Source organism: Kitasatospora sp. NPDC001527 (assembly GCF_040298605.1).
GTDB lineage: Bacteria > Actinomycetota > Actinomycetes > Streptomycetales > Streptomycetaceae > Kitasatospora.
Genome location: NZ_JBEPAM010000027.1, coordinates 1 through 57671 on the forward strand (window position 1 = coordinate 1; position 57671 = coordinate 57671).

The 57671-nt window shown below is 73.7% G+C and carries 46 protein-coding genes; 19 read left to right on the forward strand and 27 right to left on the reverse strand.

Annotated features, from left to right (window positions below):
* Positions 1–378: 378 nt before the first annotated feature.
* The 8 genes from ABT238_RS23135 to ABT238_RS23170 form a co-directional block, all read right to left on the reverse strand.
* On the reverse strand, positions 379–684 hold the full coding sequence (locus ABT238_RS23135; RefSeq protein ID WP_350783755.1) for a hypothetical protein: 306 nt from the start codon (positions 682–684) through the stop codon (positions 379–381).
* A 571-nt stretch (positions 685–1255) separates the two neighbouring features.
* On the reverse strand, positions 1256–1726 hold the full coding sequence (locus tag ABT238_RS23140; protein ID WP_350572200.1) for a hypothetical protein: 471 nt from the start codon (positions 1724–1726) through the stop codon (positions 1256–1258).
* A 151-nt stretch (positions 1727–1877) separates the two neighbouring features.
* Positions 1878–8501, reverse strand: a complete 6624-nt coding sequence (locus ABT238_RS23145) for an RHS repeat-associated core domain-containing protein (protein ID WP_350783770.1) — start codon at positions 8499–8501, stop codon at positions 1878–1880.
* 212 nt (positions 8502–8713) lie between these two features.
* Complete coding sequence (locus tag ABT238_RS23150; protein WP_350572202.1) at positions 8714–10015, reverse strand: ABC transporter permease; 1302 nt, start codon at positions 10013–10015, stop codon at positions 8714–8716.
* A gap of 8 nt (positions 10016–10023) precedes the next feature.
* Positions 10024–10797 (reverse strand): ABC transporter ATP-binding protein, encoded by a 774-nt coding sequence (locus ABT238_RS23155; RefSeq protein WP_502884420.1) that lies wholly within the window; start codon positions 10795–10797, stop codon positions 10024–10026.
* Complete coding sequence (locus tag ABT238_RS23160; RefSeq protein ID WP_350783790.1) at positions 10794–12305, reverse strand: efflux RND transporter periplasmic adaptor subunit; 1512 nt, start codon at positions 12303–12305, stop codon at positions 10794–10796. The genes ABT238_RS23155 and ABT238_RS23160 overlap by 4 nt, the downstream gene beginning before the upstream one ends.
* A gap of 95 nt (positions 12306–12400) precedes the next feature.
* Entirely contained in the window at positions 12401–13282 is an 882-nt protein-coding gene (locus ABT238_RS23165) for a hypothetical protein (protein ID WP_350572204.1), read from the reverse strand.
* 265 nt (positions 13283–13547) lie between these two features.
* Positions 13548–14039, reverse strand: a complete 492-nt coding sequence (locus ABT238_RS23170; protein WP_350572205.1) for a hypothetical protein — start codon at positions 14037–14039, stop codon at positions 13548–13550.
* A 1532-nt stretch (positions 14040–15571) separates the two neighbouring features.
* On the opposite strand from ABT238_RS23170, the gene ABT238_RS23175 reads away from it, so the two are divergent.
* A complete protein-coding gene (locus ABT238_RS23175; protein ID WP_350572206.1) occupies positions 15572–15991 on the forward strand; it encodes a hypothetical protein in 420 nt (139 codons plus the stop codon).
* A 127-nt stretch (positions 15992–16118) separates the two neighbouring features.
* Here the strand turns inward: ABT238_RS23175 and ABT238_RS23180 are convergent, their stop codons facing one another.
* The 3 genes from ABT238_RS23180 to ABT238_RS23190 all read right to left on the reverse strand — a co-directional run bounded on the left by ABT238_RS23180 (position 16119) and on the right by ABT238_RS23190 (position 18602).
* The gene (locus ABT238_RS23180; RefSeq protein WP_350572207.1) at positions 16119–16766 is read right to left on the reverse strand and encodes a LuxR C-terminal-related transcriptional regulator; all 648 of its coding nucleotides are present in this window, start codon (positions 16764–16766) and stop codon (positions 16119–16121) included.
* On the reverse strand, positions 16754–17998 hold the full coding sequence (locus ABT238_RS23185) for a sensor histidine kinase (protein WP_350572208.1): 1245 nt from the start codon (positions 17996–17998) through the stop codon (positions 16754–16756). Before ABT238_RS23185 ends, ABT238_RS23180 begins: the two co-directional genes overlap by 13 nt.
* 118 nt (positions 17999–18116) lie before the next feature.
* The gene (locus ABT238_RS23190; protein WP_350565054.1) at positions 18117–18602 is read right to left on the reverse strand and encodes a GNAT family N-acetyltransferase; all 486 of its coding nucleotides are present in this window, start codon (positions 18600–18602) and stop codon (positions 18117–18119) included.
* 160 nt (positions 18603–18762) lie between these two features.
* Between ABT238_RS23190 and ABT238_RS23195 the strand changes: the two genes are divergently transcribed.
* Positions 18763–19425, forward strand: a complete 663-nt coding sequence (locus tag ABT238_RS23195; RefSeq protein WP_350565052.1) for a hydrolase — start codon at positions 18763–18765, stop codon at positions 19423–19425.
* A gap of 98 nt (positions 19426–19523) precedes the next feature.
* Entirely contained in the window at positions 19524–20360 is an 837-nt protein-coding gene (locus ABT238_RS23200) for an alpha/beta fold hydrolase (protein ID WP_350565050.1), read from the forward strand.
* A 75-nt stretch (positions 20361–20435) separates the two neighbouring features.
* Here ABT238_RS23200 and ABT238_RS23205 read toward each other — a convergent pair whose 3' ends face one another.
* From ABT238_RS23205 to ABT238_RS23215, 3 genes are all read right to left on the reverse strand, one after another.
* Entirely contained in the window at positions 20436–21170 is a 735-nt protein-coding gene (locus tag ABT238_RS23205) for an alpha/beta fold hydrolase (RefSeq protein ID WP_350783863.1), read from the reverse strand.
* Positions 21171–21274: 104 nt separating this feature from the next.
* Positions 21275–22123 carry a helix-turn-helix domain-containing protein gene (locus ABT238_RS23210; RefSeq protein WP_350565046.1) on the reverse strand — a complete coding sequence of 283 codons (849 nt, stop codon included), beginning with the start codon at positions 22121–22123 and terminating at the stop codon, positions 21275–21277.
* Positions 22124–22568: 445 nt separating this feature from the next.
* On the reverse strand, positions 22569–23816 hold the full coding sequence (locus tag ABT238_RS23215) for a PucR family transcriptional regulator (RefSeq protein ID WP_350565045.1): 1248 nt from the start codon (positions 23814–23816) through the stop codon (positions 22569–22571).
* 365 nt (positions 23817–24181) lie between these two features.
* Between ABT238_RS23215 and ABT238_RS23220 the strand changes: the two genes are divergently transcribed.
* A complete protein-coding gene (locus tag ABT238_RS23220; protein WP_350783887.1) occupies positions 24182–24649 on the forward strand; it encodes an SsgA family sporulation/cell division regulator in 468 nt (155 codons plus the stop codon).
* A 30-nt stretch (positions 24650–24679) separates the two neighbouring features.
* On the opposite strand, the gene ABT238_RS23225 is transcribed toward ABT238_RS23220, so the two are convergent.
* From ABT238_RS23225 to ABT238_RS23240, 4 genes are all read right to left on the reverse strand, one after another.
* On the reverse strand, positions 24680–25222 hold the full coding sequence (locus ABT238_RS23225) for a gluconokinase (RefSeq protein ID WP_350783898.1): 543 nt from the start codon (positions 25220–25222) through the stop codon (positions 24680–24682).
* Between the two features lie 10 nt (positions 25223–25232).
* Entirely contained in the window at positions 25233–26600 is a 1368-nt protein-coding gene (locus ABT238_RS23230; RefSeq protein WP_350565040.1) for a glucose-6-phosphate dehydrogenase, read from the reverse strand.
* Positions 26597–28426 carry a glycoside hydrolase family 15 protein gene (locus ABT238_RS23235; protein WP_350783916.1) on the reverse strand — a complete coding sequence of 610 codons (1830 nt, stop codon included), beginning with the start codon at positions 28424–28426 and terminating at the stop codon, positions 26597–26599. The genes ABT238_RS23230 and ABT238_RS23235 overlap by 4 nt, the downstream gene beginning before the upstream one ends.
* Positions 28427–28492: 66 nt before the next feature.
* Positions 28493–29542, reverse strand: coding sequence for an NAD(P)-dependent alcohol dehydrogenase (locus tag ABT238_RS23240; protein WP_350565036.1), 1050 nt, complete (start codon positions 29540–29542; stop codon positions 28493–28495).
* Positions 29543–29810: 268 nt separating this feature from the next.
* Between ABT238_RS23240 and ABT238_RS23245 the strand changes: the two genes are divergently transcribed.
* A complete protein-coding gene (locus ABT238_RS23245; protein WP_350565035.1) occupies positions 29811–30860 on the forward strand; it encodes a lactonase family protein in 1050 nt (349 codons plus the stop codon).
* Between the two features lie 52 nt (positions 30861–30912).
* On the opposite strand, the gene ABT238_RS23250 is transcribed toward ABT238_RS23245, so the two are convergent.
* Complete coding sequence (locus tag ABT238_RS23250; protein WP_350783940.1) at positions 30913–31371, reverse strand: universal stress protein; 459 nt, start codon at positions 31369–31371, stop codon at positions 30913–30915.
* Positions 31372–31624: 253 nt separating this feature from the next.
* On the opposite strand from ABT238_RS23250, the gene gnd reads away from it, so the two are divergent.
* The 5 genes from gnd (at position 31625) to ABT238_RS23275 (ending at position 40884) form a co-directional block, all read left to right on the forward strand.
* Entirely contained in the window at positions 31625–33067 is a 1443-nt protein-coding gene (gnd, locus tag ABT238_RS23255; protein ID WP_350783954.1) for an NADP-dependent phosphogluconate dehydrogenase, read from the forward strand.
* Positions 33068–33150: 83 nt separating this feature from the next.
* Positions 33151–34107 (forward strand): helix-turn-helix domain-containing protein, encoded by a 957-nt coding sequence (locus tag ABT238_RS23260; RefSeq protein WP_350565029.1) that lies wholly within the window; start codon positions 33151–33153, stop codon positions 34105–34107.
* A 99-nt stretch (positions 34108–34206) separates the two neighbouring features.
* Complete coding sequence (locus tag ABT238_RS23265; protein ID WP_350783968.1) at positions 34207–36852, forward strand: helix-turn-helix transcriptional regulator; 2646 nt, start codon at positions 34207–34209, stop codon at positions 36850–36852.
* 95 nt (positions 36853–36947) lie between these two features.
* Positions 36948–39842 carry an AfsR/SARP family transcriptional regulator gene (locus ABT238_RS23270; protein ID WP_350783978.1) on the forward strand — a complete coding sequence of 965 codons (2895 nt, stop codon included), beginning with the start codon at positions 36948–36950 and terminating at the stop codon, positions 39840–39842.
* Between the two features lie 202 nt (positions 39843–40044).
* Entirely contained in the window at positions 40045–40884 is an 840-nt protein-coding gene (locus ABT238_RS23275) for an alpha/beta fold hydrolase (protein WP_350565023.1), read from the forward strand.
* Between the two features lie 94 nt (positions 40885–40978).
* Here the strand turns inward: ABT238_RS23275 and ABT238_RS23280 are convergent, their stop codons facing one another.
* Together ABT238_RS23280 and ABT238_RS23285 are read right to left on the reverse strand one after the other, a co-directional pair.
* Positions 40979–41704 (reverse strand): GPR1/FUN34/YaaH family transporter, encoded by a 726-nt coding sequence (locus ABT238_RS23280; protein WP_350783998.1) that lies wholly within the window; start codon positions 41702–41704, stop codon positions 40979–40981.
* Between the two features lie 317 nt (positions 41705–42021).
* Complete coding sequence (locus ABT238_RS23285) at positions 42022–42699, reverse strand: RICIN domain-containing protein (RefSeq protein ID WP_350784013.1); 678 nt, start codon at positions 42697–42699, stop codon at positions 42022–42024.
* Positions 42700–42861: 162 nt separating this feature from the next.
* Here ABT238_RS23285 and ABT238_RS23290 point away from each other — a divergent pair, with 162 nt between their 5' ends.
* Complete coding sequence (locus ABT238_RS23290; protein ID WP_350784026.1) at positions 42862–44412, forward strand: AfsR/SARP family transcriptional regulator; 1551 nt, start codon at positions 42862–42864, stop codon at positions 44410–44412.
* A 97-nt stretch (positions 44413–44509) separates the two neighbouring features.
* Here ABT238_RS23290 and ABT238_RS23295 read toward each other — a convergent pair whose 3' ends face one another.
* From ABT238_RS23295 to ABT238_RS23305, 3 genes are all read right to left on the reverse strand, one after another.
* Positions 44510–47134: an SdrD B-like domain-containing protein gene (locus tag ABT238_RS23295; RefSeq protein ID WP_350784034.1), complete on the reverse strand. Its 2625-nt coding sequence runs from the start codon at positions 47132–47134 to the stop codon at positions 44510–44512.
* A 470-nt stretch (positions 47135–47604) separates the two neighbouring features.
* The gene (locus ABT238_RS23300; RefSeq protein ID WP_350564986.1) at positions 47605–49107 is read right to left on the reverse strand and encodes a DEAD/DEAH box helicase; all 1503 of its coding nucleotides are present in this window, start codon (positions 49105–49107) and stop codon (positions 47605–47607) included.
* Positions 49108–49516: 409 nt separating this feature from the next.
* Positions 49517–49720, reverse strand: coding sequence for a cold-shock protein (locus ABT238_RS23305; RefSeq protein ID WP_344640564.1), 204 nt, complete (start codon positions 49718–49720; stop codon positions 49517–49519).
* Between the two features lie 456 nt (positions 49721–50176).
* On the opposite strand from ABT238_RS23305, the gene ABT238_RS23310 reads away from it, so the two are divergent.
* The 4 genes from ABT238_RS23310 (at position 50177) to ABT238_RS23325 (ending at position 52220) form a co-directional block, all read left to right on the forward strand.
* Entirely contained in the window at positions 50177–50404 is a 228-nt protein-coding gene (locus ABT238_RS23310) for a hypothetical protein (RefSeq protein ID WP_350564984.1), read from the forward strand.
* A 328-nt stretch (positions 50405–50732) separates the two neighbouring features.
* Positions 50733–51368: an ATP-binding protein gene (locus tag ABT238_RS23315; RefSeq protein ID WP_350784071.1), complete on the forward strand. Its 636-nt coding sequence runs from the start codon at positions 50733–50735 to the stop codon at positions 51366–51368.
* Positions 51358–51714, forward strand: coding sequence for a MarR family transcriptional regulator (locus ABT238_RS23320; RefSeq protein ID WP_350564980.1), 357 nt, complete (start codon positions 51358–51360; stop codon positions 51712–51714). Before ABT238_RS23315 ends, ABT238_RS23320 begins: the two co-directional genes overlap by 11 nt.
* 83 nt (positions 51715–51797) lie before the next feature.
* A complete protein-coding gene (locus ABT238_RS23325) occupies positions 51798–52220 on the forward strand; it encodes an STAS domain-containing protein (RefSeq protein WP_350564978.1) in 423 nt (140 codons plus the stop codon).
* A 271-nt stretch (positions 52221–52491) separates the two neighbouring features.
* On the opposite strand, the gene ABT238_RS23330 is transcribed toward ABT238_RS23325, so the two are convergent.
* The 3 genes from ABT238_RS23330 to ABT238_RS23340 form a co-directional block, all read right to left on the reverse strand.
* Positions 52492–53505 carry a hypothetical protein gene (locus ABT238_RS23330; RefSeq protein ID WP_350784119.1) on the reverse strand — a complete coding sequence of 338 codons (1014 nt, stop codon included), beginning with the start codon at positions 53503–53505 and terminating at the stop codon, positions 52492–52494.
* 297 nt (positions 53506–53802) lie between these two features.
* Complete coding sequence (locus ABT238_RS23335; RefSeq protein WP_350564975.1) at positions 53803–54030, reverse strand: hypothetical protein; 228 nt, start codon at positions 54028–54030, stop codon at positions 53803–53805.
* A 16-nt stretch (positions 54031–54046) separates the two neighbouring features.
* On the reverse strand, positions 54047–54202 hold the full coding sequence (locus tag ABT238_RS23340; protein WP_350564973.1) for a hypothetical protein: 156 nt from the start codon (positions 54200–54202) through the stop codon (positions 54047–54049).
* 284 nt (positions 54203–54486) lie between these two features.
* Here ABT238_RS23340 and ABT238_RS23345 point away from each other — a divergent pair, with 284 nt between their 5' ends.
* The 4 genes from ABT238_RS23345 (at position 54487) to ABT238_RS23360 (ending at position 57600) form a co-directional block, all read left to right on the forward strand.
* The gene (locus ABT238_RS23345; protein ID WP_350564972.1) at positions 54487–55683 is read left to right on the forward strand and encodes a PP2C family protein-serine/threonine phosphatase; all 1197 of its coding nucleotides are present in this window, start codon (positions 54487–54489) and stop codon (positions 55681–55683) included.
* 154 nt (positions 55684–55837) lie between these two features.
* Complete coding sequence (locus tag ABT238_RS23350; protein WP_350784162.1) at positions 55838–56329, forward strand: DUF5994 family protein; 492 nt, start codon at positions 55838–55840, stop codon at positions 56327–56329.
* 54 nt (positions 56330–56383) lie between these two features.
* Entirely contained in the window at positions 56384–56629 is a 246-nt protein-coding gene (locus ABT238_RS23355; protein WP_350564968.1) for a class I SAM-dependent methyltransferase, read from the forward strand.
* Between the two features lie 137 nt (positions 56630–56766).
* Positions 56767–57600 (forward strand): YhjD/YihY/BrkB family envelope integrity protein, encoded by an 834-nt coding sequence (locus tag ABT238_RS23360; protein WP_350564966.1) that lies wholly within the window; start codon positions 56767–56769, stop codon positions 57598–57600.
* Positions 57601–57671 lie beyond the last annotated feature (71 nt).

The window sequence follows — 57671 nt, forward strand, 5'->3', positions numbered from 1 at the left end:
TTGAGTTCTCAAGGAACGGACGCTTCCATCAGGCGGCTTTCACACCGGCCCTCCGGGCGCTTCGTTCTTTCGTGTCTCCAGCTTATCAGATGTTTTCCGTGCCGTTCCCGGCGCTTCCTTCACCCAACTCGCTGATGTCTTCTGCGGCTTGACGCCCCGTCCGACGTTTCAAACTCTAGCCGACCTCCGCTCCGAAAAGCGAATCCGACCGCAATCCACAAAAATGCACACGCCAAATAACCCCATGCCGGGAAGGCGTTGGTATTTCCAGAGAATTGGCCGCCCCGGGACCGTCCGCGCCGATGCGTGTCCGGTGCTCCCTGCCGAGCGACTAGGAAACACTACCCCTCCCCCACGGCATGGGCAAGTCGCCGCTGGTCACAGCTCTCCCCGCCCCGGCCGCGGGGAGGGCGGCGGCGCCGGAGCCCCGGTCCGGCGGTCGCGCCAGAGCACGACCAGGACGCCGCCGACGCCCACGAAGAGCGCGGCGGCGGCGCCGGCCACGGGGAGCAGCGGACTCGCGCCGGTGCTGGGCAGTGCCTCCGGGGCGGCCGGCGTCGAGTCGCGGGCGGTCCTCGGCGCATCAGGGAGCGGTTCCGCGAGCGCGCTGCAACCGACGATGCCCGTCATCACCAGTACTGCGACCCCTGCGGCGCACATGGTCCACATTCGTGTTCGTTCCACGGTCCCCCACTCTCATCGCCGACGGACAGGCTCACCCCGCCTGACCAAGCGTTCCCAGCACAGTGGGAGAACCGGACCCTCCGCACCCGGATTGCCCGATATTCACTTGTGCGTGTGACCCGCACCCCTCACAGAATCCACACCCAGTTCGAGCCCTGCGCACAGAGAGCACTGCCGGATCCGCGTCCCGGGGCCGTTCGGGCCCACGCACCGACACCGCCAGCCCGAAGGAGCCGACCTTGAGTCCCGCCCGACCCCTCTCTACCGCTCCGGCCCGGTTGCGGCTGTGCTGCAGAAGGCGCGCGACTCCTCATACGGCGGTGACTACGACCAGCTGCGCTCCTTCGGCACTGGTGCGAACCAGTGAATGAGCCGTGTCCCCACTCGGCGACAGCCGTGGCCTCACAGCGGCATCAGCTACCACGCCGACTGTGAACAGCTGATCGACTTGGTCGACCGGGCGAGAACCGCGGGCCCCGGGAAACCTGTCGGCAATCGGCCGCCTCGACGGCCGTGTCACGCGGCTGTCGAGGCGTCGATGCTGGTCAGGCCGTGGGACGGAGCGGCGGAATCAGCTCGGGAGGCCCAGCAGGTCGCGCAGGGCCCGGTCTTCTCGGACGACGCCGGGCGGGGCCGTCCGTTCGAGGGCGGCGACGAGCCGTTGCCGGTCACGTCGCCGTACGGCGAGCAGGGGGATCCGGCATCGTGTCCCGTTGCGGCCCTCCAGCAGAAGCGTGTGCGGCGCTCGATCGCCGCCTCCCCCGGCCGCCACCGACTGCAGTTCCGCCAGGGGGACGGAGGCGCGGCGCAGACCCCGGCGGACGGTGATCCGGCCACGGCCGACGGTGACGGAAAGCAGGAGCACCACCGCAGGCGCCAGGGCGCTCACGACCGCCGCGATGGCGTACACCGGTGCGGTTGGGCCGCCGTCGAGTGCCTTGGGCAAGGAGATCAGCAGGCCGCCCGCCGCGAGGGGCAGCCCGAAGAGCGGGTTCGGCCGCACGGAGATCGGCGCGGACGAGGGTAACGCTTTGTCAGTCATATCTCGTTCCTGTCGTCGAGAGGATCGGACCGCGGGCCACCGCGAGCGGCGGGCCGCCCCTCACGAGGAGGGGCGGCCCGCCATGGTGTCCTCGAAGGGACAGTACCGAGCCGGCCCCGGCCGGCAAGCAGCGGCCGGGATCCCGGGTCGATCAGCCGCAGATCTTGCGCCAGACGTCCAGGCTCTTGTCCACGCGGGCCGGGCGGACGCCCTTCAGAGCGCCCATCACCACTGATCCGCCGAGTGGCGCCGCGACGTCCGCCGTCAGGTAGGCGACCTCCTTCCCGCAGTCCCAGGCCTTTCCGCCGTTGCACTTGTCGATCACCAGGGCAACCTCGGTGACGGTGGTCACCGCCCAGGCTGTCCGGGCGACTGCCAGGGCGACACCCGTGCAGGGCAGCGCGCCCACGACGGCGCAGCCCGCCGCCACCGCACCGGCGACGGCCGTGACGGCCGTGGCGACCGAGTTGATCTGCGAGATCACATCGGTGTGGTCATGGACGAACTTCTTGATGTTGCTCCAGCCCCAGAGCCCCGACGGGTCGGTCTGGTTGAGCGGATCGCCGTTGGCATAGCCGTAGGCGCTCAGGGTCTGGTCGACCACCGGGTCGACGCTGAGGAACTGCGCCGTGGCCGGGTCGTAGTAGCGGGCCCGGAGGTACACCAGGCCGCTCTCGTCGTCGCTGTACTGACCCGCGTACCGCAGTGCGGACGACGCCGAGCCCGTGTGCGAGCCGACGGCCCCGTAGGGCGTGTAGGTGTACGCGCCGGCCACCGAGCCCGCGGCGTCGGTCAGGGCGCGGGTGGAGCCCAACTGGTCGTGGAAGAACCAGAGGGTGCCGGTGCCGGTGATCTGCTCGACCGGCAGGTCGTCCGGCCCGTAGACGTACGAGGACGAGCCGTCGGAGAGCAGGTTGGGGATCTCCTGCGCGTCCCAGGTGTAGGAGACGGTGGTCGTCCCGGTGGTCTTCCGGGTCCGCAGGCCGTAGCCGTTGTACGTGTAGGTGCTGGTGGTACCGCCGCTGCTCACACCGGTCAGGCGGTTCGCCTGGTCGTACGTGTGAGTGACGACGGTACTCCCGGTGGTCGCCTTCGTGCGGTTACCCTGCGGGTCCCAGGTGTAGGTGGTCGCGCCGCTCGGCGGAGCGGTGCAGGACGGCACGGCCGGCATCGAGCCCGGCGTGCTCCAGCAGAGCTGGTTGGCCGCGTCGAAGGCCTGCCCGGTGGCTCCGGTCCGGACGGGGTTGTCGGCGGCGTCGTAGGCGTAGTCGGTCGTGGCCGACCCCGTGGTGGAGGACTTGAGCTGGTTCAGCGCCGTGTACTGGTAGGTCCGGGCGCTGCCCGGCACGCCGCTCGGGGTCTCCGAGCTGACGCGGCCCGCGTTGTCCCGGGTGTAGGCGAGCGAGACCAGCGTCGAGCTGCCGCTGGTCAGCCGGTCGGTCAGTGGCTGCCCGGAGTCGTCGAGCGTCGTGGTGGCGGTGGTTCCGTTCGGGAAGGCCGTGGAGGTCCAGTGGCCGGCGCCGTCGTAGCCGAACCCGGTGGTCTTTCCGTTCCAGTCCTTGACCGAGGTCAGGTGGTTGGCCTTGTCGAAGGTGCGGGTGACCGTCTGGGAGCTTCCGCCGGGGTAGATGATCGAGGTCCGATTGCCGTTCTCGTCGTAGCCGTAGCCGGTGACCGCTCCGGCACCGTCGGTCATCGAGACCAGCTCGCCGAACGCGTCGTAGGCGCGCCGGGAGGTGCCGGTGCCGTCGGTCATCGAGCTCTGCCGGCCGGCCGCGTCATAGCCGATCGCGGTCACCGGTGCGGTGGCCGTGTCCGAGAAGGCCACCGAGACGGGCTGGCTGTTCGCGTCGTAGGTGAAGGTGGTCACGCGTCCGCTCGGATCGGTCGACGTCGTGCGTCGTCCGGCCGCGTCGTAGGCGCTTGCGGTGGCGCGGCCCAGCGGATCGGTGCGCAGGGTCTGCCGCTTCTGGGCGTCGTACGCGAAGACGGTGGCCGCGCCGGCTCCGTCGACCGTCCTGGCGACCGTGCCGTCGGGGTTGTAGTCGGTGACCAGCACCGTGCCGTCGGGCCGCTTCACCTTGGTCTGGTTCCCGAGGGCGTCGTACGTGTACTGGGCGGTGTTGCCCTTCGGGTCGGTCATCGAGGTGCGGTGCCCGTCCGCGTCGAAGGCGGATGTGCTGGCGTGGCCGAGCGGGTCGACGGCGCCGGTCCGGTTGCCCCACGCGTCGTAGGAGTAGGTCGTGCAGCCCTTGGCCGGCGTGGTGCAGCCCGGTGACGTGCCGGCGGCGACACCGTCCGGTGCCACCTCGCTGGTCAACAGGCCGCGGACGGTGTCGTACCCGTACTTGGTGACGTTGCCCAGTTCGTCGGTCGCGCTGGTGACAGCGCCTGCCGGGTTGTAGGTCTTGCGGCTCACATTGCCGCGCGGATCGACCGTGCGGGTGGTGTCACCCGGGTGGGCCGCGTCGTCGTAGTACACGGCGATGGTCCGGGCTGGCAGCGACTCGCTGACCGGCTGGCGGACGACGCCGGTGAGCAGTCCGAAGCCCTCGGTTCCGGTGTTGGTGCCGCCGGCGGTCGCGATGTGGCCCGGCTCGTCGTAGGCGTATGTGGTTCGGAGTCCGCCCGGTTCGATCACGGACCGGAGATTGTCCGTGCTGTCGTAGGTCCTGACGGTGGTGAACCCCCGGGCGTCACTGGCCGACGTCTCGTTGCCGTGGTCGTCGTAGGTGTAGGTGCGGACGTTGCCGACGGGGTCGGCCTCCGCCGTGATGCCGAGGCTGACCGGGTCGTAGGTGTAGCTCCAGGTACCGGCGGCCGCGGTGCCGTAGCCCTTGGTCTCGGACTGCAGGAGCCCGTTCTGGTAGGTGTACAGCGTCTTGTGGCCGGCCGGGTCGGTGACCAGGGTCTGGCCGGCGGCCAGGTTGGCGCCGCTGTCGGGGCCGTAGGTGAAGGTGGTGGCTCCGCCGAGCTGGTCGGTCTGGACCAGGACGCGCTGGGCGGCGTCGTAGGTCATCGAGACGACCGGGGCCGGTGTGGCCGTGGAGCCGTACTGGCTCGGCCAGCGCATCGAGTTGAGCAGGTGGTTGGCGGTGTAGCCGTACTGGAAGTGGTCGTCGTCCTTGACCACCGGGGTGCGGGTGGTGCCGACCCCGAGGACGTCGGTGAGGTTGCCGGCGGCGTCGTAGCCGTAGGTCACCTGGCGTCCGGAGCCGTCGGCGAGGCCGGTGATGTGGTTGCCGGTCCAGGTGAGCGTGTAGCTGCGCCCGCCGGGATCGGTGATCGTGCTGAGGTGGCCGGCGCCGTCGTAGCCGAGCGTGGTGGCGTAGGGCGGTGAGGCCTTGCTGCCGGCGAGATCGGTCTCGCCGAGCAGGCGCCCGGTGGCGGTGTCGAAGGTGAAGACCTCCTTCGACTTGCGGGTGAAGGTGTAGGTCGTACCGTTCTTCGTCAGTGTCGCGTTGAACCGCGGGGCCGACGGCGCGTAGGTGCCGGCGTTGTTGAGGAAGGCGACCTGGGAGCCGTCCTCCTGGCGGACCGTGACGGTGCCGGTGGCCGGGTCGGTGACGGTGCTCAGGTTGTAGGAGTGGGTCCAGCCCCAGCCGAACGGCCCGTCCGAGGCGAGGGCGCCTGCCGGGCCGGCCGGGTCGGCGACGGCGGAGGCGTAGGTGCGGGTGAAGTCGAGCGGCTTGCCGCGGCCCGGGGTGGTGAGGTCGGTGAAGGTCTCACCGAAGTAGCCGGTGCTGGTGTCGACCGGGTCGCCGGCGGTGCGGCGCACGCAGCCGCACTGCACCCACGAGGGGTTGCTGCCCTTGGGCGCGTCCTGGATGCCGGGCGGGCCACCGATCGGCTGGCCGGGAGTGCCGCCCATGGGAACGAACGCGACCGCGTCGTAGGCGACGTCGTAGTCGGCGTAGTTGATGTTCCCGGCGCCGGTGACCTCGCTCTTGTTGGTGAGCTGGAGGTTGCCGCCGTTCTGCATCGCGAAGGTGCCGATGGTGACCCATTCCTCGGATCCCCAGTTCTGGTTCACCCGGATCTTCCAGGGGGCCGCGCCGCCGCCGGGGTTGACGGTGTAGACGACGTTGGTGGCGGTGGCGGCCGTCGAGGGGAGATGGATCTTGATCTTGTAGTACTGGAGCTTGGGCAGATTCGGGGTCCAGGTCCCGGTGTTGATCAGGTCCGGGTTGGCGCCGTCCTCGGTGTGGGTGAACAGGACGTGGCCGCCGAAGCCGGCGCCCAGCTGGTGGGTGTCGATCGCGCCGATCTTGTCACCGGCGGCGTTGGTGCCGTACCCGTAGGTGAAGGTGCCGCCCTGCGACCAGTTGGACGGTGCGCCGCAGCCGACCAGGTTGAGCGGTGGCTGGGTCTGCCCCTCGTCGACGACGATCGGAGCGCCGTGGCCGGCGTTGCCGACCTTCGAGGAGTCCAGGGTGCAGGTCGGCGGGTGCGGGTGCGGCATCACCATGGCCGGTTCCGTCGAGCCGGCACCGACGGTGTAGGCACTGGTCGCGCAGGTGGTGGCGCAGTCCGGAATGAACGTGACGGCCTGGTGCCACCAGCACTGGGAGCTCGCCAGGGTGCAGAACTTGGGGTTCGTGGCCCCGGTGGGGTCGCAGTTGTTGTCGGTGCCGCAGAAGGCGGTGACCGGGGGGATCTGGAGCCAGGTCTTGCCGCCGTGGTAGTCGGGCTTGGTGTAGGCGGGCTGGTTGAAGCGCAGGATCGGCTGGCCCATCCAGCCCATGATCCGTTCCTGGTAGGGCCAGTTGCCGGGGTGCGCGGCGTCCGCGTAGGAGTTCTTGAGGTAGGGCGCGCGGGTCGGCGGGTAGTCCGGGTTGCGGGGGTTGTTGGCCCAGCCGAGGCCCCAGTTGCCCTCGGCGCTGGTGCAGGTGGGGCTCGGCACGCAGCCGGTGGTGTTGCCGAACGCGGCGGTGGGCTGGATGCCGGAGTTGTAGGCCCAGGCGGCCAGGTACCAGTTCTCCAGGTAGCGCGGGTTGCCGCCGTTGACGGTGATGCCGGCGTCGTAGAGCTGGTTCCAGGTCCGCTCCAGGATCTGGAGACCGGCGGAGACGTTCTCCTGGTAGTCGACGGCGATCTTGGTCTGGCCGTTGACCGAGTAGGTGGTGTCGCCCTTGGACATGCCGTTGGTGACCTGGCCGAGGCCGTAGCCGCAGTCGGCCTTGGCGTAGTCCATCTTGGAGATGGAGCCGCCGGCACCGTAGTAGTCGCCGACCAGCGCGCCGCCCGCGAGACCGGGCAGGGCGTGCCAGGAGGCCTGGCTGAAGTTGCTCTCCTGCGCCACGATCGCCTGGTAGACCGAGCGCGGCACGGAGTCGAAGGTGTCGCTCGCGGGGTGCTTCAGCGGCACCCGGGCGAAGTCGCCGTTCGGAGCGTAGGCGGCCAGGCCCAGGTTGGCGTACCCGGCCGGGCGGGTGTACGCGGCGCCGGTCAGCAGGCCCTGCTCGGCCATCTGGATGGCCCAGGACACCTGCGCGGTACCCGGCTGCATCACCTGCCGGTTCTCGGCCAGCCGGTCCACCGCGCACTTGGGCGCGGCGGCGGCGAGCGCGGCCGGCGGCGCGGCCGCCGGATCGGCCGCGGCGGGGGAATCCCCGGTGCCGCGAGCGGCCTGCTCCTCGGGGGCGGGGGCGGCCTGCTCCTCGGGCGTGGTGGAGAGCGCCGCGGCGGCGCCCTGCCCCGGCGCGGTGTCGCCGGGTCCGGCCGGAGCCGGCGCGAGGGCCGGAACCGCGCTCGACACGGACACCGCGGCGGGGTCGGCGGCGTCCCGCTTCAGGAGCGTGTCACCCGCGGTCGCGACGATCAGCGGGGCCGACACGGCGGTGTCCGGCCCCAGGCCCAGCAGGGCGGCGCCGTCCAGGGACACGCCGGCGGCGCCCAGGGGCAGCTTGCCGGTGGAGACGGAGCGGATGCCGGACTTCCCGTCCAGTTCGGTGGCTCCCAGGGCGACGGACTTCCCGCCCCGGCCCTGCATCAGCCGTAGCGCGTCGCTGGGGCCCTCGCCGAGGGGGGAGAGCTTGCCGTCCCGCTCGCGCATCAGGGCGGAGGTCGGCCGGCCGTCCTTCTGCACGACGAAGTCGACCCCGCCGCCGGCCGCCGGGCGCAGGTCGTAGGCGAGGCCGTCGACCTGGGCGATCCGCACCGGCTCGGCGGGGGTCTCGGCCGAGGACGCGGGGAGGCGGACCAGGGAGGCGCCCTGGGCTCCCACCGGGCCGTCGGAGGTCGGGACGACCGACGTCACCTGGCCGGCCACCGTGGTGGACTCCTTGATCTCGCCGGTCGGCAGATCGACCGTCAGGACCTGGGTGAGCCGCTGGTCGCTTCCCGGGTTGACCGTGAAGGTGGCGGTCTGCCCGGTACCGCAGCCGGGCGAGTGGTACTTGAGCGCCACCCCGGAGGCCACCGGCTTCACCACGCCGCTGGACAGGTCCACCGCGTACGCGAGGGCTCCGTGGTCGCGGGCCTCGGCCCGGTTGACGGCGCCGGCGGGCAGCACCGCGACGGCGGCGTACCTGCCGTCGCCGGACACGCACTGGTAGCCCGTCCAGGACGCGTCGTCGATACCCGCGGGGCGCAGCAGCGCCGTCTCGCGCCACCGGTAGCCGCCGGCGCCGGTGGCCACGTCGATGTGGTAGCCCGAACTGTCGCCCCAGCCGTTGACCAGGACGTCCTCGGCGGGGCCGAGGGCGCCCTCGGACGCCGCGGTCGACGGTTGCCCGGGCGGGGCCGCCGCCCGGGCGGGGCTGGTCGCGGACATCACTCCCGCTATCAGGGCCATGCTGAGGAGAGCCGTCCCGGGTAATCCCAGGAGCGGCCGTTTGCGTGCGGACACGTGGTGCCTCTCAGTGCGTTCGATGGAAGGAAACGGCCGGACCGGGGAGGAGGGTCACCGGACCCTCCGTTCCGGCGGGCCGGCCAGGGCTGTGCCGGGCGACCGTGCGGACGCGACCGCGAGCGGTGCGTCCGTGGTCACCGGCGCAGTGCTTCGAGGGGTTCGATGCGCGCCGCCCGTAGCGCGGGATAACAGCCGGCCACCAGGCCGACGAGACCGCCGATGAGCGGCGCGGGCAGGACGGTGACCGGTTCGATGACGGCGGTCCACTGCTTGGCGACGGCGATGACGATGACGGTCAGGACGCCCAGGCTCGTCCCGATCAGTCCGCCGAGGGTGCCCAGGGCGGTGGACTCGGCGAGGAACTGGACACCGATGTGGCGGGGGCGGGCGCCGAGTGCCCGGCGCAGTCCGATCTCTCCGGTGCGTTCGAGGACGGCGACGAGGGTGGTGTTGGCGATTCCGAGCGCGCCGACGGCGAGGCAGATCGCCGCGAGCAGGAGGAAGAGGCCCGACAGATCGGTGCTGACCTGGTCCCGCAGGGAGCGCGGGTCGGGCGGGGCGGCGGCCTTCAGCAGCCGGGGCTGGTCCGGACGCAGGGCCCGCGGCGCCTGGTCGGCGATCAGCTGGGCGGCTCCGAGGCGGACGTGGACGACGGCCTGCGCGGGCCGGTCGTTCGGCGGGCCGTAGGCGGTCAGCGCGGTACCGGCGGGGACGATCACGCCGAGGAGGGACTCGGGCAGGCGCTGGGTCTCGGCGATGATGCCCACCACGGTGTAGGCGGTGTTGTCGACGAAGACCGCCGGCTGGTTGTCGACCCGGGTGATGCCCAGCAGGCGGGCCGCGGCGGCGCCGAGGAGGCAGACCCGTTCCCCGCGTTCCTGGTGGAAGGCGTTGAACAGCACCCCGCTCTTGACGGTGGGCTGCATCGCGGCGAGCGCCCCCGGGGTGGCGGCGTACAGCCCGATTCCGCCGCCCTGCCGGCCCGGGTCCGCGGCGGACCCGGCGGGCTTGGTCCCGATGGCGGGATTGCGCAGGGGGACGGTCCACCAGAGGCCGCCGTCGACGACCCCGTTGAGCCGCGCCAACCGCGCGTCGGTGTCCGCGGGGAAGCCCGTGCGCGGTTCCTCCCCCGGTACGAGGGCGGTCTTCGGGGCCTTCGTCGGTGTGTCCGTGACGGTGACGGTGGTGGCCTGGAGGAGGTCGAAGGACTTGCCGATCTGGTGGGTGACGGTCGTGGTCAGGGCCAGCACCGCGACGAACACCCCGACGCCGAGGACCGTTCCGAGCATGGTGAGCACGGATCTGGCCGGTCGCTGGATCAGACCGGTGACGGCCTCGCTGACGAGGTCGTGGACGCCCAGGCGGGTGTACCCGGCCCGGCGGGTCCTGCGGTCGCGGACGGCGGAGCGGAGCCGCCGGGCCCGGCTCGGAGGCACCGGGGATGTCATGTGTCCCGCCCGTCGGTGGTGTCCTGCTGGTGGCGGATCCGGCCGTCGAGGATGGCGACCCGGCGGGAGGCCCGGGCGGCCACACCCGGGTCGTGGGTGATGACGATCACCGTGACGCCGTCGCCGTGCAGGTCGTCGATGAGGTCGAGCACAGTCCCGGCGGTGCCGGAGTCGAGGTTGCCGGTGGGTTCGTCGCACAGCAGCAGGTCCGGGGCGTTGACCAGGGCCCGGGCCACGGCGACGCGCTGGCGCTCACCGCCGGAGAGGGTGGTGGGCAGGGCGTCGAGGCGGTGGGCGAGCCCGACCCGCCGCAGGACGGCCTCGGCGACGCCCCGGCGCTCGCGGCGCTCGCGGCGGGTGCCGGTGACGTAGAGCTGGGCGAGGGCGACGTTCTCCACGGTGGTGCGGTGCGGGACGAGGTGGAAGGACTGGAAGACGAAACCGATCCGCCGGCCGCGCAGCGCGGTGCGCCCGGCCTCGTCCAGCTCCCGGAGGTCCGTTCCGCGGAAGCGGTAGGTGCCCGAGGTGGGGCGGTCCAGCAGGCCCAGGAGGTTCAGCAGCGTCGACTTGCCGGAGCCGGAGGGGCCGGTGACGGCCAGGTACTCGCCCTGCCGGACGGTCAGGTCGGTCGGGTGCAGGGCGTCGACCGGCGGGGGGCCCGGGAACGACCTGGCGAGCTGGACGAGCTCGATCACCGGATCCGCCGTGGGCGGTGGCGCGGTGCGGGTGAGGTCGACGGGGTCGACGGGCCGGGCGGCGGTGGTCCTCACTCGCCGATCACCACCTGGTCACCGGGCGCCAGGTGCCCGCCGTCGGTGGCGGTCACCTGGACCATGCCGTCGGCGGACGGCCCGGTGGTGACGTTCACCAGCTGCCGGCTGCCGTCCGGCCGCACCGTGGTGACGTGGGTGCGGGTGTCCGCTCCGGCGAAGACCGCCGCCTCGGGCACCGCCAGGACGGCCCCGGAGGTCGTCGCGGAGGTGATGGTGATCCGGACGTCCCGGCCCGCCCATGCCTTGTCCCAGGGCTCGGCCGGACTGATCGCCAGCGGCAGGTAGGCGGCTCCTCCGTTGACCGCCTGCGGTGGGGGGCCGGTGGGCTCGCCGCCCTTGGCCGCCGGCGGCGCGTCACCGGGCGCGATCAGCGCCCCCACCGATGCCACGGTGGCCTTCGCCTCCCGGCCCTGGGTCTCGGAGAGCACCTGCGCCGCCATCCCCGGCTTGACGAGGGCGGCGCGCGCCGGATCCAGCATTCCGACCAGCTGCATCTCGCCCCGCGCCAGGGTGATCACCGGTCCCTTGACCGGGTCGCCGACCTCCAGTGGCAGGGCGGCCACCCGGGTGGGCCGGGAGGGCAGGTAGACGCACTCCGAGGCGGGCAGCATCGGTCCGTCGACGCTCTCCGCCTGCCGCAGCACCTCCTCGGCCTGGGTGACCCGCTGGCGGAGCGCCGCGAGGTCCGGGCCGGGTGCCGCACCGCCTCCCGGCGCGGCGCTCCGCGTGGGACCGGTGGTCTTCGCGGGATCGGTTCCGCCGCCCGCGCCCGCGGTGGCGCCCGGGGACGGCGCGGAAGCCGTCGTGGCCGGGGGCGCCGGCTTCTGCGCCTCCTTCAACGCGGCCCGGGCCTGGTCCGCCTCCTGCCGGGCCGCCTTCACCGCGGCCGCGGTGGTCGCTCCCGTGACGGGGACCGGGTAGCCCATGGCCGTGTACAGCGCCGTGAGGGCCCGCTTGGTCCCCGGCCCGAACGTCCCGGGGGTGTCGGAGCCGACGTCGTGGCCCAGCCCGCCCAGGGCGGTCTGCAACTGTTCCACGTCGGCCCCGGACTCACCTGGCGTCAGATCGCGGTAGAACGGCAGGGGGCCCTCCAGGGCGAACACCGGGCGTCCCGAGTACTCCACCAGCGGGACACCGGCCTTGACCTCGTCGCCGGGCTCGGCCAGGAGGCGGGTGACGACCGCGTTCGCCCCGCCGGGGTTGCCGGCCGTCGCGGCGACCGACGTGGGCGTCACCGAGGTCTTCTTCCCCTCCGAGAACGTGCCGCGCAGCACCACGGTGCTGCGCAGGACCTGTGACGTGACCGGCGCGGTCACGGTGCTGGCCTGCGGCGGTCCGGAGTCGGCCGCCGCCTGCGCGGGGGACCGCACGAAGGACGAGCCGGCCACCGCGCCGACCGACACCAGCGCGGCGCCCAGGGCGGTCACCATGATGGCCCGCCTGCGTCGTACCAGCCGTCCCCCGGACGCCTGCGGCGGCTCGGACGGCTCTCCGGCTTGCTCCATGACGTTCACTTCGCTCGTTCCTGTCGCCGGCCATCCACGCATGCACGGAATGAGGGGTGAGGACGGGGACGTCCTCCCAGGACCTGCCCGGCCGGTCACCGGGCGGTGGCGGCCTTCACGGCCGCGTCGATCCGGTCGCGGAGCTCGGTGAGGGCGAGTTGGTTCTTCTCGATGAGCTCCCGCTGGATCCGGCTCTCGGTCTCGAACCAGATGCCGACCAGGTTCACCGTCTCCTTGCAGTCGACGTCCGCGAGGGCGACCGCGATCTCGGCCGAACTCACGGCCCCGGCGCCGCCACCGGGCGCGAGCTTGAAGGCGTTCTCGGGAAGGTCGACGGTGTAGCCCTTGCCCGCCATGCAGGAGGACCACTGGCCCAGTGCCTCCTGTACCCGGGGGTCCGCCTGGGAGGTCCCGAAGCTCTCGTTGTCGAGCCGGCCCGACAGGCTGACGTCCAGGATCCCTCCGGCCTTGTCCAGGCCCTCCCGTTGGCAGCCCTCCCGGGGGATGGGGATGTTGTTGAAGGTCGGCGGGGCCTCCGCGGCGCCGGGCTTCAGCTCCACGTGGCCGCTGAAGACCGCGACCTGAGCGGCGCTCATCCTCGGGGCGGGCGGCGGGGTGTAGGACTCGCTCCCCAGGGTGTAGCCGAGCTTGGCCGCCGCCTCGCGGTCCGTGATGCCGTACCGGCGGACCATGTTGGTGTCGTCGTAGATGCTCGCGGGGTTGCCGTCGGGCGGGGGCGGATCGTAGGAGAGCCCGAAGCGCGCCATGCAGTCGTGGGTGAGGCGGCCGACCGCCCTGTCGATGGTCTGGCGCTGCGAGTAGTTCACCATGTAGGCGGACATCGGGAGCGCCATCCCCTTGGTCAGACCGCTCTGCGCGACAGCCGGCGGCGCCGCCGCGCCGTGGTCGCCCTTGGGCCCGGCCGGAGCAGAGTCGGAGCAGGCGCTGACGCCCAGGAGGGCACCGCCAGCGATCAAGGCCGCCACGACCGTTCTGGCGGAGGTCCGCAAGCGCGGGTGAAGCGGTTCACCGGTCATTGGATCGCTTTCTCGCGAAGGTGGTGTCGGTCGCCGTGCGGGGGCTGCGATGGTTCCGATCACGTGGCCGGACCGGTCCGGTACCGTCCGGTTCGCCCGGCCCGGTGCCGGGCCGGGCGAACCGTCGTCAGGCGCGCCAGGGTCGGAGCGTCACGGGCGCGTCACCCTGGCGGTCGGGCCGGAAGAGGGCCCGGGGTCCGCCTTCTCAGGCCCAGGCCTGCGAGGCGTTGTTGTTCTTGAGCGTCGAGTCGAGGTTGACGCCGTTGTTGCAGCCGTAGTCGCCCGCGATGTACTGGGCGTGGCCGCTGTAGTTGGAGTTGTAGTAGACCCGGTAGTTCGCGGCCGATGAGCAGGCGAGCACGGACGCCGCGTTGTTCTTCACCGCCTGGCCGTTACCGGCGTTGCCGGAGAAGATGTAGTGGACGTTGACCCCCGCCCCCGCATAGTTGGGCACATTGCCGAGGAACTTCGCACGAGCGCTGTCGGTGTAGCCGTTCCCGTCGACCGAGTTGTAGTGGACGTACAGGACGTTCGTGCCCGAGGCACAGTCGGGGTTCGGGTTGTCGAGGCAGTTGTCCGACACGAAGTAGTCCGCGGCACTGGCCTGACCCGCGACGGCCAGCGAGCCGGCCAGCGCGGTGGCGAGGGCGGCGGCGACCACCGCTCCCCGTGCGAAGACGTTCGACTTGATCTTCATGGCATTCCCTTTCGCGATCACTGGAAACGATTGGAGGCCGGCCCGCGGCCGGCCCTGGTCGCATCTTCGACTCCCCATTTCTCAGGGGAATCGATTTACCGCGGATCGGGCCGTGTTCAGGCCTTCCTCCGTGGCTTCCTCGGGAATTAGCCGCACCCAGGTGAGCGGGCGCGGTGAAATCCCCGTCCAGCACTTGCTCGGGAGCATCTATCAGTGGATCGGGGGTGTACGTCCTGCCGCCCACCCCTCGCTCGCCAGCCCCGGGCGAGCACGAGTACATGACACCACGATGAGGACAAGTCAAATCAGACATACGTTATATATTTTAATAACGTTTTGATATCGCTTGATCGTTGCAGCAGGGTTGTTTGTTTACAAATGGGATCACTATTTCCCGACATTTCATGCTTCCTGACTGACCGTCATAAGGCAGAAACCACCGCAAGGTTCGCCATCGACGCACATCCGACTGTGCGAAACGGGTCCGCGGTCACTTCGCATGCTCTCTACCTGCGGGGACTTCCCTGAGCGCGTCCGCGGCGCCGTGAACAGCGCTCGCCGCCGAGCCGGGGCGGGGAGGCAGGGCTCGGGCAGGTCGGGGCAGTCATCGCAGACCGAGACACGGAGCACGGCGGACTGGAGGGAGACCAGGACGGGCGGCGCAGGGGAGCCCGCGTGCTGCCAGGCGTTGATGTACAGCTCGTGGAAGGCGGGTTCGGCGTCGTCGATGACGTCCGGCGGCCAGCCGGCGGCGAGGAGCATCGCGCGGAGTTCGGCGCGGACGATGGAGCAGTCGGGCGGGTTGCAGGCACGCATGAGGGAACCTCCGATGGGGTTGTGCCGTGGGGTTCGTCGTCGAGAGGTCGACGGATACGTCGCCGTGAGCCAGGCGAGGACGGGGCTGGTGGATGCCACGCGTGGCTGCTCCGCGGTGCGAAATGGGCAGCAGGCGCCTACTGCCCATGAAGACAGGCATTACTGACGATCCGTCGGATCGGCGTGACATTGATCAGCCCAGCATGGGAGAAATTTTTTCCCGAATGCGAGATGTTCCCTCCATCGCGTTAGCCGCCGCCCCTGGATGGACCGACTGATCGACTGCGCGGCAGACTTGGGATCGAACCCGCCCTGGAAGAAAGCCATGGCACCACGCACGAACCCCACACTCCGTCAGCGGCGACTCGGGGCAGAGCTGCGAAGAATGCGGGAGCGGGCCGGCTTCGCACGAACTGGCTCCGCCTCCTTCGCCCCCGGTCGTGCTCCGTACCGCCCCTGCCGCGTTCGCGGCCCTCCTCCACCGTGCCAAGGCCGGCGAGTTCGACCGCCTTGCCCAGTGGGGCGAGAGGGGCGCACGGCGCAGCCGGGACAACTGTGGGACGGGGGCTTCCAGTTCGGTTGCTTCGTGGCCGGTTGCTGACAGGGTGGGCGGCTTTCCCCATTCATGAGGGCCTGTCACAATCCGATGAGAGCGATGTGACATGTCACATGTGTTCCCGGTGTCCACCAGGAACACCCAACGAAGGAGGAACCCCATGAAGCGCATTGCCGCCGTTCTCGCCGGTACCGCCGCCCTGGCTGCACTGACCGGTGTCCAGACCGCCTCCGCCGGCACGGTGGGCACCACCGTGTGCGGAACCCCGGGTGCGCCGAACCTCGTCACCGTCAGGGCCTGTATCAACACCAACGGAAACCACGTGTACGCGTTCGGCCGCGTCACCACCGACCCGACCTGGCAGGACCAGCAGGTCTCGTTCCAGCTGAGCACCGCCGGCATCACCAGCCCGCCGTTCGCCACCGTCAACCCGACCGTTCTGATCCCGGTCGGCGGAGCCGAGGTCGGCGGCGTCACCGGCACCGTGCCCTGCGGCACCACGGTGACCGCCCAGTTCACCGTGACCCAGCCCGGCTGGTGGACGTCGACCTCGACCATCTCGACCGTCGTGAACTGCTGACCCGGCCCGACCTGCGCCAGGGCCGCCCCTCGCTCCATCGGGCGAGGGGCGGCCCTTCGCGGACGCGGCGCGGCGTGGGCCGGCGCCGAGCCCGTCGCCGTGATGACGGCGGGCGTGCCCCCGGGGTTCAGCCCCTGGACGCGCCCAGGAAGCGCAGCACGGCGAGCACCCGGCGGTGGTCCGCATCGGCCACCGGCAGGTCGAGTTTGGCGAAGATGTTGTTGATGTGCTTGGCCACCGCGCTCTCACTGACCGTCAGCGCCTCGGCGATGCCGGCGTTGGACCGGCCCTCGGCCATCAGGGCCAGCACCTCCCGCTCGCGCGGGGTCAGGACGGCCAGGGGGTCACCGCGGCGGAGCAGAAGCTGGGCGACGACCTGGGGGTCCAGCGCCGTTCCCCCCTCGGCCACCCGCCGTACCGCTGCCGCGAAGTCCTGGACATCGGCCACGCGTTGCTTGAGCAGGTAGCCCACTCCGCTCGTGTTGGTCGCCAACAGGTCGGCGGCGTACCGCTCCTCCACGTACTGCGAGAGCAGGACCACCGCCGTGCGCGGCCGGCCGCGGCGGATCACCGCGGCCGCCCGCACGCCCTCGTCGGTGAAGGTGGGCGGCATCCGGACGTCCACCAGAGCGAGTTCGGGCTGGTGCTCCTCGACGGCGGCCAACAGCGCTTCCGCATCGCCGACTTCCGCGACGACCTGGAAGCCGCCCATCTCCAGCACCTTGACCAGGCCGACCCGCAACAGCACCGAGTCCTCGGCGATCACCGCGCGCACGGCAGCTCCACCGTCACGGTCGTCGGTCCCCCGACGGGGCTGCTGAGCCGGAAGACGCCGTCGACGGAGCCCACCCGCTTGGCCAGCCCGGTCAACCCCGTACCACCGGAGGGGTCGGCGCCGCCCAGCCCGTCGTCGGTGACGTTCATCCGCAGGACCGTCCCGACCCGTCGGACCGTCACCTCGACCCGTGAGGCGCCAGCGTGCTTGGTCACGTTCGCCAGCGCCTCGGAGATCACGAAGTACGCAACCGACTCCACGGCGGGCGCCGCCCGTTCCGGCAGCTCGACCCGCAGGCGCACCGGCAGCGGAACTCGGGCGGCCAGTCCGGACAAGGCCGCGTCCAGGCCCCGGTCTTCGAGCACAGCCGGGTGCAGCCCGCGTACCAGGTCGCCGAGTTCGGCGATCGCCGCCTTCGCCTCCAGGTGCGCTTCTGCCAGCACCTCACGGGCCTCGCCCGGCAGGTCGGGGCGGGTGGCCATGGCCAGTCCCAGGTTGACCGCGAGCGAGACCAGCCGCTGCTGGGCGCCGTCGTGCAGGTCGCGCTCGATCCGGCGGCGCTCGGCATCGACCGCGTCGATCAGGTCGGTACGGCTGCCCGCCAGGTACGCGACCCGCTCCTGGAGCCGATCGGCCCGGCTGGGTCCGAGCAGCGCCGCGGCGGAGCGCGACTCCGCCCGGGCCACCACCCCGGCGAGCCGGGGCAGGAGGGACAGCAGAAACAGGCCGAGCACGGTGTAGCACGGCATCAGCGTCGCCCAGCCGAACCAGTCGCGCCGCACCCCGGCCGGCAGCGCCCACACCCAGCCGTACCCGGTGGCGCCCGCCAGACCCGCCACCGCCGCCACCAGCACCAACAGCTCCGAGAAGGCCGCCAGCGGGCCCAGCAACAGGTGGTACCCGACCTGGCGCCAGGGGCGCGGCGAGGAGAGCCACCGCAGGGCCGTGGCCGGCGACCACCGCTGCGGCACGGGCGCCGAGCGACGGATGTCCACCCCGAGCAGCGCCCGGTGCCGGTACCGCTGAACTGCCGTCAGCACCGGGGTACCGCTCAGGACCAGGGCGGCAGACACCGGGAGCACGAACGCCCAGTTCCCCGTCCTGGCAGTGGTCGCCGCGCCCCAGGCCCACACGGGCACCAGCGCCAGGTGCACCGGGACACCCGTGGCCAGGAAGGCGGTGTCCCGCCGCGCCCGCCGTGCCAGGCGCCCCAACCGGGGTGGAATCGTCATGGCTCGACGTTAGAGCACCTCGACACGGGCCTGCCATGGATCTTGTATCCGCATCCATGGTGAACCCAGTACCACCACGCCGGGGCCGGGCCTCCACCGGGAACGGACTCAGCGCCTCTCAGAGGCGGCGGAACATCACGTGCTGGCCGACGTAACCGTGCTCGGGGTGGTCGAAGACGCCGGGGACGGTTCCTACGACCTCGAAGCCGAGGGACTTCCAGAGGTGGACCGCCGGTTCGTTCGTCTCGACCACGGCGTTGAACTGGATGCCCCGGAAGCCCTGCTCGCGGTGCCACTCGACGACGTACTCACCAAGCGCGCGGCCGACGCCCCGGCCCTGGTGGGCGGGGTCGACCAGGAACGAGGCGGTGCCGATGTGGGAGCCGCGGCCGGGCTTGTTGGGGCCCATCTTGGCGGAACCAACGATGCGGCCGTCCAGGACGGCCACGACCGTGCGGCCCGGGGGCTGCTCCATCCACCAGGGCTCGGCCTCGTCAAGGCTCTGCCCCTCGGGAAAGGCGTACGTCCGGCCCTCGGCCATGATCGCGGAATAGAACGGGTAGATGCTCGGCCAGTCCTCGTCCGAGGCGGTGCGGATGTCCATTCGGGACACCCTACGGCGGGCGTGCGCCCTCGGAACAGTGCCGGGCGCACAGCGAGCAGAGCGCCGGACGGTCGCGCACTAGCGTCGTCGTTGTAGCGCCCCGGGGAACCGGAGAGCGCGTGACGCACCGTCAATTCCCTGTATCGAAAAGGAAAGAACCATGGTCGACCTCGCCTCGGTCCACGCCGCCCCGAGCCCGGACCTGCTCACCCCCGACAACGCGATGATGCTGTTCGTCGACCACCAGCCGCAGATGTTCTTCGGCACCGGCAGCGGCGACCGCACCGCGATCATCAACTCCACCGTCGGCCTGGCCAAGGCCGCCAAGATCTTCGACGTCCCGGTGGTCCTGTCCACCGTCGCCGCCGAGTCCTTCTCGGGCCCGATCCTCCCGCAGCTGCGCGCGGTCTTCCCGGACCAGGAGGTCATCGACCGCACCTCCATGAACGCCTGGGAGGACGAGGCGCTGGTCGAGGCGGTCAAGGCCACCGGCCGCAAGAAGATCATCCTGTCCGGCCTGTGGACCGAGGTCTGCCTGGTCCTTCCCGCGCTCTCCGCGCTGGACCAGGGCTACGAGGTCTACGTCGTCGCCGACGCCTCGGGCGGCGTCAGCCCGCTGGCCCACGAGCACGCCCTGCAGCGGATGACCGCCGCCGGCGCCGTGCCGGTCACCTGGGTGCAGGTGCTGCTGGAGCTCCAGCGCGACTGGGCCCGCAGCGAGACCTACGTCGCCGTGACCGACCTGGTCAAGGAGCACGCGGGCGCCTACGGCCTCGGCGTCTTCTACGCCCAGTCGATGATCGACCCGCACGCCGCCGGCTGACCGGCCGGATCACCGCCGCTCCCCCTGACCGGGCCCTGCCGCAGCTCTGCGGCAGGGCCCGGTCAACCCCCTCTGACCTCTGAACAAAGGACCTCACCATGCCGTTCATCACCGTCGGCCAGGAGAACACCGCCCCCATCGAGCTCTACTACGAGGACCACGGCACCGGGCAGCCGGTCGTCCTGATCCACGGCTTCCCGCTGAACGGCGCCTCCTGGGAGCGGCAGAGCGCCGCCCTGCTCGACGCCGGCTACCGGGTCATCACCTACGACCGCCGCGGCTTCGGCCGCTCCTCGCAGCCGACCACCGGCTACGACTACGACACCTTCACCGCCGACCTGCACACCGTCCTGGAGACCCTGGACGTCCGGGACGCCGTGCTGGTCGGCTTCTCGATGGGCACCGGCGAGACCGCCCGCTACGTCGCGAAGTACGGCACCGAGCGCATCGCCAAGGTCGCCTTCCTCGCCTCGCTGGAGCCCTGGCTGCTGAAGAACGACGAGAACCCGGAGGGCGCCGCCCCGCAGGAGTTCTTCGACGGCGTGGTCGCCGCCGTGAAGGCCGACCGGTTCGCCTTCTACACGAACTTCTTCAACGACTTCTACAACCTGGACGAGAACCTCGGCAGCCGGATCAGCGAGGAGGCCGTCCGCAACAGCTGGAACGTCGCGGCGGGCGGCGGCGCCTTCGCCGCCTCGGCCGCGCCGACCACCTGGTACACCGACTTCCGCGCCGATGTCGCCCGCATCGACGTGCCGGCGCTGATCCTGCACGGCACCGGCGACCGCACCCTGCCGATCGACAGCACCGCGCGCCAGTTCCACAAGGCGCTGCCCGCCGCCGACTACGTGGAGATCGAGGGCGCGCCGCACGGCCTGCTCTGGACCCACGCCGAGGAGGTCAACGCCGCGCTGCTGGCCTTCCTCGCCAAGTAGCCGGTCCGGCCGAGATCCCGTCCGCGCCCGGCCCCCGTGCACAACGGGGGCCGGGCGCGGCAGCGTCCGGGGGGCTCAGGCAGTCGGCCTGGTGGCGTCGTGGATGAACTCCGCGACCGCCGACGGCCGGGAGACGGCCACGGCGTGCGAGGCGTCGGGCAGTTCCAGCGTGGTGGCGCCGGCCCGCCGGGCCGTGAAGCGCTGGACCGGCGGCGGCAGGGCCCGGTCGGCGCCGGTCACCAGGGCCCAGGCCGGCTTGACCTGCCAGGCCGCCGCGGTGGGCGCGTCGGTGAGCACCCGTTCGGCGACGGGCCGCTGCAGCGCGGCGAGCACCCCCGCCAGCTCCGGGTCGACGTCGCCCGCGACGAACGGTCCGAAGCAGTCCCCGGGCACCGAGAGTTCGGTCGCCCGCGCGGCGCCGGTGCCGTCCGTGCCGTCCGTGGCGTACGAGGTGCGGCGCAGCCGGGAGATCAGCGGCGAGGGGGCGAAGCGGCCCGCGAGCGCCTGGTAGCTCTCCCCCACCTCGGGCAGGTAGGCGGAGACGTAGACGAGCGCGACGACGTTGGGGGCGGTCCCGGCCTCGGTGATCACGGCGCCGCCGTAGGCGTGGCCGGCCAGCACCACGGGACCCTCGACGGCGGCGAGCACGGAGGTCAGGTAGCCGGCGTCGTGGGCGAGTCCGCGCAGCGGGTTGGCGGCGGCGAGCACGGTCAGGCCGCGGCGCTGGAGTTCGGCGACGACGCCGACCCAGGTGGTCGCGTCGGAACAGCCGTCGTGGACGAGCACGACGGTGGGTCTGGTGGAGGGCATGGCGGGGGCGGGCCTTTCGCATGGCGACGGGCCGACGGGGTCCGCGCGGTCGACGCGCGGTCGACCGGCGGCCCCGCCGGCCGGCGGGCTGGGGGTGGAGGAGGTCAGGAGGCCTGCTGCCGGGCGTCGGCGCGCGCGGCGTAGGCCTGCCACTCGCGCGGCGAGACGCCGTAGGTCTCGCGGAACGCCCGGCTGAAGTGGGAGTGGCTGACGAAGCCCCAGCGGTGGGCGACGGCGGAGACGCTGGTCTGCCGGCGCGAGGGCCGTTCCAGCTCCCGGCGGCAGGCGTCCAGGCGCCGCCGGCGCACCCACTGGCCGACGGTCGTGCCGTCCTGCTGGAAGAGCTTGTGCAGGTAGCGCACCGAGATGTGCTGCGAGCGGGCGATCGACTCGGGCGAGAGCTCCGGGTCGGCGAGGTTCTCCTCGATGTGGTCGCGAATGCGTGCCAGGATCCCGGCCGCGGCGGTCGGCTGCTCCGGGTCGACCCGTTCGAGCAGTTCGGTCACCAGGATGGCGACGATGTCGGAGACGCTGCGCGCGAGGTGGTTGCCGGGCCGGGCGTGGTGGGATCGGCTCTGGGCGGCGAGGGTGCGCAGGAACTGGGAGGCGAGCGAGCCGATGCCCTCGTCCCCCCGGGCCAGCAGCCCGCCGGTGCGCCGGACGTCGCCGTGCCGGACGCCCAGGTAGAAGCAGGGGACGCGGAAGCGGACCATCCGGCACCCGGGGTCGGACAGCAGGCCCGCCGGGTGCGGGGTGGTGCCGATCAGGAGGTCGCCGGGTTCCAGGGCGGTGCTGGCGCCGTCGCGGCGCACCGAGGCCGGGCCGTGCAGGTGCAGGGCGACGTAGAGGCAGTCCTCGGGGTCGGCGCCGGGCGGCGGCGCGAGGACGTCGATGCACCCGGCGCCGCCGTCGTGGGCGGCCTGGCCGGGCTGGTGGTGCGCGGTTTCGGGCATGGGTGAGGGACCCGACTGGATCACGGGAGGCTCCGACCGGTTCGTGTGGCTCAGTGGCTCAGGGCGGATGGGTGGTCAGGGTGACGCGCCGCCTGCCGCTCGGTCGCGGGGCGCGGGGAGAGGGGCGCGGCGCGGGCGAGGGTTCGGGCGCGGGAGGTGCTCAGGGGGAGGAACGTGTCCACGACGGCGTCGAGCGCGCCGGGGTTCTCCGGAAGGGGGACGTGCGAGGAGGCGGGTTCGCATCCGTTCGTGTCGGCGGGCATGGCTGAGGGATCGGCTCCCGGCGGGTCGCCGGGCATGAGCGGCAGCTCGTAGTGACGATTCTCGCCGCCCGCACGCCCCGCTGACCACCGACCGGCGTAGGGATTGCCCGACGGGGCTTCATCGCTCTGTAGCAACCCGGCGTCCTCGTTCTGTAGCAAGCGGTCACCGGTGACGCCGCAGGTCAGGACGGTTGCCCGGCGGGGGCGCGGAGCAGGTCCCACAGGCGCAGCCCCATGTGCAGGACCAGCCGGTGCCCGCCGTCGTCGAGGTCCAGGCCGGTGATCTCCTGGATCTGCCGCAGCCGGTAGTAGAGGGAGGTGCGGTGGACCTCCAGGATCTCCGCCGTCCTCGGCACCGAGCCGGCGTTCTCCAGGAAGCAGCGCAGGGTCTCCTCCAGGCGGGCGTGGGCGCCGCCGTCCAGCAGCCGGCGCAGCGGTTTGGGGAGGAGGGACTCGTTGAGCGCGCTGTCGGGCAGCTGGAGGAGCACGGCGTGCTCGCCGAGCCGCTCCCAGTCCCCGACGCCGCCCAGCCCGGGCAGCCGGCGGGCGGCGCGCACGGCCACCCGGGCCTGGTCGTGGGAGGTCCAGGCGTCGGCGAGGTCCGCCTGGCGCCCGCCGACGCCCACCACCGTCGTCGCGCCCCGGTCCAGGAAGGTCTCCAGCGAGCGGACGATGCCGCGGGACTGCGGCTCCAGGTCCTCCGCGGCCGGCTCACGGTCGAAGACCTGGACCAGGACGGCCCGGTCCTGCTCGATCGCCGCCAGGCCGTGGGCCGTGCGGGTCCGCCGGAAGGGCTCCAGGGCGCCGCGCAGCGCCACCGCGACCTGACCGGAGGGCCCGCGCAGTCCGGAGACGGCCACGCCGGTCACCACCACGTGCGGGCCGGCGGGCAGCAGGCCGTCGTCCAGCAGCTGCCGGCGCGCCGCGCCGCGCCGCGCCGCATCCGGGCCGACCAGCCGGTTCACCAGGTCGCGGGTCCGCTCCTCGTCGCTGTCGGAGGCCAGGTGTTCGGCGTACATCTCGGCGGCCACGGCGCGGGTGGCCCGGGCGATGGCCGCGGTCTCGGCCTCGGTGAGGTCCCCTTCCTCCGCCACCACCATGAGGATGCCGAGCATGTGGCCGCGTTCGAGGACGGGGACGCAGTAGCGCGGCCGCAGGCCCAGGTCGTCGCGGCCGTCCAGGTAGCCCGGTCTCGTCCACTGCGCCACGCCCTGGGAGAGCACGTAGCGGATGGTCTCGTCGTCCGCGATGCCCTGGAGCAGCGTGCCCACCCGCACCCGGTCCTCGTCGCCGAAGTGACGGCTGGTGCAGATCATCCGCACCAGCGGGTCGTCGATGACGACGGAGCGTCCCAGCTCCTCGGCCAGGCCGTCGACCAACGACTGCAGCGCCTCGCCGGCCGGCCGCGCGCGCCGGATCCACCTCTTCATGATCAGTTACCTCCCGGCCGCATTCATACAAGAGGCGAAACCGGATGGACAAACCTTCAACAAACTGAGAAAGCACCCGCTCAGTGCCCGGAAGAGCGGTGGCTACCGGGCGGTACGCCCGCGTCCCATCCCGGTGCGCCGGGCGGATGGTGCGCGGATCGTCATGCCGCGGTGCACCGCCGGAACATCTCCCCCGGCACCGCCTCCTAGCGTGGGCGGTGATCCGCCTCTCCCCTGTCCGTCGGCAGCTCCCAGGGCCCGAGGCGAGAGCAGCGCGCCGCCGCCGGCCTCCGGCGGACGGCCCTCTTCGCCCCGCACACCCGCATCGGCGCCGCACCCGGCCCGACCCCGACCCAGGAGGACCCATGTCCGCGCCCCACCCGCTCCCCAGCCCGCAGCCCTGCCCGGAGCCGTGCCCGGAGACCGCCGGCACCGACGTCGTGCTCGACGCGCGGATCGTGCTCGGCGAGAACCAGTCCCTCGGCATCCCCGTGCGCTTCGCCTACCGGCGCGACGACCCGTTCGCGGTCGCCCTCGTGTTCCTCGGCGCCGCCGCCGAGGCCGGCACCTGGCAGTTCTCCCGCGACCTGCTGTGGGAGGGGCTGCAGCGGCCCGTCGGCGCCGGTGACGTGCGGATCTGGCCGCCCTGCACCTGCCACGGGCGCTCCTCGCTGCGGATCATGCTCCAGGGGCAGGACGGCTCCGTGCTCGTCGACCTGCCGGCCCGGCAGCTGCGGCGCTGGCTGCGCCGGGAGAGCTTCGCGCTGGTCCCCCGGGGCACCGAGGGCGCCCTGATCGACTGGGACGCCGAGCTGGACGGGCTGACGTGCTGACGGGCCGACCACCACGACTGCGGACCCCGCTCACCCGCGCGCCAGCTCCTCCGCCGCCGCGTCGGCGATCAGCTCGGGAGCCTGCCCGACGAACAGCGTGGCGCCGTGCTCGTCCGGTTCGAGCGGTTCCAGGGTGGCGAGCTGCGAGTCGAGCAGCGACCCGGGCATGAAGTGGCCCGACCGGTGCCCGATCCGTTCGGCCAGCAGGTCGTGGCCGGCCGTCAGGTGCAGGAAGAACGCGCCGGGGCAGGCCGCGCGCAGGATGTCCCGGTAGTGCCGCTTCAGCGCGGAGCAGGCGATCACGCAGCCGGTGCCCGCCGCGTCGCGCTCGTGCAGCCAGCGGCCGACGGACTCCAGCCAGGGCCGGCGCACCGCGTCGTCGAGCGGGACACCGGCCGCCATCCGGGCGATGTCGGCCGGCCGGTGGAAGTCGTCCGCGTCCGCGAAGGGGACGTCCAGCCGGCCGGCGAGCAGCCGGGCCACCGTGGTCTTGCCGGTGCCGGAGACCCCGACGACCACGACGCACGGGGCGCGCCGCTCGCCGCCGGGGGCCGTCGAGGTGTCCTCCTCCATCGCGTCGCGCCTACGGGAACCGCGGGGCCGGCCCCTGCGAGCCGGCCGCGTACTCCTCCAGCGGCACCAGGTCCCGCTCCCAGGCGGACAGCACCGGTTCGAGGACCCGCCACGCCTCCTCGGCCTCGTCGCCGCGGATGGACAGCGCCGGGTCGCCGGTCAGGACGTCCAGCAGGAGCCGGCCGTAGGCGGGCAGCTCCGGCGGGTCCATCCGCGCGGTCAGCGACAGCGGGGCGAGCTCCTGGGCCCGGGTGCCGATGCCGGTCAGGTCGAGGGCCAGCCCCTCGGGTTCCAGCGCGAAGCGGAGCACATTGGGCGCGGCCTCGCCGCCCTGGCCGAACGGCAGGTGGGGCACCGGGCGGAAGCGCACCGCGACCTCCTTGCGGTCGGTGCCGAGCGCCTTGCCGCTGCGCAGCCGGAACCTGGTGCCGGCCCAGCGCCAGCTGTTCAGTTCGAGTTCCACCTCGGCGAAGGTCTCGGTGCGGCGCCCGGGGTCGACGCCCTCCTCGTCCACGTACGCGGGGACGGCGCGGTCGCCGATCCTCCCCGGCAGGTAGCGGGCGCGGCGGGTGCGGTGCAGCACGTCGTTCCCGGTCAGCGGCCGCACGGAGCGCAGGACGTCCACCTTGCGGTCGCGCAGGTCGCGCTCGCCGAGGGTGATCGGCGGTTCCATGGCCACCAGGCAGAGCAGTTGCAGCAGGTGGTTCTGGATCATGTCCTTGAGCGCACCGACGTGGTCGTAGTAGCCGGCCCGGCCCTCCAGGGCGAGGGTCTCGTCCCAGACGATGTCGATCTCGGCGATGTGGGTGCTGTTCCAGATCGGCTCCAGCACGCGGTTGGCCAGCCGGCTGCCGAGCACGTTCTGGACGGTCGTCATGGCGAGGAAGTGGTCGACCCGGAACACCGCCCGCTCCGGCACGAGTTCGGCCAGCAGCCGGTTCAGCTCCTCGGCGCCGGCGAGGTCCTCGCCGAAGGGCTTCTCCAGCACGATCCGGCTGCCGGGCGGCAGGCCGGCCCGGTGCAGGGCGGTGACCGCGGCGGGGAACAGCGCCGGGGGCAGCGCGAGGTAGACGGCGACCGGCCCGTCCCCGGCGACGACCGGGGCGACGTCCCCGGGGCTGGTGACGTCGGCCCGCAGGTAGCGGGCCGAGGCGGCGACCTCCGCCTTGGCGCCGGCCGGGCAGTCCTCGCCGTGGCGGTCGAGCTGGGCGGCGACCCACTCCCGGTACCGCTCGGTGGACCAGTCCTCCCGGCTCGCCCCGGTCAGGCTCAGCCGCTCGCCGAGGTGCCCGCCCGCCCGCAGCGCCGCCAGCGCCGGCAGCAGGAAGCGCGCGGTCAGGTCGCCGGTCGCGCCGAAGACGGCGAGCCGCTCGATCATCGCCGCGCCCCCGCCCGCGCGCGGGCCAGGTTCACGCCGCTGGCGGCGATCCCGATGTGGCTGAACGCCTGGGGGAAGTTGCCCATGAACTCTCCTGTGGACGGGTTGATCTGCTCCGACATCAGCCCCAGCGGGCTCGCCCGCGAGCACAGCGAGGCGTACAGCTCCTCGGCCTCCTCCGTCCGGCCCTGGCCGATGAGGTTGTCGACCAGCCAGAAGCTGCACAGCACGAACGCGCCCTCGTCGCCGGCCAGACCGTCCGGGGACTCCTCGTGCAGGTAGCGGTGGAGCAGCCCGCCGCCGGCCGACAGCCGCTCGGCGACGGCGGTGGCGGTGGCCACCATCCGCGGGTGGTCGATCGGCACCACGTGGCGCAGCGGGAGCGCGAGCAGGCTGGCGTCCAGCACGCCGCCGCCGTCCAGGTGGGCGCTGAGGGTCCTGGCGTCCTCGTCCCAGGACTGCTCCAGGATCAGCGCGCGCAGGTGGTCGGCGGAGGCGCGCCAGCGGGCGGTGCGGATCGGCAGGCCGAGCCGGTCGCCGATCTGGGCGGCGCGGTCCAGGGCGACCTGGCAGAGCCCGGCCGAGTAGGTGAACACCCGGCCCTCGCTGCGCACCTCCCAGATGCCCTGGTCCGGCTGGCGCCAGGCCTGCTCGGCGGCGTCGGCGAGGCCGGCCAGGCCGGCCCACAGGGCGGGCTGGATCTCGCCGCCGGCGCGCAGCCACTGGTCGGCGCAGTCCAGGATCTCGCCGTAGACGTCGTGCTGGCGCTGGTCGGCGGCGCCGTTGCCCCAGCGGACGGGGGCGGAGCGCTGGTAGCCCTCCAGTTCGCCGTCCTCGACCTCGTCCGGCACCGGGCCGCCGCGCAGGTCGTACATGATGCGCGGGTGCCCGCTGTCCTCGAAGGCGTCGAGCACCCAGCCGAGGAAGGCGTCGGCCTCGCCGCGGAAGCCGATCCGGCGCAGCGCGAAGACGGCGAACGCGGCGTCGCGGATCCAGGCGTAGCGGTAGTCCCAGTTGCGGATGCCGCCGATCGGCGCGGGCAGCGAGGAGGTGGGCGCGGCGACCAGCGAGCCGTTGGCCCAGTCGTCGCACAGCTTCAGGGTGATCGCGGCGCGCCGGACCAGCGCCTCCTGGGGGCCGGCGTAGTCGAAGTGGCGCATCCAGCGGCGCCAGGCGTCGGCGGTGCCGGTCAGCATGGCGTCGGTGTCGACCCGGTGGTGGCGGTGGAAGCGGCCCCAGGAGAGCACCAGGTCGAGCCGGTCACCGCGGCGCAGGTCGTGGGTGCTGTGCAGGCCGTCGAGGGGGCGGTTGGAGCGCAGGTGGAGCCGCAGGCCCGGGCGCCGGTTCGGGCGCACCTCCAGTCCGCTGAACAGCGCCCTGGCCCGGGCGCCGCCGCGCGGCTCCAGTTCCGTCCGCAGGCGGACGTGGCCGTCCAGCACCACGGCGGAGCGCACGAGTTCGGCGCGGTCGGCGGGGGCGTTGTCGGTGAGGTCGGCGCCCGAGCGCAGGGCCAGCGCGTCGGTGAGGCGCACCAGGCCGGTGCGCGAGCGCAGTTCGGTGACCAGGACGCCGGTGTCCGGCTCGTAGCGCTGCCGCGCCTCGACGAGGTCCTCCGGTGTGACGGTGAAGTGCCCGCCCCGGGCGTGGTCCAGCAGGGCGCAGAACAGGGGTTCGGCATCGAACCGGGGCAGGCAGAGCCACGGGACGGAGCCGTCCAGGCCGACCAGGGCGGCGGTGGTGCCGTCGCCGATGAGGCCGAGGTCCTCCAGCGGCAGGTAGCCCTGCCGCCGGCGGACCGGCCGGAAGGGGGGATCGGGGTCGTGCATGCCGTCTCGCTTCCGCAGCGCCGGGAGGAGGAGAGGGAGCGCGGACGGGCCGTCCGCGCGGGGCGGTCAGAAGGCGATGAGCACCTTGACCGCGTCCTCCAGCTTCTTGTCCGCGACCTCGAAGGCCCGTTCCATGTCGTCGAAGCGGAACTCGTGGGTCGTCAGGTGCGTGGGGTCCAGGCGCTTGGTCTCCAGGATCCGCAGCAGCCGCTCCATCCGCAGCCTGCCGCCGGGGCACAGCCCGCTGGCGATGGTCTTGTCGGCCATGCCGACGCCCCATTCGACGCGCGGGATGCCGACGGTCTCGCCCTCGCCGAAGTAGCCGGTGTTGGAGATGGTGCCGCCGGGCTTGGTGATCTTGACGGCGGTCCGGAAGGTGGCGTCCGCGCCGAGGGCCTCGACCGCGGTGTCCACGCCCTGGCCGCCGGTCAGTTCGAGGACGCGCTCGACGACGTCCTCCTTGGTGAAGTCCACGATCTCGTCCGCGCCGTACATCCGGGCGAGCTTCTGCCGGCTGGGCACCGACTCGACGCCGATGACCAGGCCGGCGCCGCGCAGCCTGGCCCCGGCGGTCACCATCAGGCCGACCGGGCCCTGCGCCAGGACGGCGACGGTGCCGCCCATCGGGATGTTGCCGTGCTCGGCGCCCATGAACCCGGTGGAGATCATGTCGGCGCAGTAGACGGCGGCCTCGTCGGGGATGTCGTCCGGGATCCGCGCGAGGTTGGCGTCGGCCTCGTTGACGTGGAAGAACTCGGCGAAGACGCCGTCCTTGAGGTTCGCGAACTTGAAGCCGCCGAGCGGGGCGCCGGACTGCGAGGGGTAGCCGTTCTGCGAGGCCAGGTCGCCCCAGTCGGGCGTGATGGCGCCGGCCAGCACGCGGTCGCCGGGCCGGAAGTCCTTCACCTCGCCGCCGACGGCCTCCACCACGCCGACCGCCTCGTGGCCGAGGGTGAGGTCGGTGCGGGGGCCGATGCCGCCCCTGACGGTGTGCGAGTCGGAGGTGCAGATCAGCGCCCGGGTGGTGCGCACCAGGGCGTCGCCCGGGCCGAGCTGCGGCATGGGCTTCTCCAGGAACCCCACCCGTCCGATCTCCTTCATCACGAAGGCCTTCACTTCTCCGTCCCTCCTGCTGGGGCGGGCCGTCGGGCGGCCGCCCGGCCGCCGGTCCCACCGCCTCCCACCGTCGCCGCTACCGTGCCGCCGCGCGACCCGGCCGCCGGGCCGGCGGTGCGTTCCGGTGAAAGCGCCGCGTTCCGGTGAATCCGGCGGGCCGTCCCGCCGCGGCCGTCTCCCGCGTCTCCCGGCGCGGCGGGGCGGCCTGCTAGCGTCGAGGCGCTTCGACGAAGCGCTGTGCGGCGGACGAGGAACGACGGAGGGTGCTGTGGAGGACAAGGGCGCGGGGCGGGCCTTCATCGGCTCGTTCACCTCGGCGGGCGGGCGCGGGATCGTGGTGGCGGCGGTGGACCCGCGCACGGGGGCACTGACCGAGACCGGCACCGTCGACGCCGTCCCCAACCCGTCCTACCTCGCCCTCGGGCACGCGGAGGGCGGCCCGGTGCTGTACTCCGTCTCGGAGACGCTGCCGGGGGCGGTCGCCGCCTACGGCCTCGCCGGACCGCTGCCCCGTCCGCTCGGCGCGCCCGTCCCGGTGCACGGGGACGAGCCCACCTACCTGGCCCTCGCCCAGGGCCACCTGCTGACCGCCAACTACGGCTCCGGCAGCGTCACCGTGCTGCCGCTCGCCGCCGACGGCGTCCCGCAGGCCCCGAGCGGCGTGCTGCCGAACGAGGGCAGCGGGCCGCACCGCGAGCGCCAGCAGGCCCCGCACGCCCACCAGGTGCTGCCCGACCCGTCCGGCCGCTGGGTGCTCGGCGTCGACCTCGGCACCGACGCGGTGCGGATCTGCGCCCTGGACCCGGCGACGGGGGAGCTGACGCCGCGGCACGAGACGGCGCTGCCGCCCGGCACCGGCCCTCGGCACCTGGCCTTCCACCCCTCCGGGCGCCACGCGTACGTGCTCGGCGAACTGCGTCCGACGGTGACCGTCTGCCGCTGGGACGCCGCGGCCGGGGTGCTGGAGCCGGTGGGCGAGGTGCCGCTGTTCCCCGACGGCCCCGAGGTCCCGGTCCTGCCGTCGGCCCCGGTGGTCTCGCACGACGGCCGGCACCTGTGGGTGGCGGTGCGCGGCACCGACACCATCGCGGTGTTCGCGCTGGACGCGGGCGGCGAGGGGCTGCGGCCGGTGGGCTCGGTGCCGTGCGGCGGCGCGTGGCCGCGCGACCTGGTGCTGGACCCGTCGGGCAGCCGCCTCTACGCGGCCAACGAGCGCTCGGGGGACGTCACCTGGTTCGAGCTGGACGGCGAGAGCGGCCTGCCCCGGCGGGCGGGCTCGCTGCCCGTTCCGGCGGCGTCCACCGTCCTGTTCGGCTGAGCGTTCCGCCCATCGCTCTCCGTCACCGTCCGTCCGCCGTCACGGCCCGCCGTCACGGCCCGCCGTCGCGGAACACCAGGACCGGGCAGGTGGCGTGCCGGGTGCAGTGCTGGGCCACCGAGCCCAGCAGCATCCCGGCGAAGCCGCCGAGCCCCCGGCTGCCGACCACCAGCAGGGACGCCCCCCGGGAGGCCTCGATCAGCGCGCCGGACGGGGAGCCGTAGCGCGCCTCGACCCGCACCTCCACCGGCGGCCGGGGTCCGACTGCCTGCTCCACGGCCCTGGCGGCCTCCCGGCGGGCCTTGCCCTCCAGCTCCGCCTCGTCGGTGCTGTCCGGCGGGAACCAGCCGCGCGCGCCGTGGAACGTCGGGTACTCCCAGGCGATCACCGCCTCCACCACGCCGCCGGTGAGCTCCGCCTGCCGCACCGCCCAGCGCAGCGCCTGCTTCGACGGCTCCGAGCCGTCCACGCCGACCACGATCCGGCCGGTCTCCTCGCCCTGCTCCGCCATGCCTCCTCCTCGCCTCGACGCCCCCACGCCCACCTTCCACCCCCACCCTCCCGCCGGCCACCGCGCCCGCGCGGCCCGGCGGACCCGGCCGGGGAGCGCCGTCGCGCCCGAACGGGTCCGTCCGCCGCGCGACCGCCCGGCCCCGGCGGCGATCCTGGAGCCGATGTCCGGGGCACGGCACCCGCCAGCCCCGGCACGACCAGGCAGGACCAGGCAGGACCAGGCAGGACCAGGCAGGCAGGAGGCACCGGCCATGGAGGCGTCCGCACAGATCGGCGTCACGGGACTCGCGGTGATGGGCCGCAACCTGGCGCGCAACCTCGCCCGCAACGGCTACACGGTCGCGGTGCACAACCGCACCCCGGCGCGGACCGACGCCCTGATCGAGGAGTTCGGCCACGAGGGCGCGTTCGTCCCGGCGCGCTCCCCGCAGGAGTTCGTGGCCGCGCTGGAGCGCCCGCGCCGGCTGCTGGTCATGGTGAAGGCCGGCCGGCCCACCGACGAGGTGATCGAGGAGTTCGCCCCGCTGCTGGAGCCCGGCGACATGATCATCGACGGCGGCAACGCGCACTTCGCGGACACCCGCCGCCGCGAGCGGGCCCTGCGCGAGCGCGGCCTGCACTTCGTCGGGACCGGCGTCTCCGGCGGCGAGGAGGGCGCGCTGCACGGCCCGTCGATCATGCCCGGCGGCTCGGCCGAGTCCTACACCGTCCTCGGCCCCATGCTGGAGCGGATCAGCGCCCAGGTCGACGGCGAGCCGTGCTGCACCCACATCGGCACCGACGGGGCCGGTCACTTCGTGAAGATGGTGCACAACGGCATCGAGTACGCCGACATGCAGCTCATCGCCGAGTCCTACCACCTGCTGCGGGAGGTCGGCGGGTACGCCCCCGCCGAGATCGCCGAGATCTTCCGGCAGTGGAACCGGGGGCGGCTGGACTCCTACCTCATCGGGATCACCGCCGAGGTCCTCGCCCACACCGACGCCGCCACCGGCCGGCCCTTCGTCGACGTCGTCCGGGACGCCGCCGAGCAGAAGGGCACCGGACGCTGGACCGTGCAGACCGCCCTCGACCTCGGCTCCCCGGTCACCGCCATCGCCCAGGCCACCTTCGCCCGGGTCGCCTCCTCCCGGGCCGAACTGCGCGCCGTCTACCGGCCGCTGACCGCGGAGAGCCCGGAGGTGATCCCGCACGAGCTCGGGCACGGCGTCCTGGACATCGAGCTGGCCCTGTACGCCTCGAAGATCATCGCCTACGACCAGGGCTGGACCATGATCCGCGACGCCGCCGCCGAGTACGGCTGGGACATCGACCTCGGCGGGGTGGCGAAGATCTGGCGCGGCGGCTGCATCATCCGGGCGGCCTTCCTCGACCGCATCCGCGCCGCCCACGCCGCCGACCCCGGGCTGGTCAGCCTGCTGGCCGAGGAGCGGTTCGCCGCCGAGATCGCCGAGGCCCTGCCGTCCTGGCGCTCGGTCGTCGCCACCGCCGCCCTCCGCGGAATCCCGGTGCCGGCCATCTCCGCCGCGCTCGCGTACTTCGACACGCTGCGCAGCCCGCACCTGCCCGCCGCCCTGATCCAGGGGCAGCGCGACTTCTTCGGCGCCCACACCTACCACCGCACCGACCGCGAGGGCGGCTTCCACACCCACTGGGCCGAGCCCGGCCGCCCCGAGACCCGCACCGACAGCTGACCGGCGGGGTGACGGGGTGACCGGCGATCCACCGGTCATTTGGCAGAAGCGGCGGCACGGCCCGGCGGGTGAGGCTGGTGCCCATGATGTACTCCACCGAACCGCTCTCGCCCGCCGAGCGTGCGGAGTTCTGGCACGACGCCGTCGCGCGGACGTTCATCCCGCTGGAGACCAGGCTCCTCGAAGCGGAACCCCGTGCCGGCGTCCTCAGCAGCGACCGGCTGGGTGTCCTCCAGATCACCCGGGCGACGGCCGGACCGCAGGTGAACCTGCGCAACCGGCGGGCCGTCGCGGCCGGCGGTGAGGGGTGGATCACCGTCGCCATGCACCACCGGGGCCGCGGCAAGCTCGTCCAGGACGGCAAGGAGGTCGTGGTCGGGCCCGGCGAGTTCACCCTGTCCGACTCCAGCCGCCTCTTCACCAAGGTGCTGCCGGAGCCCTTCGACCTGACCACGTTCCACCTGCCGCGCGCCGCCCTGCCCGTCCACGACGACGAGCTCCGGGCCGCCGTCGCCACCCCGTTCAGCATCGGGGCCGGCACCACCGGGCTGGTCGCCTCGTACCTGCGCAAGCTGGCCGGCGGAGCCGCCGATCTCGACCCGTACACCGGCGGCCGGCTCGCCGAGACCGCCGTCGACCTGCTCGCCGTACTCGTCCGGGAGCGCAGCGGCAGCCTGCGCCCGGCCCCGCCGGAGGCCACCCTGGCGATGATCGCGCGGATCAAGGACTACGCGATCCGGCACCTCGGCGACCCGGAGCTCTCCCCCGAACGGATCGCGGCCGCGAACCACGTGTCGGTGCGGTACCTGCACAAGCTCTTCCAGAGCGAGGAGACCACCGTGGCCCGCTGGATCCAGCGCCGCCGGCTGGAGATGTGCGCGCGGGAGCTCGCACGGCGGCCCGCGGTGACGGTGTCCTCGGTCGCCCAGCGGTGGGGGTTCGTCAGCCCGGCCCACTTCAGCCGGGTCTTCCGCGCCGCGCACGGGGTCAGCCCGCGCGAGTGGAGGGTCACCCGGGCGGGGATCGCGGAGGCCGCCTGAGCCGGCCGGAGGGCGTCCGGCCGCCCGCTCCTCCCGACGGTCAGTCAGAAGTCACTGGCCCTCCCTTACGCTTCCCGGGAAGCGAAACAGGAGGTGGCCGTGAGGACAGCAGCCGACGAGAAGCGGGTACGGGACGCCGTCGACGGGCTTCTGGAGTCGGCCCGGACGACGGGGGTGGCCCTGGCCGTCACCGGCGCACCGGGCTCCGGGGTCAGCACGGTCCTGCACGAGGCGGCGGTCTCGGCCCGGCGGCGCGGGTTCCTGGTGATCGGGACCACCGCGCTCGCCGCCGACGCGGACACCCCGGGCGCGGTGGCGCGGGCGCTGCGCGACCGCCTCCTCCGGGCCCTGCGCCCGGTCACCTCGGCCACCCTCATCACTTCCGCCACCGCCACCGAGCTGTTCCGGCTGCTCGGCGACAGCCCGCAGCCGGTCCTGCTGAGCGTCGACGACGCGCGGTTCCTCGACGGGCCGTCCCGGCAGGCCCTGGCCGCCCTCGCCCGCGAGCTGCCCGCCGCACGCGCCGCCCTGCTGATCGGCGGGCCGGCGGTGGACGGTGTCACCGAGCTGGTGCTGTCCCCCGTCGACGAGGCCCACGCCGACCGCCGGCTCCGGCAGGCGGGCGTCCACGACGACGCCCTGCGCCGGCGGATCGTCCGGGACGCGGCCGGCAGCCCGCTCGCCCTGCGGGAACTGCCGTTGTCCTGGCGCGACGCCGGGGAGCCGGGCGACGAGCTGCTGCACCGCTTCCCGCCGCTGACCGAACGACTGGGCCGCTCCCTCGCCCCGGGCCTGGCCGACCTCCCGCCCGGCACCGCCACCGCCGTCCTGCTCGCCGCCGTCCAGCTCGGTGAGCAGGTCGCCGACGTCCTGGCGCCCGCGCGGGCGCTGACCGGGCACGCGATCGGCGTCGAGACCTTCGGCCCGGCCGTCGAGCGCGGACTGCTGCGGCTCGTCGACGGACGGATCCGCTTCCGGTCGGTCCTCACCCGCGCCGCCGTGCAGCAGCACGCGACCGCCCCCGCGCTGCTCGCCGCGCACGCCGCCCTCGCCCGGGCCGCGACCGACCCGTACCGGTCCGCCTGGCACGCCGCCCAGGGCAGCGTCGCCCCGGACGAACAGGTGGCCGACCCCCTCGAAGCCTCCGCCGCGGAGGCGCTGCGCCGCCGCGAGCCCGTCGAGGCGCTGCGCCGGCTGGAGCTCGCCGCCCGGCTCTCCCCGGCCCCGGCCGACCGGGCCCGCCGCCTGGTGCGCGCCGCCAACACCGCCTTCGAACTCGACCGGCCCGAACTCGCCGAGCACCTGCTCGACCGCGCCGACCGGCTCGGCCTCGACGAGGAGCAGCGGGCCCTCGCCGACACCACGCGGACCCGGTTCACCGCCCGGCCCGAGCGCGGTGCGCGGTCCCTGGGCGAGCGCTGCCGGCTGGTGTCCCGGCTGGCCCGGGCCGGCTTCCGCGAGGCCGCGCTGGAGGTGCTGGTCGGCGCCACCGAGGCGGCCGTCTGGGCCGACCCCGAACCGCACGCCCACCGGGCGGTGACCGACTGCCTCGCCGAACTCCCGGACCTCGATGACGATCCGCGCCAGCTCCTCGTCCAGGCGGTGGTCGCGCCGAACACGGCCCGGGCCCGGATCACCGCGCTGAGCGGCGACGGTCCGGGCGTTCCCGCCGACGCCGACCGGCTCAGGCTGCTCGGCGCCGCCGCCCTGACCGCGGGCGAACCCGGCCTGGCCGGGGACCTGCTCGCCCGCGCCGCCCGGCTGCTGCGGGCCGACGGCCGCACCGGCCTGCTCACCCAGGTCCAGGCGCAGCACGCGCAGGCGGCCCTCATCGTCGGGGACTGGGACGTCGCCCAGGCCGCGAACGAGGAGGCCCTCGCCCTCGCCGAGGCCGGCGGCCAGGTGCTCTGGTCGATCCGCTCCCGCGCCACCCGCGCGCTGCTGCGCGCCTACCGCGGCGACCTCACCGGCTCGGCCGAGGACATCGCCGCCGTCGAACGGATCGCCGCCGGCCGCCGGGTCGGCGCGGTGCTGGCCGTCCTGCGCCTCGCCCGCAGCGTCGCCCTCCTCGAATCGGACGATCCCGGCAGCGCGTACCAGACCCTGCGTCCCCTCTTCGAGGCCGGCTCCCCGTCCCACCACCTCAGCATCCAGCGCCGCACCCTCTACCATCTCGCCGAGGCCGCCGTGCGGGCCGGCCGGGCCGAGGAGGCGCGACGGCTGATCGCGGACTACGGCGACGGCCACGGGCTCCCGCTCTCCGCCGCCGTCAACCTCGCCCAGGCCAGGGCGCTGCTCGCCGAGGGCCCCGACGCCGAGCGGCACTTCGAGCACGCCCTGCGGATCACCCCCCGGTCGTGGCCGTGGCCGCGCGCCCGGGTCGAGCTCGCGTACGGCATGTGGCTGCGCCGCACCCGCCGTCCGAGCCGGGCCCGGCCGCTGCTGCGCGAGGCCGGCCACGCCTTCGAGGTGCTGGGCGCCACCGCCTGGCGGGAGATCACCGGCCGCGAACTGCGCGCCACCGGGGTCGACCAGGGCCGGCCGGGCGGCCCGCTCGCCGAACAGCTCTCCGCCCAGGAGCTGACGATCGCCCAGCTGGCCGCCGCCGGCCTGACCAACCGGGAGATCGGCGAACGGCTGCTGCTCTCCCCGCGCACCGTCGGCTGGCACCTGCACCGGGTGTTCCCCAAGCTCAACGTGACCTCGCGCACCCAGCTCGCCGCCCTCCTCGTCACCGCCGCCTGACGCCGCCCGCCGTACCCCCGGGCCGCCCGGCCCGTGCCCGCCGTCACCCCCGACCGGCTTTGGTACCGCTCTGACCTGGGGGTTACCTTGTTCCGGTGAACGGGCAGGGGCAGACGGGAGTGCGCTTCCAGGTCTTCGGCGAGCTACTGGTCCAGCGCGACGGCACGCCGCTGGAGGTGGGTCCGCCGCACCGGCACACCGTCCTCGCGGCGCTGCTGGTGGCCCGGGGCCGCACGCTGGGCACGTCCGAGCTGGTCGACCTCGTCTGGGGCGAGGACCCGCCGTCCACCGCCGTGAACCAGCTGCACCGCCACATCGGCAACCTGCGCCGCCTCCTGGAGCCCGACCTGCCCGCACGAGCGGGCGGCCGCTGGCTGTTCTCCGGCCCGTCCGGCTACCGCCTCGACACCTCGGCCGCCGCCGGGAACGACCTCGCGCTCCTCGGCGACCTGTCGGCGCGCGTCCGCGCCGGCGGCCCGGACGCGCCCGCCGCCCGGCGCGAGCTCGCGGAACTCCTCCGGCGGCCCCTGCTGGCCGGGCTGGACCCGGCCGCACTGGCCCGGCCGCACTTCGCGGCCGTGGAGCGGGCCAGGATCACCGCGGCGACGGAGGCGATGACCGCCGCCACCGCCGCCGGGGACGCCGCGTCCCTGCTGGCCGCCGTGCGCGAGGTCGCCCGGAACGCCCCCTTCGACGAGCCGCTGCACGCCGCGGTGATCTGCGCGCTGACCTCGCTCGGGCGGCGGGCCGAGGCCCTGTCCGTGTTCGACGCGGTCCGCCGCCGGCTCGCCGGGGAGCTGGGCGTCGGCCCGTCCGCCGTCCTCCGGGCCGCCCACCAGGAGGCGCTGCGCGAGCCGGACACCACCGCGCCCGCCGCACCGGCCGCACCCGCCGTGCCCGCACCGGCGCCGCCGCCCACCACCGGCCCCGACAACCTCCCGCTGCCGGTCGCCGGCTACACCGAACGCCCGGACATCACGGACGTGCTGACGAGCGCCCTGGACCGGCTCGGCGACCCGGCCGCGACCGTCGTGATCACCGCGCTGGCCGGGATGGGCGGGGTCGGCAAGACCGCCCTGGCCGTGCACTGGGCCCACCGGGTCGCCGAGCGCTTCCCCGACGGGCGGCTCTACCTCAACCTGCGCGGCTTCGACCCGGGCAGCCCGCCGCTGGATCCGGCCGAGGCGCTGACCATGCTGCTGGTCGCCCTGGGCGAGCCCACCGAGAACACCCACGAGGACCTGCCCCTGCGCGCCGCCCGCTTCCGTGCGGCGGTCGCCGGGCGCCGTCTCCTCCTGGTGCTCGACAACGCCCGCGACGCCGACCAGGTGCGCTGGCTGCTCCCCGGCTCCCCCGGCTGCCTGGCCCTGGTGACCAGCCGCAACCGGATGAGCTCGCTCGTCGTCCGCGACGGCGCCCTGGCCGTCCCCGTCGACCGGCTGTCCCCGGCGCAGGCCCGCGAACTGCTGGCCACCCGCCTCGGCCCGGACCGGCTCGCCGCCGAGCCCGAGGCGGTCGAGGCCGTCCTGGCGGCCTGCGGCGGACTGCCCCTCGCCCTGTCGATCGCCGCCGCCCGGGTGGCCCTCGGCCCCCGGCTGACCCTGACCGACGTCGCCGCCGAACTCGCCCCGGGCGGCGACCGGCTGGCCGCCCTCGGACTCGACGACCCGGACACCGACCTGCGCGCCGTCTTCGCCTGGTCCTACCAGGCGCTGGCCCCGGACGCCGCCCGGCTCTTCCGCCTCCTCGCCCTGCACCCCGGCCCGGAGATCTCCCTCGCCTCGGCCGCCAGCGCCGCCGGCCTCTCCCCCGACCGGGTCCGCGCGCTGGCCCGGGACCTGTGCGAGGCCAACATGCTCGCCGAGCACGCCCGGGACCGCTACGCCCTGCACGACCTGCTGCGCGCCTACGCCGCCGACCTGGCCGCCGAAGCCGACGACGACCGCCCCGCCGCCCTCGGCCGGCTGCTGGACCACTACGCGCACGCGGCGGCCGCCGCGAACGACGCGGTCTCCACCCGCCACGAACACGTCGCCCTGGAGCCGGCCCTGCCGGGCACCGTGGTGCCCGCCTTCGACGACCGGGCGGCCGGCATGGCCTGGTACGCGGCCGAGTACCGCACCATCCTCACCCTGCTGCGCTCGGTCGCCGGCGAGGAGCAGTTGCGCCGGATCTGGAGCGTCGCCTTCGCCTGCCGGCTCTACACCTCCCAGCAGGGCTGGGCGCGGGACGAGATCGAGATCCTGCACATCGCCCTCGGCGCACCCGCCCGTCTCGGCCCGCGCGACGAGGTCGTCATGGGCCGCCTCGGCCTGGCCCGGGTCTACGCCCAGAGCGGCCACCACGCCCGGGCCGATGCCCAACTCCTCACGCTCCTGGACGAGTTGCCGACCCTTCCGGACAAGCTCCAAGCGGCCGTCCAGCGCAGCACCGGCTGGGTCCGCGGCCGCCAGGGCCGCCACCGCGAAGCCCTCCGGCACGCCCAGCAGGCCCTCGCCCTCTACCGCGCCCTCGGCAGCGACGACCACAACGAGAACAACATCGCCCGGGAACTCAACGCGGTCGGCTGGTACCACACCCTGCTCGGCGAGCACGAGGAGGCGATCCGGCACTGCGAACAGGCCCTGCCCATCCTCCGGACCAACGGCAACCGCCGCGGCGAGGCGGCCACCTGGGACAGCATCGGCCACGCCCACCACCACCTGGGCCGCCACCACCGGGCCCTGGAGTGCTACGCGCAGGCCCTCGACGGCTACCGCGACGCCGCCGACGAGTACAACCAGACCGAGGTCCTCGACCACCTGGCCGACAGTCACCTCGCCCTCGGCCGGCACGCCGAGGCCCGCGCCGCCTGGCACCGCGCCGCCGACCTGCTCACCGCCCTCGGCCACCCCGACGCCGAGGCCCTCCGCGCCAAGGCGGCGGCCGTCCCCGACCGAGCGCCCTCCCGTCACCCGGACCGCCCGGCCGCCGAACACCTCCGACCCTAGCCGCCGCTCCACCCCGCCATTTGTCCCTCCGTGCACACCTCGGGGGGAGCGGCCGGATACGACGCACACCTACTGCCCGGTAGCCGGGCCGTTCCCCGGGATCCACCGGGGCGGTTCCCGTTCATCGAAAGCTTGACCTTCCGGATCGACGGCTTGTTACCTGTGCGGCCGGGAGACAACCGATCACCATGAACGGACGCACATGAGCACGACGCGCGAACTGACCACCAACGACGGAGTGCGCCTGGCCTACCGGGACAGCGGCGGCGAGGGCGTCCCGCTGGTCATGCTGCACGGCTGGGGACAGACGCAGGAGATGTTCCGTCACCAGGCCGAGGGGCTGGCCCCGGGCCGGCGCGTGATCACGGTGGACTTCCGGGGCCACGGCCGCTCGGACAAGCCCCGTCACGGCTACCGCGTCGCGCGGCTGGCCCACGACGTCCTCGAACTGGTCGACCACCTCGGCCTGGAGAGGTTCGACGCGCTGGGCTGGTCGATGGGCGCCTCCGTGTGGTGGAGCTTCACCGACCGGTACGGCACCGGCCGCATCCGCCGGTTCGTCGTCGTCGACCAGCCGGCCGCGGTGGCGGCGGTGCCCTGGACGGCGGAGGCGGAGCAGCGCGCGTCCGGCGCCATCTTCGACGTGGCGGGTCTGCTGGAGCTGTGCGCCGCGCTGGCCGGCCCCGACGGCGCGCAGGCCCTCGACGGCTTCGTGCGCTCGATGTTCGACGGCGACACCGACCCGGAGCTGCTCGCCTTCGTGACCGACCAGGTCCGCGCCACCCCGGCGTACGCGGGCGTCCCGCTGCTCTTCGACCACTGCGCCCAGGACTGGCGCGACGTCCTGCCCCGCGTCGACGTCCCCACCCTGGTCCTCGGCTGCGAGGGCAGCCACGTCGACCCCGCCTCACAGGCCTTCATCGCCGAGCGGATCCCCGGCGCCGAACTGCACGTCTTCCCGGCGAGCGTCGCCTCCTCGCACTTCCCCTTCCTGGAGAACCCCGGGGCGTTCAACGCCGTCGTGGACGCCTTCCTCTCCTGAGCGCCCCCCGACCGTGCGGGTGGGAGCGGATCGCGCGGCCCCACCTTCCGCGATCCGCTCCCACCGGTCTGCGGGCCCGGTGCGGCCCGTGCGTTCAGAGCGTGCGGCGCACGCCCGCCTGCCGCTCCAGGTTGCGCAGCTGGACGGACAGGTCACCGTCGACGGCGGCCCTGGCCGGACCGCTGCGGCCGATGGGCAGCACCTCCTCGCTGCGCATGTCCTCCAGCAGCAGGGCGAAGGCCGCGTACGTCGCGACGAGCGCCACCACCAGGCCGAGGGCCCCGGAGGTGCGGGTGAGCCACTCGGCGCCGGTGAGGCCCGACAGCGCGGTGGCCGCCCAGCGGGGCAGCGAGACCACCAGGACGAACCACAGCGCGCGCTTGGGCCGGGTGACGGCGGCCATCAGCGCGCCGAAGCCGAGGAACGCCAGGTTGAACACGCCCAGCGCCCGCAGGCCGTCGGGCACACCGCTGACCATGACCAGCGCGTAGGCCAGCCAGCTGCCGGCGAACACGCCCATCAGCGTCGCCGCGATCACGTCCCGGGCGCCGAAGCACAGGACGCTCACCAGGAACTGCAGGGCGAAGGCGGGCAGCACGCACAGGGCGACGGCGCCGCGCGCCTCGGGACCGAGGACACCGAGCTGCAGACACCCCGTCATCACGGAGGCGATCGCCACCGTGAAGAAGCCCAGCGGCATGGGCGAGGCCATGGGCCGCAGGTTGATCCGGGTGATCGACCGGAGGTCCGGCTCGAAACGGCGTCCCGCGACGGCGTCCACCCCGTCGTCGGCGGCGGCGTCGGGTGAGGCTGTGGTCATCGCGCGCTTCTCTCCTTCACTGCTACTGCTACTGCTACTGCTACTGCTACTGCTCGAAGCGGAGCGGAGGAGCGTCGCCGCGGCCCGCCCGCCGTGCCGAGTGCTCGGCTCCCCCGACGCTACGACCGCCCCCGCCACCCACCTGTGCCCCCCGCGCCCCCGCCCTGGCACCACAGCGCACGCCCGCGCCCTGCGCCCCGGTCGTCCGCACCGGCCGTCACGGCGCGGGTCCTCCACGGCCGGCGTGGGGGCCGTCCGTGGAGGACCGTTTCACCTCGGGGCGCCGGTCAGTGGGGCTCGGTGGGGTTCGGTGGGGCTCAGTGCGGAGGGGTGGGGAGGTTGTTGAGCTGCAGGAGGTTCCAGTTCTGGTTCGCCGTGTTCCACGCCTCGTCCGTGGTGATGCAGTCCCACTGCTGCAGGCGGGCCTGCTGGCCGGGCGTGCCGGACGGAGCCTCCGCGTCCAGGCACCTGCCGGTGGCCCGGTTCTTCAGGACCATGACCGTGGGGAAGCAGTAACAGGTGTGCCCCACCCAGGCGGTGGTCCATTCGGCCGGTGCGTAGCCGGCGTCGCAGTACGGGTGCTGGAGCACGCCGGTGCCGTTCGAGTACGTCCCCGCGCGCCAGTCGAGCATGAGGCACTGGCCGGAGTGCCGGGCCTTGATCCGGAAGTACCCGTTCCCGCTGTCGAGCAGCTCGTACTCCTGGGAGGCGCTGGCGTTGTTCGGCCACAGGAAGACGCCGGTGAGCGGATCGGCCGAGGCCCACATGACGTCGGCGCGCAGCCCGGTCCGGACGTTCACGAGCTCGTAGCGGGTGGGTTCCGCCGCCTGGGCGGGGGTGGAGCCGAGTGCCGCGAAGACGGCGAACGCCAGGGCCGCGACGAGGGCCGCCGGGGTGAGCCGAGAGGTTGCGCGCCCGGCCGGCGCCGGCGGGGCGGCCGGCTCCGTGGCCGTGCGGGGGCGACGGCCGGGCCGTCGCGGGAGGGGTGTCCGCATGGTGTTCTCCTCCGTGGGGTGTGGGCCGAGCCGGTCGGCCCGGACGACGTCCCCCACCCTGGCCCCGCGGCCTGTGCACCAACCTTGCGGGCACCTTGCGGGCCAGCCAGCATGGGCGGTGGGGACGTTTCGCGCGCGCTGTTGATCACATGGGGGGTACATGTGGACTTCCGGCTGTTAGGCGAGATCGAGGTGCGGTCGGCGGGCCGGCCGCTCGACGTGGGGACGCCGCGGCAGCAGGTGGTCCTGGCCGCGCTGGTCGTCGACGCCCGAAGACCCATCTCCATCGAGGCACTCGTGGACCGGGTCTGGGGCCACGACCCGCCCGCCAACCCCCGGCCGGTGCTGTACGCGCACCTGAGCCGGATCCGGGGGCTGCTGAGACAGACGGCCGCCCCCGGGGACGCGACGGCGGCGCGGATCGAGCGCCGGCACGCCGGTTACGTGCTGGACATCGACCCCGAGCTGGTGGACCTTCACCGGTTCCGCCGGCTGGTCGAGCGGGTCGAGCAGGTCGAGCAGGTCGACGGCCGGCCGTCACCCTGCCGGCAGCGGGACGACAGACCGTGCGACGAGGCCCGGGCCGCGACGCTCGCCGAGGCTCTGGGCCTGTGGCGGGGAGAGCCGCTGGCCGGCCTCTCGGGCGAATGGGCCGCGCAGGTCCGGGCGAGCTGGCACCAGCGGCGGCTGGACGCGGTGGTGCGGTGGGCGCAGGCGGAGTTCCGGCTCGGCCGTCCCACCGCGGTGATCTCCGCGGTGCCCGATCTCACCGCCGAGTACCCGCTGGCCGAACCCCTGGAATGCGTCCTGATCCAGGCGCTGCACGCGGCCGGGCGGGGTGCGGAGGCCCTGGACCGCTACGGCGCCTTCCGGCGACGGCTGGCCGAGGAACTGGGCGTCGGCCCCGGCAAGGAGCTCCGGTCGCTCTACCAGAGCGTCCTGATCGGGGATCGGCACCCGCCGCGAGAGGCCTCGCCTCCCGCGCTCGCCCACCGCACGGCCGCCGCCGTCGCCCCTCCCGTTCCGGCGGGGACACCGCCGTCACCCGAGGTGCCGCCCGGGCCCGTCGACACGGCCGCGGCCGCTCCCGCGCCGTCGAGCCGGCCGCGGGTGCGGACGTCCCACCGGCGCGCCCTGCTGGCCGTCCTGGTCGCGGTGGTCCTGCCCGCGGCGATGGTGTCGGCGCGCGTCCTCCGGCCGGACGAGTGCGGCCCGGAGGGCAGCGGCGGACCGCCCGCGGCGCCGGTCGAACGCGCACGGGAACTCTTCGCCGCCGCCGAGGCATTCGACCGGGAGGGAAGGGCCCGCGACGCCCGGGCGGCCGTCGCGGACGCGGTGCGGCTGTGGGAGGAGCTCAACGGGCTGGACCCGGACCGCAACGCGCCGCCGCTCGCCCCCGCCGTCCTGCGGGCACTGGACAGGGCCGGCGTGGACTTCAGCGTCCCCCGGCCCGAACTCCTCAGCTGGCTCGGCGATCCGGTCCACACGCCCTATCCCGCGATCTCCCAGGCGATCCTGGCCCGGGGCTGGCGGTTCACGGCACCGGTCTTCCTCGACGCCGTCGTCTGGAACTACGAGCACACGCCCGGGACCGCCTCCCCCCGCGCCGCCGCCGACGTCCACACCGACGTCCTGAAGGCAGCCGTCCTGGAGCACACGAGAACCCGCCACGGCACCCCGGTGACGGAGTTCGACCACCTCCTCGCCCCCTGAGCGCCCGGCCCACGTCCCCCGTGCCCAACGGCCTCGGCCCCCGTGCCCGCCGCCCGGGCGGACACGCGGGGCCGGGAGCCGGCCACCGTGCCCGGAGCTACGGGCGCCGGGCCCTGCGCCTGCGGAGCTCCACGAGCGCCCAGCCGAGGGCCGTGAACGCGGCCGCCGCGGCGGCCGTCGGTGCGACCCGGTCCACGCCGGTGCTCGCCAACCGCGACCCGGGCGCGGCGCTCGGCGCACCCGGTGCGACCGGTGCGACCGGTGTCACCGCTGCCGCCGGTGCGACCGGCGCCGTCGGAGTCACCGCCGACGGCGTCGGCGTCGGCGTGCCCGGCGCCGTCGGCGTCACGGGTGCCACCGGGGTCACCGACGCCGTCGGCGTGGGAGTCGGCGTGGGAGTGGGCAGCAACCGGTTGACCACGGTCACGGAGACCCCGGCGTCGAGGTTCTCGTCGTTCAGCACCAGCGGGCCCGACACCGGGTCGTCCGGCGCCGCGTAGCCCTGGGGCGCGCCGACCTCCTGCCAGTGGTAGGTCCCCGGCTCGGCCGTGGACGCGCAGACGCCGTCGGCCCCGGTCGTACAGGGCTCGCCGACCCGGGTGTCGGGCTTCGGCCCCGAGGTCTGCAGCCCGTCGGCGCCGTTCGTCTCCTTCCACAGCGCGAACGCCGCCCCGGCCAGGGGCTTTCCGTCCTGGTCGTGTTTGACCACGCGCACCACGCCTTCCTGCCGGCGGAAGCCGAGGTCGAAGGTGTGGTCGTTCTGGCCCGGTCCGCCGGTGGTCAGCGTCCGTTCCGGGTAGCGGGCGCCCTCCGGGACGGTGCCCTCGGAGTCCACGAAGCGGTTGTCGCCGACGCCCGCCTCGGTCGGCACCCACCGGTACAGCGGCCCGCCCGGCGCGTGGTCCGCCGGGTTGTCCATCCTGATCGTGTACGTGGTCCTCGGCTTCAGACCGCCGGGCACGTTCGAGTCGTCGAAGTAGTACTCACCGCGCGCTGTCGTCCTCGTCGAGGCGACCGGCTTGCCGGACTCGTCGTAGAGGTTGACGGTGGCGCCGGGGACCGGACGCTGGCCCGGGCTCTGGACACCCTTGCGCTCGGCGTCGTACCAGACCCGGTTGCCGATCTGCAGCGGCGCCTGGTCGCAGAGCACCTCCAGGTCGCCCATCGAGGCGCCCTTCCCGAAGCCGGGCCTGGTGCTGGAGGAGTCCGGGGAGTTCAGGCCCAGGCCGGAGCCGACGGCCCGGGTCCCGTCGCGGCCGGTGAACATCGTGCCGATGGTCCACATGACGTCGGTGGGGTCCACCGCCGAGACCGCGATGGAGTCCTCCACCTTCGACAGGGCCATGCCGGCGTAGGCCGCGTTCGGGTGGTAGCCCTGGAAGGTGCCCACGCTGAAGAACCTGGTCCCGCGCGCGGTCGTCCCGCAGCCGGTGTTGGTGTCCATCACGTACACGCCGCCGGACAGGCACGCCTTGTTCAGGTCACCGCCGGACGCGAAGCGGTGGTACGTCGAGGGGTCCCCGGTCCGCTGGAACGCCGTCGCCTTGTCGGCGAGCCGGTCGCGGAACGCCAGCAGCATGGAGCCGTCGGTCTCGAAGGCGATCTCGGCCAGCTCCGGCTCGGGGTTGGCGTAGAACCCGGTGCCGGTGCACTCCTTGCCGTTCTGCTGGGCGGGGATCGTGTCCGTCCACGGGAACCAGCCGGCCCCGGGGCAGGGGCCGCCCTTGGCCGAGATCTCGCGCGGGTAGTCCAGGGGCTGGTCCAGCACCGCCTCGCCGAAGGCCCCCGTCACCGGGTCGAAGGGCAGGACGACCGCTCGCAGGTCCGCGGCCTTCCCGGTCGACTCGCCCGAGCAGACACCGCCGAGATACCCGACGCCGTCCTGCAGCCCCAGTCCGAACGGACGCCAGTCCACCGACGAGGGGCAGCCCGGGTCCGGAATCGCGTAGGAGGCCTCCGGCGCCGACGCGGTCGGCCTGGTGGCGTCGTAGCGGTACAGCCTGCGGTTGTTGAGGTTGACGACGAACAGGTCGCGGCCGTCCTCGGAGACCTTCAGGGCGCCCAGGCTCTCCTTGCCCGCCGCGGAGCGGAAGGCCTCGTCGGCGGCGCCGACACCGTGCACCGACGCGCCGGCGTCCGGGACGGTGGCGAACAGCGACGTCGTCCTGTTCGCCACGTCGGTGACGTAGACCGCGCCGGCGCCGCCGGGGCCGTACGCCGTGTCCCGCTTGGCCAGCGCCGAACTGAACAGCCGCTTGCCGGGCTTGCTCCACCCCAGGCCGTAGACGGTGCCGGTCTCGGCGTTCGTGGCCACATCGGTCGTGTCCGTGTTGTCGCCGCGCGCCCCGTAGGGGAACGTCACCAGCGTGCGACCGTCCCGCGGCTCGTTCGTCGGGGGCTGGCAGGCCGTGACCAGCGGCGCGTTCTTCTGGCAGTAGTCGCCGGGATTCCACAGCCCCGTGGTGTACGCCACGTTCTTTCCGCCGCCGAGGTCGACGAACTCCTCGTTGCTGCTCAGCCGGCCGGGCGCACCGTCGAGCCCCTGCCGCGACGCGAACGCCGGGAAGAGCACCCCCGGCTTCGGGTTCACGACCTGGACGCGGTACATCCCGCTCGACGACCGGGCCGCGCCCGGCGCCAGGGTGACCGTGCCGTCGACGGCCGTCACCCCGGTGACCCCGACACCGTCGTCATTGGTCAGCGTCACCGTGACACCGCCCATACCCGGCTCCAGGACCGGACTCCACACCCCGGTGGTACCGACCGCCCGAACCACCCGGACCGTCACCGCCCCGTCATCCACCTGCGGAAACGCCGCCGGAGCCGCCAGCATCGACCAGCTGCCGACCCCCACGGCGAGCACGGCCGCACGACCCACCAACCGGCGGCCGGGGTTCATCTGTTCACTTGTAGGTGTCATTCCCGCTCTCATCGTTCAGGCGAAGCGATCCGCCTTGGTGAACCGAAGCTTAAGGGCGGCTCAACAAACACCTGATCAAGTCATCAAATTGACGCTATATCAACTTTTCTCCGACCCGACGTGCGCGCAGTACGCCGACGCCCCGGACCACGAGGCCACACCCGCACGGAACGACTCGTACGCTCCGTGCGGGAGACGTGCGCCGACCGGCTCCTGCCGTCCGGGCCGGGCCACGCGGAGGAGGTCCTCGGCGGGCGGCGGGCCCGGGGGTGCTACGCGACGGGTGCGGCGCGCCTGGACGGCCGGCGGCGGCCGGAGGAACCCTGACCGTCGCGGCCGGCGGCGGCCCGGGCGTCGTCGGTGGTCCGGGCGGGACGTCCGCGGCGGCCGAAGCTCGTGGACGGGCCGCGGCGCGGCCGCTCGACGACGGGGTTGGCGATCACGGTGGGAACGCCGGTGGGCACGCGGGCACCGGTGATGCGGGCCAGGTCCTCGTCGCCGGAGCTGACCCGGGTGGCGACGGGCGTGATGCCGGCCGTGGTCATCATGCGGGCCGTAGCGCGGCGCTGGCTGGGCAGCACCAGCGTGACGACGGTGCCGGCCTCGCCGGCCCGGGCCGTGCGCCCGCCCCGGTGGAGGTAGTCCTTGTGGTCGCCCGGCGGGTCGACGTTGACGACGAGGTCGAGTCCGTCGACGTGGATGCCGCGGGCGGCGACGTTGGTCGCGATCAGCGCGGTCACCTCGCCGGTGCGGAACTGTTCCAGGGTGCGGGTGCGCTGCGGCTGGGACTTGTCGCCGTGCAGCGCCGCGGCCTTCACGCCGTTGGCGAGCAGGTCCTCCACCAGGCGGTCCGCGGCGTGCTTGGTGTCGATGAACATGATCACCCTGCCGTCGCGGGACGCGATGTGGGCGATCGTGGCGTTCTTGTCGGTGTTCTGCACGTGCAGCACGTGGTGTTCCATGGTGCTCACCGCGCCTTCGGCCGGGTCCACCGAGTGGGTGACCGGGTCCTTGAGGAAGCGCCGCACCAGGCGGTCGACGTTGCGGTCCAGGGTGGCGGAGAACAGCATGGTCTGGCCGCCTTCGGCGACCTGGTCCAGGAGCTCGGTGACGTGGGGCAGGAAGCCCATGTCGGTCATCTGGTCCGCCTCGTCGAGCACCGTGATGCCGACCCGGTCCAGCCGGCAGTCGCCGCGCTGGACCAGGTCCTTGAGCCGGCCGGGGGTGGCCACCACGACCTCCGCCCCGCGGTTCAGCATCCATGCCTGGCGGCTGATCGACGTCCCGCCCACCACGGAAACCGTCCGCAGGTGCACGGCGCGGGCGTAGGGGGTGAGCGCCTCGGTGACCTGCTGCGCGAGCTCGCGGGTGGGGACCAGCACCACGGCCAGCGGGCAGCGCGGCTCGGCCCGCTGCCCGGCGGTGCGCGCCAGCACGGCGAGGCCGAACGCGATGGTCTTGCCGGAGCCGGTCCGGCCCCGTCCGAGGAGGTCGCGGCCGGCGAGCGAGTTCGGCAGCGTCGCGGCCTGGATCGGGAACGGCGCGGTGACGCCCTGGCGGGTCAGCACCGACAGCAACGCCTTCGGCATGTCCAGCTCGTCGAAGGACCCGACGGCCGGCAGTGCCGGGGTAGTGCTCACCGGCATCGCGAACTCACCCTTCGCGGAGAGGCCTCGCGGGGCGCTCCGGGCGGAGGGACGCCGACCGTCGGCGGGCCGGGCGCCGCTGGAGCGGACGTCGACGTGGTGGTACGAGGAACGACTGGATCGGGCCATGCGGAGGACCTTCCTCGGGGCGGCACGTCACGGGGAAGGCCCCGAGGCGCGGGGCGCCGGGCGGAAGCCGCAAGGGAACGGGCCGGAAGTGTGACGAGCGGGGCGTGGACGGTGGAGCCGTGCGGCAGGTCACCTGCGGTCGGCGCTCACCGCGGAGGGCGGGAGCGGAGAACCTCGAACCATGAGCTGTCACGGCGGGCACCGATCCGGGAGCGCGGCGCTGAACGTCCCGCGCGGGGATGGCCGCCGGTGGCTGAGCCAGGGGCCTGAACGGCCGGAGGGGGATGCGCCCGGCCAGAGGATGCGCCTGGCCGGGGGGATGCGCCGTGGCGCAATGGCCGAGGGGCCCGCACCGGGCGTGTACGCGGTGCGGGCCCCTCGCTGCCGGGCGGGTGCCGTGGCAGAGGAACTACAGCGGGCGAATGTTCTCGGCCTGCGGGCCCTTCTGGCCCTGCGTGACGTCGAACTCGACCTTCTGGCCCTCGAGCAGCTCACGGAAGCCGTTGGCGTTGATGTTCGAGAAGTGGGCGAAGACGTCGGGGCCGCCACCCTCCTGCTCGATGAAGCCGAAGCCCTTCTCCGAGTTGAACCACTTCACGGTGCCATTAGCCATCAAAAATCTCCTTCAAGGGACTGTCCGAAGCACGCACAGCGCGGGCTTCGAGTCACCGCATGGAGCGCCCACCGGGGAAAGAGCCGGGGAACAAAAAATGCGCCTGCAACACATGAGCAGGCGCACACAAAGTTCATGGGAACCACTACTGCAACTACGTCGACTGTAGCAGGCCGCCACCCGATGCGGCGGGATGCTTCACCGCCGATCGCGCGGGCGCCGTCCCGTCGAACGGCCGCTCCGAGCCGGAAGAACCGTGAACACCCTTGGCGAGCAGGCCCGTTGAGCATGGGGCCGCCCCCAGTCCGGGCCGCCGGCTCCCCGGGAATCGCGGCGCGGCGCGGCGCGCCCACCGCCGCCGGCCGCGAGGACGAGGCGTGCGGCATTCCGGTCAGAGTCGAACTCGCTGGCCCCGGAAGGTCCCACACCCGCCCTTCCGGGCGCATACTGGCCGCAATGACGAAATTTGCAGCAGGTCGCCGCCCTCTGCCCACCAGCCCCTTCAAACCTCGCGCGAAGGCGCCGCCCAAGCACTTCGCCGTCGGTGACCGTGTCACCCATGACACGTACGGCCTCGGCCGGGTCATCGACGCCGAAGGGGACGGCGAGACCGCGGTGCTCGTCGACTTCGGATCACGGCAGGAGCGCATCCCCCACCCGTACACCGCGATGTTCAAACTCTGACCCCGGACGCCCCGGCGCCCGGCCGGTCGTGCCGCGCACCTCGCGGGCGGGGCACGCCGCGCACGACGGTGGGACATCACGCCGGTGCGGCAGATCCCGCATCCTCCGCCTTCGCCCAGCAGGGCAGTTGAAGGCCCCAGTCGGATTTCCGGCCGGGGCCTTCCGCAAGCCGTGGTCGCCGTTCGTCGGCACGCGACGAACGGCCGCTCCGGACCACCTCGATGGCGCCGGAACCCGGGAGAACCCCCGGCTTCGTCACGTGCATGGCCCCTGCCCGGGCGGGTAGCCGCTCGGTGCGAGGAACTGCAACGGGAGCAGGCGAACCGCCATGGAGAGCCACCTCGGCCCAGCAGCGGTCCACTACCACCGCCGTCTGGAATTCACTGCCCGGGACGGCGTGTCCCCCGTCGGCGAAGGGCGGGCGTTCACGCGTCGAACCCTGTCCGGCTGGCACCTCGCCCCGTCCGTCCTCGGCGACGACGCCCAGCTCGTCGTCTCGGAACTGCTCACCAACGCCACCCGGTACACGGCAGGCCCCCTCGCACTGGATCTGGATCTGAACGGCCCGTGCCTGCGCATCACCGTCACCGATCCCCGTTCCGGCACCGCGCTTCCCCGCCCCGGCACGCACCGGCCGACCAGGGTCGGCGGCCACGGCCTGTTCATCGTCGACCGCCTCGCCCTCAGCTGGGGCGCCCTCCCGGACGGCGGCGGCAAGGCCGTATGGGCCGAACTCCTCGTACCCTCCGGACGACCGCCGTCGTCGCCGTGCAGTCCCGCCGCCGCGACGACGGAGGAACAGCCCCGTCGCGCCTTCGGGACCGGGCTCGGACCACCGGGGCCCGGATCCACGGGCGCGCACCCGCCCCACTTCTCCGCGGCCCCGGTGCGGCCCGTCAGCGGATCCTCGGATCCGGCATGGCAAAAGCGGAATCCGGGTTCATACTTGTGGTATGTCGGATGAGCGGGAGCCTCGGACGAGCTGGACGTTCCTGACGCAGCACGCGCGCGTGCTGCTGATGATCTCCCGGGACGCGGACGTCCGCCTGCGGGACCTGGCCGCGATGTGCGGCATGACCGAACGGGCCGCGCGGGCGATCGTCACGGACCTGGAGAAGGCCGGCTACCTGACCCACACCCGACACGGACGCCGCAACCGCTACCACGTGGTCCGCGGCACGCACTTCCGTCATCCCGCCGAGGGCCACCACGAGATCGCCGGACTGCTCGCCCTGCTCGCCGATCCCGACCCCGGCGGAGAACACCAGCCCGCGACCACCACCGGTGATCACCATGACGAGCATCCGTGAAGCCGCGCCGACCCGTCTCCCGCGCCCCGCCGCACCGTGGGCGCATGCCGGCCACCCGGCCGCCACCCCCTCCCGTTGAGGCGGTGAGTCCAGTGCCCGACCCCGCCGGATCCACCCGGTACGACCGCCCCGGCGCCCCGCGCGTTCTCACCCCGCGCCTGCGGATCACCATCAGGACGCTCCCCGGGACGGCCGTGATCGTCCGCCTCGACGGCGAAGCGGACCAGGAAGACCGCCCCGGGCTGGACCACGCCCTCTCCCGCGCTCTCCGGGACCGCCCGCCCCGGCTGGTCATCGACCTGGCCGGCCAGACCTTCTGCTACTCCGTGTGCCTCAACGCCCTGCTCGCCGCCCGCCTCGACGCGAACGCCGCAGGGGTGGAGATGATGCTCGCCGCCCCGCCGCCCCAGACCGTGCGGCTGCTGAAGATCACCGGTGCCGACACGGCATTCACCATCCACCCCAGTCTGCACGCCGCCCTGGCGGGCGCCCGGCACGTCGGGTGAGGGGCCTCTCCCCATGGACGCCCCGCCCGGTCCGGCGGCCGGGCGGTTGCCCTCGATGCGTGTGATCCCGGGGACGGCCGAGCGAATGTCCGGCACGGCACCGTGCTCCTCCTGATCGGCCTGGCGCCCACCGGATGAACCTCAGGCGACTCCGCGGCTGTTCGATCCGCAGCGACGCGGAGGCCGGGAACGGTTCCGGCCCCCGGGTCGCTACCGGAGACGTACGTCGGGCCGGGGCCGGGATGACCGGACGGCCGGACGGATCAGCGGCTCACCGGTGCCGTCCCGGGGCGGAGGCGGTGCGGCGGCGGGCGGCGAGGACGGCCGCGGCGCCGACCGCGGTCAGGAGGCCGGCCCCGGCCGTGAGCACCAGGGTCGAGGTACCGGTGTCGGCGAGGCTGCCGCCGCTGCCGGCCGAGGTGCCGGTGGTGCCGACGACGGGGGCGCCGGTCGGGGAACTCGTGCTGCTGGAGGCGGTGGCGGCCGTGGCGGAAGGGGAACTGGTCGCGGTCGGTGTGCCCGTCGCGGTCGGCGTGGCCGTAGTGGTTGCGGTGCCCGTCGCGGTCGGCGTGGCCGTAGTGGTTGCGGTGGCCGTGGCGGTCGGGGTTGCCGTGGTGGTCGGGGTCGCCGTGCCGGTGGGGGTCGCCGTGGCGGTTGCCGTCGCCGTTGCCGTTGCCGTGGCGGTTGCGGTGGCGGTTGCGGTGGCCGTGGCGGTCGGGGACGGCGTGCCCGTCGCGGTCGGCGTGGCCGTGGCGGTTGCGGTGGCCGTGCTGGTCGGGGTCGGCGTGGCGGTCGGGGTCGGCGCGCTGACCAGCGCGCTGGTGGTGCCCGCACCGACCGACTCGCTGGCGTAGTTGCGGGCGTCGGCCCCAACGGTGACGGTCCCCCCGGCGGTGGGGACGACGGTGAGGGTGAGCGACACCGGGAAGGGGATACCGACCATGCTCCAGCAAGCGCCGGACGATCCGGCCGCGAAGTCGCAGTACCAGTTCTCGTCCGAGGCCCGGGCGGAGGTCACCGTCGCCGCGGCACCGGACAGGGCGATATTGACCAGGGAGGCTTTGGACTTGAAGTCGGGGCCGTTGTTGGGAAGGTCGACCGTGACGGTGTAGGCGGTGTTCACCGGGACCGGTCCGGCCGGGCCGGCGACGTGGACGACGGCGTCGGCATGGGCGGGGCTCGCGAGGGCCAGCAGGCCGAACGCGGTGGCCGCCGCGGTGAGCAGGATCGGCAGGCCGCGCCTGTCACGGCGGGCCGGTATCGCGGTGACCGTGGAACGGGACATGGGTGAGTGCCCTCCGTAGGGGGGTGACCGTGCTGCGGCAGGCCCTCCTGGCCTGTCACGACGCGGCACGGCACGGGATGTACGCTCCGCCGGACGTCAGCGGGTGACGGGAACCTGCGACGCGCGGGCCCTCGCCCCGGTGACGTGCGGTCGGCCTCAGGGCCGGACCGCAGCCGCCGGGTGATCACAACAGGAAGTCGTCCGCGCGCCGTGTACTTCCGGCTGCCGATCCTCGCACAGCATTCACAAACGGACTCCGCTTTCCTCAAAACCGGTGAGGCGGACATGACCTGACGGTCACACGGCCGCAGACCGGCGCTCGCCGAGCCAGGCGGCCATCTCGGGGTCGCGGTGGTCGAAGAACAGGGTCCTGCCGGTGTCGAGGGCGGCGGTCCGCGTCATCTGCTCGTCGGTGAGTCCGAAGTCGAACACGTCGATGTTCTGCGCCGTCCGGCCGGGGTCGACGGACTTGGGGATGGTGACGATGTCGCGCAGCACGACCCGGCGCAGCACGACCCGGGCCACGGACTTGCCGTGCGCCTCACCGGTGCCGCACCCCGTGCTCGCGCATCAGGGCGTGGTCGACGTCGCGCTGGAGGAAGGGGTGGGTCTCGATCTGGTCGACCTGCGGGACGGTCTCGTCGTCGAGGATCCGGTCCAGCAGGCGGTCGGGGTTGAAGTCGGCGACGCCGATCACCCGCGCCAGTCCCTCCCGATCGGGCGGCCGCCATGGCGCGGCACTGGCCGTAGACGTCGCCGTAGGGCTGGTGCATCAGGTACAGGTCGACGCGCTCCGGGCCGAGACGGCATCCGGTCCGCCGCCGGGAGACGAGGGGCGTCAGGCCCTGCGGGCCCGAAGGGCGTGGAGGGGCGCGACGCGCTGCCGTCGGGCGTAATGGAAGGACCGGTCCGGCGAACCGCACCGGGTGTCGGGGGCGATCGCGCCCGCGCCGATGGCACGGGGCTAGGGAGGACGCGGCGGTGAGCAGCGACGACGAGGGCCGACCGGGCCGACCGGAGGAATCCGGCGGGCACCTGCTGGGCGCGCTGCTCGACCGGGCCCATGAGCTGCCGCCCCGGCTCATCGGCCCGCTGGTCGCCGAAACGGTGACGAGGGTCGGCGGCCGGGATCCGGTGCTCCTGCTGCAGGACTACGGCCAGCTGGTGCTGGTGCCGCTGCCCGGCCAGGGGTTGGCCGCGGGGGAGCCGGTCCCGATCGACGGCACCCCCGCGGGTGCGGCGTTCCTGCGCGGTGTCCCCGTCGAGGTGCCTCGGCCCGACGGGGTGCGGGTGTTCCTGCCGTTGCTGGACGGCGGCGACGAGGTGGGGGTGCTGGCCCTCACACTGGAGACCGTCGGCGAGGACGTGCGGCCGCTGCTGCGGCGCCTCGCCGCCCTGGTCGCGGATCTGCTGGTGACCAAGAGCGGCTACACCGACCGGATCTTCCAGGCCCGGCGCCTGGAACCGATGAGCGTGGCGGCGGAGATCCAGTGGTCGCTGCTGCCGCCGCTGTCGATGACCGTGCCCCGGGTCGCGGTGGCGGGCATCCTCGAACCCGCCTACCAGGTGGCCGGCGACAGCTTCGACTACGCGCTCAACGACGACCTCCTGCACGTGGCCACGATCGACGCCATGGGCCACGGGCTGGACGCCGCGACCATGGCGACCGTGGCCATCGGCGCGTACCGGCACGCCCGGCGCGCCGACACCGGACTGGCCGAGATCTACGCGTTCATGGACCGCGCCATCGCCGAGCAGTTCGGCCCCGACCACTTCGTCACCGCGCAGATGATGCGCCTGGACACCGGGACCGGCCACCTGCAGTGGGTCAACGCCGGCCATCCCCGGCCGCTGCTGATCCGCGACCACGCCGTCGTCGAGCGGCTGGAGAGCGCCACCACGCTGCCGGTCGGGTTCGGCGGCGAGCAGCCGGTGATCAGCGAGCGGACACTGCGGCACGGCGACCGGGTCCTGTGCTTCACCGACGGCCTGGTCGAGGAGCGCGAGCCGGGCGGTGAGCAGTTCGGGGAGGAACAGCTCATCGACTGGGTCAACCGCGTCGAGCGCTCGCGGGCCGGTGTCCGGGCGACGGTGCGCGCGCTCTCCCACGTCCTGAAGGAGAGGCGGGGCGGTCGCACGAGCGACGACGCCACTCTGTTCCTGATCGAGTGGCGCTGAGCGGGCCGGCCCCCGCGCCGGCTCCCCCGCCGCGCCGGGTCGGCGGGGCGCGGGCGGAGTACCGTGGGGATATCGGAGCGGCCCGACCGCCGCTCCCCGATGGCCGGCCCTCGCCCTGCGGGGTCGGCGTGCGTCCACGGACAGGTGGCGGGCCATGTCGGACGATACCGGTGCCGCGCTCCCGGGGCTCCTGCCGGACCGGTTCCGGCAGGCCGCGAAGCCGGGAACGGTGTTGTTGCGCCTGGAGACCACACGGTCGCGCGAGGGCGTGCTCGACGGCGCGTGGTGGCCGCGTTCACGGGACGTCGACGCCGAACTGCCCGGCCTGGTGAGGGCGTTGACCGAACACCTGGGCCCCGTGGCGAGCGTCGGCCTGGACACCGAGGCCTGGGACGACGTGCCGGCCCGGCTGGTCGTCGACGGGCGGTCGGTGCGCATCGACCGGTACCCGGTCGGCGACGACACCGTGATCGTCACGCGGGGCGACCGCGACCACTTCAGCCTGCTCGTCGTCCCCCCGCGGGCGAGCCGGGAGGCGGCCCTGGCCGCGATGGCGCGTGCGGTCGAGGCCGGCGGAACCGACTCCGCGCGGCAGATCCTCGTCACCACCGGCATCGGCTCCGAGCCGCCGGGCGAGGAGTCCTGAGGGCCGGCCCCGTGGGCCGGCTCCTCGGGCAGACAGGAAAGGCGGGACGGCGAGATGTCCGTCTACGTGAAGCTCTCGGCCGACGCCCGGGCGCCGGCGGAGCCCTCGAAGGGGCCGCTGGACATGCAGTACGAGGACGGTGCGGACGGCGTCACCTTCGAGTACGACCTGCACCCGAGCGGTGCACTGCGCGTCCTGCGGGTCTTCGAGGACACGCCGTACCGGATCGAGGTCTGCTTCGGCCCCGGGGCGTGGCTCCAGGTCGTGGGCAGCTACCTGCGGAGCGGCGCCGAGTACTGACGGCGATCCGCCCCGGACGAACCGCGGGAACGGCCCGGCCGGGCCGTTCGGCCCGCAGGCCGTCGCCGGAGGGACCCGGCCGGCCCCGGTGGTCGCGCCCTCCCCCGGCGGCGTGGCGGCCGTGGTAGTCAACGTACATGCCGAAGGAGCCCCCCGGTGACGGAGACCGGCCGCGCCCGTTCGAGCGGCTGCGGCAGGCGGTCCGCCGGTCGCCGGCCGGGCGCGGCTGGGCGCGGGCCGGCGATCTCCAGCTGTCGCAGCGGTCGCTGGGCTTCGCGGCGCTCGGGTTCCTCACCCTGGTCCCGCTGCTGATCGTGGTCTCCGCGGCCGATCCGGACCGCGGCCGGGGGTTCGCGCAGTGGCTGGGGGACGGGCTCGGCGTGTCGCTGGCTTCCAGGCAGGAGGTGGAGCAGCTCTTCGGACGGCCCGGCCAGGCGTTCCGCGCCACGACGGCGTTCGGCCTCGCCGCCCTGGCGGTGTTCGGGCTGTCGTTCGGCGCGGCGGTGCAGAGCGGCTACGAGAAGGCCTGGAGCCTGCCGCCGGCCCGTTGGTGGGCCCGGTGGCGGCACGTGCTGTGGCTCGCCGTGCTCATCGGGTTCCTCTTCCTGTCCGCCACCAGCACGCTCTGGCGCCGCTCCCCGGCCGGCGGGCTCGTGGCGGCGCTGGGCGCCGTCCTGTTCGTCTGGTGGTCGCAAGGGTTCCTGCTCGGCGGACGGGTGCGTTGGCGGGCCCTGCTGCCGGGAGCCGTCGCGACCGTGGTCGGGCTGATCGGCCTGCGGCTCTTCTCCCGGCTCGTCTTCTCACCGCTGATCGCGTCCAACGCGGTCACCTACGGCTCGTTCGGGACCGTCCTGGTCATCCAGTCGTGGCTGGTCGGCGTGGGAGTCGTCGTCTTCGGCGGCGCGCTGGTCGGCCGGCTGCTCCACGAGGAACTCCTCCGCGTGACACGCGCGCCGAACCGGCACGGATGACCGGCACGGACGACCGGCACGGACGAGGCCCGCCGCCCCGGCGGGCCGGGACGCGGCGCCTGTCCACCGGT

Coding starts and splice junctions, on each gene's coding strand:
- ABT238_RS23140 (WP_350572200.1), bottom strand. CDS start 1,726: ATGACTGACAAAGCGTTACCCTCGTCCGCGCCGATCTCCGTGCGGCCG.
- ABT238_RS23145 (WP_350783770.1), bottom strand. CDS start 8,501: ATGTCCGCGACCAGCCCCGCCCGGGCGGCGGCCCCGCCCGGGCAACCG.
- ABT238_RS23160 (WP_350783790.1), bottom strand. CDS start 12,305: ATGGAGCAAGCCGGAGAGCCGTCCGAGCCGCCGCAGGCGTCCGGGGGA.
- ABT238_RS23170 (WP_350572205.1), bottom strand. CDS start 14,039: ATGAAGATCAAGTCGAACGTCTTCGCACGGGGAGCGGTGGTCGCCGCC.
- ABT238_RS23175 (WP_350572206.1), top strand. CDS start 15,572: ATGAAGCGCATTGCCGCCGTTCTCGCCGGTACCGCCGCCCTGGCTGCA.
- ABT238_RS23185 (WP_350572208.1), bottom strand. CDS start 17,998: ATGACGATTCCACCCCGGTTGGGGCGCCTGGCACGGCGGGCGCGGCGG.
- ABT238_RS23190 (WP_350565054.1), bottom strand. CDS start 18,602: ATGGACATCCGCACCGCCTCGGACGAGGACTGGCCGAGCATCTACCCG.
- ABT238_RS23195 (WP_350565052.1), top strand. CDS start 18,763: ATGGTCGACCTCGCCTCGGTCCACGCCGCCCCGAGCCCGGACCTGCTC.
- ABT238_RS23200 (WP_350565050.1), top strand. CDS start 19,524: ATGCCGTTCATCACCGTCGGCCAGGAGAACACCGCCCCCATCGAGCTC.
- ABT238_RS23205 (WP_350783863.1), bottom strand. CDS start 21,170: ATGCCCTCCACCAGACCCACCGTCGTGCTCGTCCACGACGGCTGTTCC.
- ABT238_RS23210 (WP_350565046.1), bottom strand. CDS start 22,123: ATGCCCGAAACCGCGCACCACCAGCCCGGCCAGGCCGCCCACGACGGC.
- ABT238_RS23215 (WP_350565045.1), bottom strand. CDS start 23,816: ATGAAGAGGTGGATCCGGCGCGCGCGGCCGGCCGGCGAGGCGCTGCAG.
- ABT238_RS23220 (WP_350783887.1), top strand. CDS start 24,182: ATGTCCGCGCCCCACCCGCTCCCCAGCCCGCAGCCCTGCCCGGAGCCG.
- ABT238_RS23225 (WP_350783898.1), bottom strand. CDS start 25,222: ATGGAGGAGGACACCTCGACGGCCCCCGGCGGCGAGCGGCGCGCCCCG.
- ABT238_RS23230 (WP_350565040.1), bottom strand. CDS start 26,600: ATGATCGAGCGGCTCGCCGTCTTCGGCGCGACCGGCGACCTGACCGCG.
- ABT238_RS23235 (WP_350783916.1), bottom strand. CDS start 28,426: ATGCACGACCCCGATCCCCCCTTCCGGCCGGTCCGCCGGCGGCAGGGC.
- ABT238_RS23250 (WP_350783940.1), bottom strand. CDS start 31,371: ATGGCGGAGCAGGGCGAGGAGACCGGCCGGATCGTGGTCGGCGTGGAC.
- gnd (WP_350783954.1), top strand. CDS start 31,625: ATGGAGGCGTCCGCACAGATCGGCGTCACGGGACTCGCGGTGATGGGC.
- ABT238_RS23260 (WP_350565029.1), top strand. CDS start 33,151: ATGATGTACTCCACCGAACCGCTCTCGCCCGCCGAGCGTGCGGAGTTC.
- ABT238_RS23275 (WP_350565023.1), top strand. CDS start 40,045: ATGAGCACGACGCGCGAACTGACCACCAACGACGGAGTGCGCCTGGCC.
- ABT238_RS23280 (WP_350783998.1), bottom strand. CDS start 41,704: ATGACCACAGCCTCACCCGACGCCGCCGCCGACGACGGGGTGGACGCC.
- ABT238_RS23285 (WP_350784013.1), bottom strand. CDS start 42,699: ATGCGGACACCCCTCCCGCGACGGCCCGGCCGTCGCCCCCGCACGGCC.
- ABT238_RS23295 (WP_350784034.1), bottom strand. CDS start 47,134: ATGGGCGGTGTCACGGTGACGCTGACCAATGACGACGGTGTCGGGGTC.
- ABT238_RS23300 (WP_350564986.1), bottom strand. CDS start 49,107: ATGGCCCGATCCAGTCGTTCCTCGTACCACCACGTCGACGTCCGCTCC.
- ABT238_RS23305 (WP_344640564.1), bottom strand. CDS start 49,720: ATGGCTAATGGCACCGTGAAGTGGTTCAACTCGGAGAAGGGCTTCGGC.
- ABT238_RS23310 (WP_350564984.1), top strand. CDS start 50,177: ATGACGAAATTTGCAGCAGGTCGCCGCCCTCTGCCCACCAGCCCCTTC.
- ABT238_RS23315 (WP_350784071.1), top strand. CDS start 50,733: ATGGAGAGCCACCTCGGCCCAGCAGCGGTCCACTACCACCGCCGTCTG.
- ABT238_RS23320 (WP_350564980.1), top strand. CDS start 51,358: ATGTCGGATGAGCGGGAGCCTCGGACGAGCTGGACGTTCCTGACGCAG.
- ABT238_RS23330 (WP_350784119.1), bottom strand. CDS start 53,505: ATGTCCCGTTCCACGGTCACCGCGATACCGGCCCGCCGTGACAGGCGC.
- ABT238_RS23350 (WP_350784162.1), top strand. CDS start 55,838: ATGTCGGACGATACCGGTGCCGCGCTCCCGGGGCTCCTGCCGGACCGG.
- ABT238_RS23355 (WP_350564968.1), top strand. CDS start 56,384: ATGTCCGTCTACGTGAAGCTCTCGGCCGACGCCCGGGCGCCGGCGGAG.
- ABT238_RS23360 (WP_350564966.1), top strand. CDS start 56,767: ATGCCGAAGGAGCCCCCCGGTGACGGAGACCGGCCGCGCCCGTTCGAG.